At 65.1% G+C, this 57,671-nt stretch carries 48 protein-coding genes, 2 tRNA genes and 1 other RNA gene (1 of these 51 running past the window's edge); 41 read left to right on the top strand and 10 right to left on the bottom strand.

Features of this window, described 5'->3' with window-relative positions:
- The 4 genes from B5F70_RS10785 to B5F70_RS08435 all read left to right on the top strand — a co-directional run.
- A protein-coding gene (locus B5F70_RS10785) for an ABC transporter ATP-binding protein (protein ID WP_206383532.1) crosses the window boundary here: on the top strand, nucleotides 1-95 show its end. 1,687 nt of this gene lie to the left of the window's left edge; only the last 95 of its 1,782 coding nucleotides appear in the window; its start codon lies off the left edge, out of view; it ends in the stop codon at nucleotides 93-95.
- A 597-nt stretch (nucleotides 96-692) separates the two neighbouring features.
- Nucleotides 693-1,004, top strand: coding sequence for a tyrosine-type recombinase/integrase (locus B5F70_RS08445; protein WP_087205133.1), 312 nt, complete (start codon nucleotides 693-695; stop codon nucleotides 1,002-1,004).
- 103 nt (nucleotides 1,005-1,107) lie between these two features.
- Nucleotides 1,108-1,182: transfer RNA gene (locus B5F70_RS08440), tRNA-Gly, on the top strand.
- 299 nt (nucleotides 1,183-1,481) lie between these two features.
- Nucleotides 1,482-3,176 (top strand): phospho-sugar mutase, encoded by a 1,695-nt coding sequence (locus B5F70_RS08435; protein WP_087205132.1) that lies wholly within the window; start codon nucleotides 1,482-1,484, stop codon nucleotides 3,174-3,176.
- 180 nt (nucleotides 3,177-3,356) lie between these two features.
- Here the strand turns inward: B5F70_RS08435 and B5F70_RS08430 are convergent, their stop codons facing one another.
- The gene (locus tag B5F70_RS08430) at nucleotides 3,357-4,586 is read right to left on the bottom strand and encodes a cysteine desulfurase family protein (RefSeq protein ID WP_087205131.1); all 1,230 of its coding nucleotides are present in this window, start codon (nucleotides 4,584-4,586) and stop codon (nucleotides 3,357-3,359) included.
- Between the two features lie 83 nt (nucleotides 4,587-4,669).
- The gene (locus B5F70_RS08425; protein WP_087205130.1) at nucleotides 4,670-5,008 is read right to left on the bottom strand and encodes a hypothetical protein; all 339 of its coding nucleotides are present in this window, start codon (nucleotides 5,006-5,008) and stop codon (nucleotides 4,670-4,672) included.
- 384 nt (nucleotides 5,009-5,392) lie between these two features.
- Here B5F70_RS08425 and B5F70_RS08420 point away from each other — a divergent pair, with 384 nt between their 5' ends.
- Nucleotides 5,393-5,821, top strand: coding sequence for an Hsp20 family protein (locus tag B5F70_RS08420; RefSeq protein WP_087205129.1), 429 nt, complete (start codon nucleotides 5,393-5,395; stop codon nucleotides 5,819-5,821).
- Nucleotides 5,822-6,330: 509 nt separating this feature from the next.
- Here the strand turns inward: B5F70_RS08420 and B5F70_RS08410 are convergent.
- Nucleotides 6,331-7,260: an MBL fold metallo-hydrolase gene (locus tag B5F70_RS08410; RefSeq protein ID WP_087205127.1), complete on the bottom strand. Its 930-nt coding sequence runs from the start codon at nucleotides 7,258-7,260 to the stop codon at nucleotides 6,331-6,333.
- A 52-nt stretch (nucleotides 7,261-7,312) separates the two neighbouring features.
- Here B5F70_RS08410 and tilS point away from each other — a divergent pair, with 52 nt between their 5' ends.
- The 5 genes from tilS to B5F70_RS08385 all read left to right on the top strand — a co-directional run bounded on the left by tilS (nucleotide 7,313) and on the right by B5F70_RS08385 (nucleotide 13,935).
- Entirely contained in the window at nucleotides 7,313-8,848 is a 1,536-nt protein-coding gene (gene tilS / locus B5F70_RS08405) for a tRNA lysidine(34) synthetase TilS (protein ID WP_241145954.1), read from the top strand.
- Between the two features lie 147 nt (nucleotides 8,849-8,995).
- Nucleotides 8,996-9,544, top strand: coding sequence for a hypoxanthine phosphoribosyltransferase (gene hpt, locus B5F70_RS08400; protein WP_087205126.1), 549 nt, complete (start codon nucleotides 8,996-8,998; stop codon nucleotides 9,542-9,544).
- Nucleotides 9,544-11,853, top strand: a complete 2,310-nt coding sequence (gene ftsH, locus B5F70_RS08395) for an ATP-dependent zinc metalloprotease FtsH (protein WP_275532072.1) — start codon at nucleotides 9,544-9,546, stop codon at nucleotides 11,851-11,853. The genes hpt and ftsH overlap by 1 nt, the downstream gene beginning before the upstream one ends.
- Nucleotides 11,854-11,995: 142 nt before the next feature.
- Nucleotides 11,996-13,042: a branched-chain amino acid aminotransferase gene (locus B5F70_RS08390; protein WP_087205125.1), complete on the top strand. Its 1,047-nt coding sequence runs from the start codon at nucleotides 11,996-11,998 to the stop codon at nucleotides 13,040-13,042.
- A 536-nt stretch (nucleotides 13,043-13,578) separates the two neighbouring features.
- Entirely contained in the window at nucleotides 13,579-13,935 is a 357-nt protein-coding gene (locus B5F70_RS08385) for a hypothetical protein (protein WP_143753950.1), read from the top strand.
- Nucleotides 13,936-14,050: 115 nt separating this feature from the next.
- On the opposite strand, the gene B5F70_RS08380 is transcribed toward B5F70_RS08385, so the two are convergent.
- A tRNA-Ser gene (locus tag B5F70_RS08380) sits at nucleotides 14,051-14,140 on the bottom strand.
- Between the two features lie 53 nt (nucleotides 14,141-14,193).
- On the opposite strand from B5F70_RS08380, the gene tadA reads away from it, so the two are divergent.
- The 4 genes from tadA to B5F70_RS08360 all read left to right on the top strand — a co-directional run bounded on the left by tadA (nucleotide 14,194) and on the right by B5F70_RS08360 (nucleotide 20,212).
- Nucleotides 14,194-15,984: a tRNA adenosine(34) deaminase TadA gene (tadA, locus tag B5F70_RS08375; protein WP_241145953.1), complete on the top strand. Its 1,791-nt coding sequence runs from the start codon at nucleotides 14,194-14,196 to the stop codon at nucleotides 15,982-15,984.
- Between the two features lie 149 nt (nucleotides 15,985-16,133).
- Nucleotides 16,134-16,227: signal recognition particle sRNA small type (gene ffs / locus B5F70_RS08370), an RNA gene on the top strand.
- Nucleotides 16,228-16,470: 243 nt separating this feature from the next.
- On the top strand, nucleotides 16,471-18,369 hold the full coding sequence (locus B5F70_RS08365) for an ABC transporter ATP-binding protein (RefSeq protein ID WP_087205122.1): 1,899 nt from the start codon (nucleotides 16,471-16,473) through the stop codon (nucleotides 18,367-18,369).
- A complete protein-coding gene (locus B5F70_RS08360) occupies nucleotides 18,362-20,212 on the top strand; it encodes an ABC transporter ATP-binding protein (protein ID WP_087205121.1) in 1,851 nt (616 codons plus the stop codon). The genes B5F70_RS08365 and B5F70_RS08360 overlap by 8 nt, the downstream gene beginning before the upstream one ends.
- Nucleotides 20,213-20,278: 66 nt before the next feature.
- On the opposite strand, the gene B5F70_RS08355 is transcribed toward B5F70_RS08360, so the two are convergent.
- Complete coding sequence (locus B5F70_RS08355; protein ID WP_087205120.1) at nucleotides 20,279-20,836, bottom strand: ATP-binding cassette domain-containing protein; 558 nt, start codon at nucleotides 20,834-20,836, stop codon at nucleotides 20,279-20,281.
- A 146-nt stretch (nucleotides 20,837-20,982) separates the two neighbouring features.
- Here B5F70_RS08355 and bilS point away from each other — a divergent pair, with 146 nt between their 5' ends.
- Together bilS and B5F70_RS08345 are read left to right on the top strand one after the other, a co-directional pair.
- Nucleotides 20,983-21,516, top strand: coding sequence for a flavodoxin family protein BilS (gene bilS / locus B5F70_RS08350; RefSeq protein WP_087205119.1), 534 nt, complete (start codon nucleotides 20,983-20,985; stop codon nucleotides 21,514-21,516).
- 145 nt (nucleotides 21,517-21,661) lie between these two features.
- Complete coding sequence (locus tag B5F70_RS08345; protein ID WP_087205118.1) at nucleotides 21,662-22,429, top strand: tyrosine-protein phosphatase; 768 nt, start codon at nucleotides 21,662-21,664, stop codon at nucleotides 22,427-22,429.
- A 38-nt stretch (nucleotides 22,430-22,467) separates the two neighbouring features.
- Here B5F70_RS08345 and B5F70_RS08340 read toward each other — a convergent pair whose 3' ends face one another.
- The gene (locus B5F70_RS08340; protein ID WP_087205117.1) at nucleotides 22,468-24,690 is read right to left on the bottom strand and encodes an LTA synthase family protein; all 2,223 of its coding nucleotides are present in this window, start codon (nucleotides 24,688-24,690) and stop codon (nucleotides 22,468-22,470) included.
- A 265-nt stretch (nucleotides 24,691-24,955) separates the two neighbouring features.
- Here B5F70_RS08340 and B5F70_RS08335 point away from each other — a divergent pair, with 265 nt between their 5' ends.
- Entirely contained in the window at nucleotides 24,956-25,771 is an 816-nt protein-coding gene (locus B5F70_RS08335; RefSeq protein ID WP_241145952.1) for a nitroreductase family protein, read from the top strand.
- A gap of 624 nt (nucleotides 25,772-26,395) precedes the next feature.
- Here the strand turns inward: B5F70_RS08335 and B5F70_RS08330 are convergent.
- Together B5F70_RS08330 and B5F70_RS08325 are read right to left on the bottom strand one after the other, a co-directional pair.
- Complete coding sequence (locus tag B5F70_RS08330) at nucleotides 26,396-28,363, bottom strand: KUP/HAK/KT family potassium transporter (protein WP_241145958.1); 1,968 nt, start codon at nucleotides 28,361-28,363, stop codon at nucleotides 26,396-26,398.
- 239 nt (nucleotides 28,364-28,602) lie between these two features.
- A complete protein-coding gene (locus B5F70_RS08325) occupies nucleotides 28,603-29,742 on the bottom strand; it encodes a class I SAM-dependent methyltransferase (protein ID WP_087205114.1) in 1,140 nt (379 codons plus the stop codon).
- 228 nt (nucleotides 29,743-29,970) lie between these two features.
- On the opposite strand from B5F70_RS08325, the gene B5F70_RS08320 reads away from it, so the two are divergent.
- The 4 genes from B5F70_RS08320 (at nucleotide 29,971) to B5F70_RS08305 (ending at nucleotide 35,455) form a co-directional block, all read left to right on the top strand.
- Nucleotides 29,971-30,495, top strand: a complete 525-nt coding sequence (locus tag B5F70_RS08320; protein WP_087205113.1) for a MarR family transcriptional regulator — start codon at nucleotides 29,971-29,973, stop codon at nucleotides 30,493-30,495.
- Entirely contained in the window at nucleotides 30,488-32,302 is a 1,815-nt protein-coding gene (locus B5F70_RS08315) for an ABC transporter ATP-binding protein (protein ID WP_087205112.1), read from the top strand. Before B5F70_RS08320 ends, B5F70_RS08315 begins: the two co-directional genes overlap by 8 nt.
- Nucleotides 32,303-32,453: 151 nt before the next feature.
- Nucleotides 32,454-34,352 carry an ABC transporter ATP-binding protein gene (locus tag B5F70_RS08310; protein WP_087205173.1) on the top strand — a complete coding sequence of 633 codons (1,899 nt, stop codon included), beginning with the start codon at nucleotides 32,454-32,456 and terminating at the stop codon, nucleotides 34,350-34,352.
- A gap of 215 nt (nucleotides 34,353-34,567) precedes the next feature.
- Nucleotides 34,568-35,455, top strand: coding sequence for an aldose 1-epimerase family protein (locus tag B5F70_RS08305; RefSeq protein ID WP_087205111.1), 888 nt, complete (start codon nucleotides 34,568-34,570; stop codon nucleotides 35,453-35,455).
- A 15-nt stretch (nucleotides 35,456-35,470) separates the two neighbouring features.
- Here B5F70_RS08305 and B5F70_RS08300 read toward each other — a convergent pair whose 3' ends face one another.
- Complete coding sequence (locus B5F70_RS08300) at nucleotides 35,471-36,472, bottom strand: hypothetical protein (RefSeq protein ID WP_143753948.1); 1,002 nt, start codon at nucleotides 36,470-36,472, stop codon at nucleotides 35,471-35,473.
- Between the two features lie 777 nt (nucleotides 36,473-37,249).
- Here B5F70_RS08300 and prfA point away from each other — a divergent pair.
- The 17 genes from prfA (at nucleotide 37,250) to B5F70_RS08215 (ending at nucleotide 52,980) form a co-directional block, all read left to right on the top strand.
- Nucleotides 37,250-38,317: a peptide chain release factor 1 gene (prfA, locus tag B5F70_RS08295; protein WP_087205109.1), complete on the top strand. Its 1,068-nt coding sequence runs from the start codon at nucleotides 37,250-37,252 to the stop codon at nucleotides 38,315-38,317.
- Nucleotides 38,318-38,606: 289 nt separating this feature from the next.
- Complete coding sequence (locus tag B5F70_RS08290) at nucleotides 38,607-39,812, top strand: HemK/PrmC family methyltransferase (protein WP_087205108.1); 1,206 nt, start codon at nucleotides 38,607-38,609, stop codon at nucleotides 39,810-39,812.
- A 215-nt stretch (nucleotides 39,813-40,027) separates the two neighbouring features.
- Nucleotides 40,028-40,786 (top strand): L-threonylcarbamoyladenylate synthase, encoded by a 759-nt coding sequence (locus B5F70_RS08285; protein WP_087205107.1) that lies wholly within the window; start codon nucleotides 40,028-40,030, stop codon nucleotides 40,784-40,786.
- Between the two features lie 5 nt (nucleotides 40,787-40,791).
- Complete coding sequence (glpK, locus tag B5F70_RS08280) at nucleotides 40,792-42,351, top strand: glycerol kinase GlpK (protein ID WP_087205106.1); 1,560 nt, start codon at nucleotides 40,792-40,794, stop codon at nucleotides 42,349-42,351.
- A gap of 144 nt (nucleotides 42,352-42,495) precedes the next feature.
- Nucleotides 42,496-42,747, top strand: a complete 252-nt coding sequence (locus B5F70_RS08275) for a hypothetical protein (RefSeq protein WP_087205105.1) — start codon at nucleotides 42,496-42,498, stop codon at nucleotides 42,745-42,747.
- 129 nt (nucleotides 42,748-42,876) lie between these two features.
- A complete protein-coding gene (gene rpiB, locus B5F70_RS08270; protein WP_087205104.1) occupies nucleotides 42,877-43,317 on the top strand; it encodes a ribose 5-phosphate isomerase B in 441 nt (146 codons plus the stop codon).
- Between the two features lie 205 nt (nucleotides 43,318-43,522).
- On the top strand, nucleotides 43,523-43,825 hold the full coding sequence (locus B5F70_RS08265; protein WP_143753947.1) for a hypothetical protein: 303 nt from the start codon (nucleotides 43,523-43,525) through the stop codon (nucleotides 43,823-43,825).
- Nucleotides 43,826-43,864: 39 nt separating this feature from the next.
- Nucleotides 43,865-44,662: a F0F1 ATP synthase subunit A gene (gene atpB / locus B5F70_RS08260; RefSeq protein WP_087205102.1), complete on the top strand. Its 798-nt coding sequence runs from the start codon at nucleotides 43,865-43,867 to the stop codon at nucleotides 44,660-44,662.
- 98 nt (nucleotides 44,663-44,760) lie between these two features.
- Nucleotides 44,761-44,952 carry an ATPase gene (locus B5F70_RS08255; RefSeq protein ID WP_087205101.1) on the top strand — a complete coding sequence of 64 codons (192 nt, stop codon included), beginning with the start codon at nucleotides 44,761-44,763 and terminating at the stop codon, nucleotides 44,950-44,952.
- A 43-nt stretch (nucleotides 44,953-44,995) separates the two neighbouring features.
- Nucleotides 44,996-45,589 (top strand): F0F1 ATP synthase subunit B, encoded by a 594-nt coding sequence (gene atpF / locus B5F70_RS08250; RefSeq protein ID WP_087205100.1) that lies wholly within the window; start codon nucleotides 44,996-44,998, stop codon nucleotides 45,587-45,589.
- A complete protein-coding gene (locus B5F70_RS08245; protein ID WP_087205099.1) occupies nucleotides 45,579-46,064 on the top strand; it encodes a F0F1 ATP synthase subunit delta in 486 nt (161 codons plus the stop codon). The genes atpF and B5F70_RS08245 overlap by 11 nt, the downstream gene beginning before the upstream one ends.
- Nucleotides 46,057-47,664: a F0F1 ATP synthase subunit alpha gene (gene atpA, locus B5F70_RS08240; RefSeq protein ID WP_087205098.1), complete on the top strand. Its 1,608-nt coding sequence runs from the start codon at nucleotides 46,057-46,059 to the stop codon at nucleotides 47,662-47,664. Before B5F70_RS08245 ends, atpA begins: the two co-directional genes overlap by 8 nt.
- Before the next feature lie 6 nt (nucleotides 47,665-47,670).
- A complete protein-coding gene (gene atpG / locus B5F70_RS08235) occupies nucleotides 47,671-48,576 on the top strand; it encodes an ATP synthase F1 subunit gamma (RefSeq protein ID WP_087205097.1) in 906 nt (301 codons plus the stop codon).
- A 2-nt stretch (nucleotides 48,577-48,578) separates the two neighbouring features.
- The gene (gene atpD / locus B5F70_RS08230; protein ID WP_087205096.1) at nucleotides 48,579-50,036 is read left to right on the top strand and encodes a F0F1 ATP synthase subunit beta; all 1,458 of its coding nucleotides are present in this window, start codon (nucleotides 48,579-48,581) and stop codon (nucleotides 50,034-50,036) included.
- Between the two features lie 4 nt (nucleotides 50,037-50,040).
- Complete coding sequence (atpC, locus tag B5F70_RS08225) at nucleotides 50,041-50,433, top strand: ATP synthase F1 subunit epsilon (protein ID WP_087205095.1); 393 nt, start codon at nucleotides 50,041-50,043, stop codon at nucleotides 50,431-50,433.
- A gap of 54 nt (nucleotides 50,434-50,487) precedes the next feature.
- Nucleotides 50,488-51,771 carry a UDP-N-acetylglucosamine 1-carboxyvinyltransferase gene (gene murA / locus B5F70_RS08220; RefSeq protein ID WP_087205094.1) on the top strand — a complete coding sequence of 428 codons (1,284 nt, stop codon included), beginning with the start codon at nucleotides 50,488-50,490 and terminating at the stop codon, nucleotides 51,769-51,771.
- Nucleotides 51,772-51,783: 12 nt separating this feature from the next.
- A complete protein-coding gene (locus B5F70_RS08215; RefSeq protein WP_087205093.1) occupies nucleotides 51,784-52,980 on the top strand; it encodes an LCP family protein in 1,197 nt (398 codons plus the stop codon).
- A 105-nt stretch (nucleotides 52,981-53,085) separates the two neighbouring features.
- Here the strand turns inward: B5F70_RS08215 and pepT are convergent, their stop codons facing one another.
- Nucleotides 53,086-54,330 carry a peptidase T gene (gene pepT, locus B5F70_RS08210; protein WP_087205092.1) on the bottom strand — a complete coding sequence of 415 codons (1,245 nt, stop codon included), beginning with the start codon at nucleotides 54,328-54,330 and terminating at the stop codon, nucleotides 53,086-53,088.
- Between the two features lie 252 nt (nucleotides 54,331-54,582).
- On the opposite strand from pepT, the gene B5F70_RS08205 reads away from it, so the two are divergent.
- From B5F70_RS08205 to B5F70_RS08195, 3 genes are all read left to right on the top strand, one after another.
- Entirely contained in the window at nucleotides 54,583-55,008 is a 426-nt protein-coding gene (locus tag B5F70_RS08205) for a metal-dependent transcriptional regulator (RefSeq protein WP_087205091.1), read from the top strand.
- Between the two features lie 3 nt (nucleotides 55,009-55,011).
- Nucleotides 55,012-55,914: a homocysteine S-methyltransferase family protein gene (locus tag B5F70_RS08200; RefSeq protein WP_241145951.1), complete on the top strand. Its 903-nt coding sequence runs from the start codon at nucleotides 55,012-55,014 to the stop codon at nucleotides 55,912-55,914.
- A 142-nt stretch (nucleotides 55,915-56,056) separates the two neighbouring features.
- Nucleotides 56,057-57,448 (top strand): phosphoglucomutase/phosphomannomutase family protein, encoded by a 1,392-nt coding sequence (locus B5F70_RS08195; protein ID WP_239463205.1) that lies wholly within the window; start codon nucleotides 56,057-56,059, stop codon nucleotides 57,446-57,448.
- Nucleotides 57,449-57,671 lie beyond the last annotated feature (223 nt).

Raw genomic sequence — 57,671 nt, 5'->3', positions numbered from 1 at the left:
CCGACCTCATGGAGGCGGGCGGGCTCTACGCCCGCCTTGTCCGCATTCAGACCGAGAGCCTCGGCTGGAGCGTCGGAGATGCGGCCCGCGCATAGCCTCTCCCGCGACTCGCGGCCGATGAGCTGATGAGAAGGTGGCGTTGCCGTTGCGTCCCGTTGCGTTCGCTTGTGTCGGACTTACCTGATTAAGGCCAATCTGCTGAGAAAGCGGTGTTGGTAGGCTTTCCCTGAGCGGCCCCTTTTGTCCGTAAGGCAAGAGGGGCCGCCTTCAGTCCCTCCGCGAGGTGCTGAACGATGCGGTCGACCGTGGAGTCATCGATCGAAACGTTGCCAAGTCTCGGTTCCTCTCGAAGAACTTCAGGAAGGGCCGCCCGCTCATAGACCCTCTTTCGGAGGAGGAGGCTGCCCGTTTTCTCGCCGAGGTCAAGGTGCTCCCCTGTGCTCCTTCAAGGTCGAGGCGCTGCTCCTTTTCTCGAGCGGCATGAGGCCGGAGGAGATGCTGGCCGTGCGTCCAAGCGGCCTCTCCCTCCGTGGAGCGCCTTCGGCGCGCATCACCGGTGCCGTGCGGCGCGACAGCAACGAGGTCGAGGAGTACGCCAAGACGAGCACCTCGCGCCGGACCGTCCGCTCGACTGCTACACCGCCGATATCATCGACGAGTGGCTCGAACTGAAGCGAAGGAGGTTGAGGAAGATGGGCATCAGGTCGGTCGACGGCCTGCCCGGCGTGGCGGAGCTCGACGCGATCAAGCCATACAGCTCCTTCATCAACGAGTGGCACAGGTTCATCGAAAGCACCGGGTTCGAGGGTACGAGGCCGTACGCGCTTCGGCACACCTTCGCCACCCTCAACCTTGCGTACGGGGAGAACATCAAGACAATCTCGGTCATCCTCGGGCATGCGACCCCGTCGTACACCCTCGACCTCTATGTCGGGTACATGCCGTCGACGAGCGCGGAGCTGTCAAACCGCTACATGGGCAGGGTCGGGATGGACGCGGCATGAGCCGATTTCGTGCGGATCGTGGCCGTTTCCGGGACGATGGCTTGTCCCGCGAAAACGGGTGCGGTACACTATCCGCTACGCCGGTTAGCCGGCAGCACCATGTGCGGGCATCGCCAAGTGGTAAGGCATCAGCTTCCCAAGCTGACACTCGCGGGTTCGAGTCCCGTTGCCCGCTCCATCACATGCAGACGCCGGTCCTCATGCGGGGCCGGCGTTTCTCGTATGGCGCCTGCGGTAATGGCGCGTATACGGTCGCCATCGCTTATGTCTGTCCGTCGACCACGCTGCACGTGTACCCCGGTCCCTCTCATGCGTATTCGCGCGGCCACCTTCCATATCCCTACGCTTACCGAGCGCTGAGGTTTACACTCGCTTACTTGCCGTATGATGCTAGTACCGAGGCGCTTGCGCCCCCGATTGCTGCTGCTGCGCGGCGGCGTTTATGGCATGTTGTGGTCAAAGGAAAGGCAGACAACTATGGCAGATGTACATGAGCTCCTTGATGAGTGGATCGCCAACGTCAAGGATGAGACGCTTCTGGCCGAGCTCACGGCCATGAAGGACGCCGGAGATGACGATGCGATCACCGACGCCTTCTTCCAGGATCTGGAGTTTGGTACGGCGGGCCTGCGCGGCACGCTCGGCGCCGGCACCAACCGCATGAACATCTACACCGTCGGTCGTGCGACCCAGGGCTTTGCCGAGTATCTCGTGCAGAATTTCGAGAACCCCACGGTCGCCATCGCGCGCGACAGCCGCAACAACGGCGAGCTCTTCGTCAAGACCGCCGCGGCCATCTTCGCCGCCAACGGCGTCACGGCCAAGCTCTATCCCAAGATCTCCCCGGTGCCGACGCTTTCGTGGGCCGTTCGTTACCTCGGCTGCTCCGGCGGCGTGTGCGTAACTGCCTCACACAACCCCGCGCAGTACAACGGCTACAAGGCCTACGGCCCCGACGGCTGCCAGATTGCCTCTGAGGTGGCCGACGCCATCTCCGCCGCCATCGCCGGTGTCGACATGTGGGGCGGCATCAAGACCATGGACTTCGACGAGGCCGTGGCCGCCGGAAAGATCGAGTGGATCGCCGACGACTGCCTCGAGGCGTACTACGACGCCGTCGTGGATAAGTCGGTCTGCAACCTGACCGAGGAGGAGTCCGCGGCCGCGCCGCTCAAGCTCGTCTACACGCCGCTTAACGGTACGGGCCTCATCCCCGTCACCACCGTGCTCAACAAGGTGGGCATCACCGATATCACCATCGTGCCCGAGCAGAAGGACCCGGATGGCGACTTCCCCACGTGCCCCTACCCCAACCCCGAGATTCGCCAGGCCATGCAGAAGGGCATCGACCTGTGCCAGGAGGTTCAGCCCGACCTGCTGCTCGCAACCGACCCGGATGCCGACCGCGTGGGCGTGGCATGCCAGGATGGCGACGACTACACGCTGCTCACCGGTAACGAGATGGGCGTGCTCCTGCTCGACTACATCTGCAAGATGCGCGCCGCGCGCGGCGAGGACCTCTCCCGCAAGGTCGCCGTCACCACGATCGTGTCCTCCGCCATGGTCGACGCGCTTGCCGCCGAGTACGGCTTCGAGCTCCGTCGCTGCCTCACCGGCTTCAAGTACATCGGCGACATCATCACGAGCCTCTCCGACGCCGGCGAGGTAGACCGCTTCATCTTTGGCTTCGAGGAGAGCTACGGCTACCTCTCGGGCGATCACGTGCGCGACAAGGACGCCGTCAACGCCTCGATGCTTATCTGCCAGATGGCGCAGTACTACAAGCTGCAGGGCATGAACCTGGTCCAGGCCATGCGCGCCCTGTACGAGAAGTACGGCTATTACCACAACAAGACCATCTCGCTCTCGTACCCCGGCGCCGACGGTGCCGCCAAGATGGCCGGCATCATGAAGGCCCTGCGCGCGAGCGCGCCGGCTGCAATCGCCGGCTCCGCGGTCGAGGCAGTGGTGGACTACGGCGAGGGCGTCAACGGTCTGCCCAAGGCCAACGTCATCGAGTTCGATCTCGAGGGCGGCAACAAGGCCATCGTGCGTCCCTCCGGCACCGAGCCCAAGATCAAGCTCTACATCTTCGCGAAGGGCGCTGACACTGCCGAGGCCGATGCCCTGCTCGACGCGATCGAGGAGGACGGCCGCAAGCTTCTCTCGTAGGCCTGTTTAGCGGCGACTCGGACGGGCGTCCCGCATTGCGCGGGGCGCCCGTTTTGCCTTATTTGGGCGTTATGTGGGGACGGGTTCGCGCTGTGCGGTGCGCGCTGCCTTATTTGGGGACGGGTTCGCGCTGTGCACGGTGCACGCTATTTGGGCGCGCTATTTGGGGACGGGTTCGATCTACACCATCGCGCTTAGATTGCGGGCGCGGCGGATGGCTGCGGGCACGCGCTCAGCCAAGAGCGCGATGTCGTCTGCGGTAACATCGTCGGCAAGCGAGAGCCTGAGGCTCCCCTGGGCCCAACGCGGGTCGGCGATGCCCAGCGCGGCGATGACGTGCGAGGGCCCGGTCTCGCCGGTTGAGCAGGCAGAGCCGGTGGCGGCGGCGACGCCGTCGCGGTCGAGCAGCACGACGAGAAGCTCGCCGTCGACGTTATGGCACACAAACGAGGCGATGCCTGGCAGACGGCGCGCGGGGTCGGGGTCGCCCGTCGGTCGCACGTCGGGTACGGCATCCACGATGCGGCGCACGAGCTCATCACGCAACGCGGCGAGGCATTCGCCACGCTCGGCGAGCTGTGCCGTCGCCTCTTCGAGCGCGGTGGCGAGGCCTACGGCGCCGGCTACGTTTTCGGTGCCCGCGCGCATGCCGCGCTCTTGGGCGCCACCACGGATAAGGGGAGGGATGGAGAAGCCCTCGCGCAGATAGAGCGCCCCGATGCCGCGCGGTCCATGAAACTTGTGGCCCGAGAGCGAGAGCGCATCGACGCCGAGGGCGGCAACGTCGACAGGGATATGGCCGACCGCCTGCACGGCGTCGGTGTGAAAGGGCACGCGGTGCGCGTGGGCAATGGCGGCGAGCGCGGCCACGTCCTCAATCGTGCCGACCTCGTTGTTGGCAAGCATGATCGAGACGAGGGCGGCGGGCGGCGCATCGACGCCGCGAGCGCGATTTTCGGCATCGGCGGCAGCGAGCTCCTGCTCGAGGTCATCGGTGCGCACATGGCCTTCCCCATCGACGGGCAGGTAGGTCACGGCGACGCCCTCGCGTTCCAGGGCCTCGGCCGTATGCAGGATGGCGTGATGCTCGATAGCGCTGGTAATGAGGCGCACGGGCGCGTCTGCGCCAAAGCGGTCCCTAAACCGTGCGACGGCGCCGCGCAGGATCCAGGCATCCGACTCGGACCCGCCGCTCGTGAAGTAGAGCTCGTGCGCCGCCGCGCCCAGGCAGCGTGCCGCGCGGGCGCGCGCGTCGTCGAGGGCGAGCGCGGCATCGCGGGCCACGCGATGGATGCCGCTGGGGTTACCAAACATGCTGGTCAGATATGGCATCATCGCCTCGAGTGCGCGCGGCGAGAGCGGCGTGGTGGCCGCATTATCGGCATACAGGTAGGGCGTTGCGTCTTCCATAAGGGCCCCTTTGCGGTGCGGTTCTCTCGATGCGGCACGGCGCTACGGTGGCGCGCGCTCAGATAACCTTACCGCAAGATGCCTTACCGCAGGATAAAGAACCAGACGAGGGCGAGGACGAGGGCGACGACGGCAAGGAAGAGAATGACGACACGGGTGCGGCGGCGGGAGCGCTCGCGGTGAGTCGAAAAGATAGCGCGCCGGGGCTTGGGCGTCTCGAGGTAGCGGTCGTAGTGGAGCGGCGCGCGGTGCTCGCTCACGGGGTGCGCCGGGGCGTGCGGGGCGGGGCGGCTCGCGTTTGCGCCGGTGGTGGGCAGATATTGCGGATCCGAGGTCGCGACGCCCATGTGGCGGCGCTGCGGGGCTGCCCCGGTGCTGCGCCGCGCCGGTGCGTTATCGTCTATGCGGCCCCGAGTATCCATCGCATGCCCCTCTGCGGTTGAGCCTGGCTTTGGCGCTATTGTACGGTCGTTGGGGAGCGTTGACGGGCGCAATCGCAGAAACTCCCCCATATCCACCGTTGATTCATGTACCCGGGCGCAGTTGTCTTGCAAGCAGAGCGCGTGCGGCCGTGTTTTGCGGTACCGACGGACCGGTGGGAGCTGCGCTCGAAGGCGCGCATGTCCCCCGCACCCATGTCTCTATAATCTAAGTGAGAACGACTTAGATATGATGATACGGTGACGCTTAAAAAATCTGAAACGCTTTGTATAGAGGACGGCGGAGCGGGCATAACGTAAGCGGTCAAAGAAATCCCGGCGGTCGCAAGGGTGCGGTCGCGGGTCGTCACGAAGGAGTGATCGAGTATGGCAAGCATGGTTCCGTATCGTTCGGTTTTTGGTATCCGTCCCTTCAACACGTCGCTGCTCGATGCGTTCGATGACATGATGGACTTCGCAAACGCGCCGCTCGCCAAGGCGTTCCCTATCGACGTTGAGGACACCGGCGATGGTTATGAGGTAAAGGCGTACCTCACCGGCGTGAGCAAGGACGACATCGATGTCGAGCTTAACGAGGGCCGTCTCTCCATCTCCGTCAATGTGGAGGAGAAGGAGGAGGACAAGGGCAAGAACTACCTGCAGAAGGAGTTCACGTCCTACAGCGCGACCCGCGGCGTCTATCTTAAGGACGCGGCGAGCGAGGGGCTTGCGGCCCGCTACGCCGACGGCGTGCTGACCGTGACCGTCCCGAAGATCGTCGAGAAGAAGAACGTCACCAAGATCGCTATCGACTAGGTTGTTCGTCAGAGTGGATGGCGGGATCGATAAGATAGCCGCCGCCTAGGTAAAGGGGAGCTCCAAACGGGGCTCCCCTTTGTTTTGAGATGCGTTGATGCCTAGGGAGCGAGGCAGGCGAGGGGGACCACAAGCACGCCGTCCTTACGTCGATAAGCAGCTTCAGTTGAGGTCAGTACCATGAGAAACGACGGAGTCCCTTCGTGGCTGGTATCTACGCGCTCAGCCAGCTTCACTAGATGCCGGGCACCCGCATCTATTGCTTTATGCCCCATCTTCACTTCGACGGGAGCCCACCGTCCGTCAGGAAGGGAGAGCACGGCATCGGCTTCGAGGCCGGTTTTGTCGCGATAATGGAGCACCTTTCCGCGCATGGCGTCCATGTAGACGCGAAGGTCCCGTACGCATAGAGATTCAAATAGCAGGCCGAAAGTGTTGAAATCGGCGATAAGCGCCTTTGGCGAGGCGCCCAGCGCTGCGCAGGCGATGGCGGTGCGGACGACGGGCGCTTACCCGACACTCATGGGGCGGTTTTGCCCGGCGGCGCGAATGCGGAGGGAGGGGCCTTCGGCGCGCTCGAGCGTGGCGGAGCTTCCGAGCTCGTTGTCGAGGGTGGCGCCGAGCGCGTGGGCAAGGGCGCGCACCGCAAGGCTCGGTCGGTTGTTCTCCTGCGAGATGTGCATGGCGACGAGCTCCTCGGTGCGCTCGGTCACAAGCTCCCGCACCGCGTCGGCCGCCTGGGCGTTGGAGAGGTGCCCCTCGGCGCTTACGATGCGGTCTTGCAGGTAGCGCGGGTAGGAGCCGGTGCGGAGCATGGGCACGTCGTGATTGCTCTCGAGTGCGAGGATGCGCGCATCGGCGAGCGCGCGCATAGCGCCGGGCGTGAGGGTGCCCGTGTCGGTGGCATAGCCGATGGCGTCGCCGTTGCATGAGAAGCGAAAGCCGACGGGGTTCACCACGTCGTGCGTGGTGGGAAACGTGTCCACGCGCACACCGGCGATCTCTAGCGTGTCGCCGGGCATGAACTCCTCAAACGGCAGGCAGGCGAGGTACTTGCGCGCCCCCGCGGTGCCACGGCTTGCAAAGAGGGGGCCGTCAAAGCGACGGCACCACACGGCCACGCCGCTCACGTGGTCGGAGTGCTCGTGGGTGAGGATGAGCGCGCGGACATCGGTCTCGTCGAGGTCGAGCTCGTGCATGCGGCTTATGACCTCGCGGCGCGAGAACCCGTTGTCGATCATGATGAGGCCCTGGGGGCCCTCGACGAGCGCGCAGTTGCCCTTGGAACCGCTGCCCAGTATATGGAGACGGAGCGCTCGGGTGTCGGCGTGCGCGTGCGCGGTGCCTGGCCGGGGCTTCGGCTGCGGGTCGGCCGGCGGGGCCTGTCGCTGTCCGCGGGCGCCGGAGCGGGGTGTAGATGCGGATGTTTGGGGTATCATCGGGTCTCTTTCGCAATCAGTACAATAGAGGCAGGGTTTGAGGAGGTTTCCGGTGCCAACGGTAGCACAGCACTTCGGTACGCGCGCGGGCGCGGCGACGCACGCGCGCGATGCGGAGGGCGCTCTCAGGGCGCCCGTGGTCCTTATGGTATCAGGCGGCGCGGACTCAACGGCGCTTCTCGTTATGGCGTGCACGGGCGCGCTCGATATCGCCGACGGCCGCGGCCGGGCGCGCATCGCGCGCGAGCGCCTGCATGTCCTGCACGTCAACCATCATCTGCGCGGGGCGGCGTCCGACGGGGACGAGGCTTTTGTGCGCGAGCTCTGCGAGCGCTTCGGGCTGCCGCTCTGCGTCGAGCACGCTTCGTTTGACGAGCTCGACGGGCAAAACCTCGAGGCGGCGGCGCGTGAGGTCCGCTACGCCGCCGCCCGTCGCTATGTGCGCGAACTCTGCGCCGCGGCAGACTGCCCGCGAAGCGCCGCCCGCATCCTCACGGCGCATACGGCAAGCGACCGGGCAGAGACGTTCTTCATGAACGCCATCCGCGGCGCGGGGCCCGCTGGGCTCTCGAGCATCCCCCGCCGCCGCAATATCATCGTGCGCCCGCTGATCGACCGCACGCATGAGGAGCTCTGCCGCTATCTTGAGGTGGCGGATATCGCGTGGCGCGAGGACGAGAGCAACCGGGACACGTCGTACCTGCGCAACTTTGTGCGCCACGAGGTCATGCCGCTCGCTGCGGAGCGCAACGGCAACCTGGCGCGCACGGTGGGCACCACGTGCGAGATTCTGGGTGACGAGGACGCGTTCCTCTCGCATCTCGCGGCGGTGGCCATGCGCTCATGCACGCGGCGCCAAGAGGAGGGACTCATCGTCCTCGACGGCGCGAGGCTCGCGGCGGCCGAGCTCGTCATCGCGCGCCGCATCGTGCGGCTCGCGGTACGCGCCCTCGACGACGATGCGCGGCTCGAGATGCGTCACGTGGAGGCGGTGCTCGCATGCGTGGCGGCCGGCACCGGTTCGCTCACCTTGCCGGGCGGCATCGATGCCCGCATGGAGTTTGCCTCGCTCGCCCTGCGCACCGCCGCGGCGCGCGAGGCGCTGGTGGCGGCCTGGCTCGCGGTGCCCGGCGAGATGGCGCTTGCAAACGAGGCGGTGCTTGCCGCCGAGGTGCTGCGCGTGCCGGCGGGCGAGGACCCCGTCGCCTATGCGCGCACGCAGGCGGGGGAGGGCCGTCGCGTCGCCTGCGTGGACGCCGCAGCCCTAGGTTATGCGGACGGCGACCTCGTGCGCCTGAAGGAGGCGGGCGAGGGGCTGCCCGCCGAGGTGCGGGGCGCGCGCCTCTGGATCGACGCCCCGGCGCCGGGCGACCTTATGTGCCCCCTCGGCATGCAGGGGCGCAGCAAGAAGCTCTCCGACCTTTTGGGCGAGGAGCATGTTCCGGTGGCGGAGCGCCCGCGCGTGCCGGTGGTGCGCACGGCGCCCGGCGGCGCGGTGGTGTGGGTAGCGGGGCTGCGCCTCGACGACCGCTTCAAGTGCACTCCCACCACCCGCATTCTCATCAGGCTCACCCTGCGTGCGCTCTAGCGGACCGTCCCCAGCGGCGCGGTGGGGGGAGCGCCCGGCCGCTTGCGCGTTATGTAACGGCCCCGCCCCGCGCGAGCTTTGCGCGTGCGCGCACCCCGGGGGCTGCTAAGATAAGCAAATGGCCATTTGCAGCAGAAAGGGAGCCTCATGAGCGAGCTTCATCCCGATGTCGAATCCGTCCTCTTCTCCGAGGAGGACATCGCCCAGATCGTGCAGCGCATGGGCGCCGAGATCACGCGCGACTACGCGGGCCGCGACCTCGTCCTCATCGCCGTGCTGCGCGGAGCCGTGGTGTTTATGGGCGACCTCATGCGCGCCATCGACGCGCCGCTCGCCATCGATTTCATGGCGGTCTCGAGCTACGGCGCCAACGCCAAGAGCTCGGGCATCGTGCGCATCGTCAAGGACCTCGACATGGACATCAAGGGCCGCGACGTGCTGATCGTGGAGGACATCCTCGACTCGGGCCTCACGCTCAAGTACCTCATGCAGAACCTTGCCAACCGCGGTCCCGCATCGCTCGAGGTGGCGACGTTCCTTTGGAAGGACGTCGAGGGCAAGCAGGCGGCCATCAATCCCAAGTACGTGGGCACCCATTGCCCCGACGCCTTTGTGGTGGGGTACGGCCTCGATTACGCCGAGCGCTATCGAAACCTCCCCTACGTGGGCATTCTTAAACCGGAGGTTTATTCCTAGTGACCAAGCTGGATCGAATCAAATATCGCGTGCGCACCCGGGCGGGCATGGATGCCGGGGCGGGCGCGCTCACTCGGGCGGAGCGTCTGCTTGCCGAGGGCGCGGGCGGCAACGACCGCAAGCGCCGCGATGACACGCGCCGCGACGACGAGGGGTTTTTCGACAAGCTCTTCTCCGATGACGAGCTGGGCGGGCCGGGCGACCCGTCGGGCGGCGGTAAGGGCGGCGGCCCCTCGCGGGCGAGCGCCATCTACTTTCTGGTGGGCGCGGCGCTCATCATCTACGTCATCTTTACGATGTTCAACCAGGGCGGTGGCCAGGCGGCGTCGACAGAGATCGCCACGAGCGAGCTTGTGGCGGCCATCAAGGACGACCGCGTGCACGAGCTCACCTACACCGTGGTCGCGGGTGAGGTCGAGGGCACGTACTGGACGGACGAGAAGGACGTGGGCGACGAGGAGAAGCTCGAGCGTTTCACTTCGCACTACGTGGGCACCGATTCGCTCGACGAGCTCATGGCGCGCCACCCCGAGGTGACCTACCATATCGACACCTCCGATCCCAACATGTGGTCGAACATCCTCGTGCAGGTGGTGCCCACCATCCTGCTCGTCGTCATCATGTTCTACTTCATGCGCCAGATGCTCGGCGCCAACGGCCGTGCCATGCAGTTTGGCAAGACGGATGCCAAGACCAACGAGGCCACGCGCCCTAAGGTCAAGTTTGCCGACGTCGCGGGCATCGACGAGGCGGTCGAAGAGCTCGAGGAGGTGCGCGACTTTCTGGCCGCGCCCGAGCGCTACCGCAAGCTCGGCGCCAAGATCCCCCGCGGCGTGCTCTTGGTGGGACCTCCGGGTACGGGCAAGACGCTTCTGGCCAAGGCCGTCGCCGGCGAGGCGGGCGTGCCGTTCTTCTCCATCTCCGGCTCCGACTTTGTCGAGATGTTTGTGGGCGTGGGCGCAAGCCGCGTGCGCGACCTGTTTAAGAACGCCAAGGAGCAGGCGCCGTCCATCATCTTCATCGACGAGATCGACGCCGTCGGCCGCCAGCGCGGAGCGGGCCTGGGCGGCGGGCACGACGAGCGCGAGCAGACCCTAAACCAGCTCCTCGTCGAGATGGACGGTTTTGAGGAGAACGAGAGCGTCATCCTCATCGCCGCCACCAACCGCCCCGATATCCTGGACCCGGCGCTGCTGCGTCCCGGGCGCTTTGACCGTCAGGTGACGGTCGATCGGCCGGACGTAAAGGGGCGCGAGCAGATCCTGCGCGTCCACGCCGCCAACAAGCCGCTCGACGACGGCGTCCATTTTGACAAGCTCGCCCAGCTCACCGTGGGCTTTACCGGTGCGGACCTCGCGAACCTCATGAACGAGGCGGCGCTGCTCGCTGCCCGCCGCAAGAAGAACCTCATCTCGATGGCAGAGATCGAGGAGTCCATGGAGCGCGTCATCGCCGGCCCCGCAAAGAAGGCGCGCGTCATGACGGAGAAGGAGCGCACCACCATCGCCTACCACGAGAGCGGCCATGCGCTGGTGGGGCACATCTTGGAGCACTCCGACCCCGTGCACAAGATCTCGATCATCTCCCGCGGCCAGGCTCTCGGCTACACCATGCAGCTGCCCCAAGAGGACCACTTCCTCAAGACGAGAAACGAGATGCTCGATGAGCTCGCCGTCTTCTTGGGCGGGCGCGTGGCGGAAGAGCTCATGTGCGACGACATCACGTCGGGCGCCAGCAACGACCTCGAGCGCGCGACCAAGATGGCGCGCGAGATGGTTACGCGCCTCGGGATGAGCGAGGAGCTGGGCACCCAGGTGTTTGGCGAGGCGCAGCATCAGGTGTTCCTGGGCCGCGACTATGCCGATCACCAGGATTACTCCGAGGAGACGGCGCGCCGCATCGACGCCGAGGTGCAGCGCATCATGCGCGAGGCTCATCGCCGGGCGGAGGCCATCCTCTCGGCCCGCCGCGATCAGCTCGACCTTATGGCCGAGGTGCTGCTCGAGCGCGAGACCGTGGAGGGCGACGCCGTGGAGGCGCTGCTGAATAACGAGTGGGATACCTATCTGGCGCACGAGGCAGCCTCGGGTGCGGGCGAGTCGGGCAAGACGGCCGACGGCGCGCCCCGCCTGTCGCGGGAGGAGCTGGAGGCAGATGCCCAGCGCTACGCCGAGGCCGCCATCGCGGCGGAGGTCGCCGAGGCGCGTGCGGAGGCCGAGCGCGGTCCCGCCGTGCCGCTCGAGTCCGCCGCCGATGCCGAGCGCGCCGACGCGGTCGATGAGCGGGACGCGTCGACCGAGAACGACTGACGGCAGCTGGGGTAACGTTACGCAGCGGTAAACAAACCCGCACCGCCCACCGTGCGGAGTACAATCGTTGGCATCACGTTTTGGGCCCTCGTCCTCACGGGCGGGGGCCCGCTGCAATACCAACCGCGCAAAGGAGTTCGCCATGCCTGTGGAGAAGAAGGACATCGACTGGGGCAGCCTGGGATTCGCCTATCAGCCCACTGATTTCAGCTACGTCTGCAACTATCGCGACGGCGCCTGGGAGGAGGGCGGCCTCACGACCGACCACACCCTCACGCTCTCAGAGTGCGCGGGCATCTTCCATTACTGCCAGGAGGTGTTCGAGGGCCTCAAGGCCTACACCACCAAAAACGGCGACATCGTCTGCTTCCGCCCCGACCTCAATGCGAGCCGCATGGCCGACTCCGCCCGCCGTATCGTGATGCCGCCCTTCCCGGAGGACAAGTTCATCGAGGCCGTCAAGATGGTCGTCAAGGCAAACGAGGCCTGGGTGCCGCCCTTCGGCTCGGGCGCCACGCTTTACGTCCGCCCCTTCATGGTTGCCACCGGTGAGGTCATCGGGGTCGCGCCGGCTACCGAGTACCAGTTCCGCATTCTCGTGACGCCCGTGGGGCCGTACTACTCCGGCGGCGTCAAGCCCGTCGCCGTCAAGGTCCCCGAGTACGACCGCGCCGCACCGCACGGCACCGGCAACATCAAGGCGGGCCTCAACTATGCCATGAGCCTGTACCCCAGCGTCCAGGCTCATGCCGAGGGCTTTGCCGACAACATGTTCCTCGACCCCCAGACCCATACGTATGTCGAAGAGTCCGGCGGCGCCAACTTCATGTTCGTCGACCAGGAGGGCACGATCGTGGTGCCCCAGAGCGCGACCGATTCCATCCTGCCCTCCATCACCCGCCGCAGCTTGGTGCAGGTGGCGCGCGACATGCTCGGCATGACCGTGGTGGAGCGCCCGGTCACGTTTGAGGAGGTCGCGAGCGGCGCGTTCACCGAGTGTGGCATGTGCGGCACCGCCGCCGTCATCAGCCCGGTGGGCAAGGTCGTGAACGGCGACGAGGAGATCGTCTTTGGCGAGGGCGGCATGGAGCACGTCGGTCCCGTGATGCAGAGGCTGCGTGAGACCTTGACCGGCATCCAGGCCGGCGAGATCGAAGGGCCCGAGGGTTGGGTCGTCAAGATCTGCTAATCGACTCACCTGCGTAGCACAACTTGCAGCCTAGGGGATGCGGACAGGGCCACGGGGCTCGTCCGCATCTCTTTTGTTCCTCCGGCCTGCTGGCAAAACCTCGGGGCCAGTTATTATTAACCCCCTATGTCCAAAAACCGCATCGAAATAATTAATAACACCCTGTATATGTGAAGAAATAGCGCCGCACGGCAGCCCGATTGCCTCCTGAGGGGGCACGGGGACGATCTTTAACGGACGCTTGGGCGGTTAGGGGGCGGAAAAACGCGCGAGAGAGGCCCCCATCACCCTTATTCGGCCCGTGCTCAAAGGGAGCAACAGGGGGTCAGTTATTATTTCGATGCGGTTTTTGACCATGGGGGGTTATTTAAAGCGCTTTACTCCGAGGATTTCGAGCGCGCAGGGTTCCGTTGCCTCCGCTTGCGCGCGGAGATATCGACGCGTTCTTTGCGCGTGCCTTTACGCAGCTGGATATTGAAATCGATGGCGCAAAGCGTGCAGCGGCGGTGGTGGCCACGCAGGGATCCCCCTATCTCTTGCAGCTAATTGGTCACAACATCGTCTTGCGCGCCGATGACGAGGGGCGCGTAAGTTCGAAGGCGCTAGCGGACGCCATCGCTGCTTCCGAGGCTGATTTCGAAAGCGATGTCTGTCGCACCACGCTGGCAGCGCTTTCCGATCGCGACGTGGACTTTCTCGTCTGCATGGCGCAGGACGAGCGCGAGAGTCGTATCTCAGTGATTGCGGAGCGCATGGGCGTGAGCGATGATTATGCGCAGAAGTATCGCCGACGGCTGATTGACGCCGGTGTCATCGAGCCGGTGCGTCGCGGGTACGTGCGCTTTGCGGTACCGTATCTCGATGCGCACCTTCGCACGTACGACGAAGGGTAACCGCTGCCGCGCATGCCGGCGCCGGTTCAAGATGACGGTAGTGTTTTGGAGCGACGAATCTAGCCGGGCTCGGCCGTGCGGTGTAAGGCGGAAAACGGGTGTGGTGTCATGGGGGTGGCGGAGAGAGGGGGATTCGAACCCCCGAGACGCTCACGCGCCTAACGGTTTTCAAGACCGCCGCATTCAACCGCTCTGCCATCTCTCCGTGGCTCACCATGATAGCATCGAATAGGCGAAGATGGCGAAAAGGAGCATGCGTTGAGCGAGCACACCGGGGACGTAACTATGAGCGGCGACGCGTGCGCGGCAGAGGACGAGCGCTATATGCGCGAGGCGCTGGCCGAGGCGCGCGCGGCGGCAGCCGAGGGCGAGGTGCCCATCGGTGCGGTCGTGGTGTGCGGGGGCGCGGTGATCGCGCGCGCTCATAATCGGCGCGAGGCCGATGCCGACCCTTCTGCGCACGCCGAGTTTCGCGCGATGACCGAGGCGGCGCGCGTGCTCGGCCGCTGGCGCCTTACCGGCTGCACCGTCTACGTGACGCTTGAGCCGTGCTGCATGTGCGCGGGCCTTATGGTCAATGCGCGCATCGACCGCTGCGTGTACGGCGCGGCCGATCCCAAGGGCGGGGCTGCGGGCACGCTCTACCACCTCAATAACGATGCGCGCCTGAACCATGCCTTTCCGGTGACGTCGGGCGTGCTGGCCGGTTCGTGCGCCGAGCTGCTGCGCTCGTTTTTTGCCGAGCGCCGGGTGCGTGGTACGCGCCCCGTGGACGAGGGGACCGCTTGCGGCCCCGCGCCCGAGTCCGGCGCGCCCACATGTGCGGCGACCCATCGTGCGGCGCTGCGCGTGCTGCTCGCGGTCGACTCCTTTAAGGGCTCCGCAACGAGCGTTGAGACAGAGGCGTGGCTCGCCGAGGGGCTGAGCAAAGCGGCGCCGGATGCCCGGCTGACCAGCCTGCCGGTGGCAGACGGCGGCGAGGGCACGCTCGAGGCCGTGCACGCTGCGTGTGGGGGAGAGGTGGTCGAGCGCTCGGTCGCGGGCCCCTTGGGCGATGCAGTGGCAGCGGCTTATGTGCGCGCGCATGATGCCGACGACCGGCCCATCGCGGTTATAGAGATGGCGCGCGCCGCGGGTCTTGCCCTATCCGACGCATCTGAGGCGTCGGCGTTTGCGGCGACCACGTATGGCGTGGGCGAGCTCGTGCGTGCGGCCGTGGCAGAAGGGGCCCGCACGGTGTATCTCGGCTTGGGTGGCAGCGCCACCAACGATGGCGGAGCGGGCTTCTTGCGGGCGCTCGGAGCGGAGCTGGTGCAAAAGGACGGTGCGCCGCTTGCCCCGGGACTGGCAGGGCTTGAGCGCGCGGCCCATATCGACCTCGCCCCGGCGCGGCGCCTTATCGCGGGCGTCGAGCTTATCGCGCTGACCGACGTGCGGAGTCCTCTTCTGGGGCGCCGCGGTGCGCTGCGCGTATTTGGCCCGCAGAAGGGGATGCCTCGGGAGGGCGTGCGCCTCGAGGAGGCCGAGCGCTGGATGACAGGCTATGCCGGCTTGCTGACGCGGGCGCGCGACGCCCTCGACGGCACGGATCTTGCCGTGGGCGCCCCCGGGGCGCGGCCCCGCTCGCTTGCGGGCGTTCCGGGCGCCGGCGCGGCGGGCGGCTTGGGCGCGGCGGTTCTCGCGCTGGGGGGCACGCTTGTGTCCGGCATCGATGCGGTGCTCGACCTGGCTGGATTCGATGACGAGGCGCGTGCGGCGGACCTCATTATCACAGGCGAGGGTGCGCTCGACGAGCAGACGGCAGCCGGTAAGGTCCCCGTGGGTGTGGCGCGACGCGCCAAACGGGTCAACCCGCATGCGCGCGTCGTCGCGGTCGCCGGCGCACGTGCCGACGACCTCGCCGCCGTATACGATGCGGGCATCGACCTCGTCCTTCCCATCCTGCGCCGGCCGATGGCGCTTTCCGAGGCGCTTGAGCCCGCCGAGGCCCGCGCGAACCTCGTCGCGGCGGGCGAGGAGGCCATGCGCGCCTATCTTTTGGGCAGGTGACGCCCCGCCGGGGAGCCTGCCCGTGCGCGGGCGCCCGCGCTTGCGGCGCCGGCCCTGCGTCAGGACCGGCCCTTTCAGAAGGAGAAATCGCGCACCCCTCGACGTGGCGCGCGTAAGCGGGTAGTATAGGTATTCACGCCCTGTGCGTTCGATGGGTTCGGGTGACGATATGTTCCGAACCTGGTCAGGTCCGGGAGGAAGCAGCCATAAGGAGCCTCTGCCGGGCACCCGTTCCCATCGAGAGCACAGGGCGTCTTTTTTTGTTGACGCATCGCAGCATGCGGCGCTCGTCACGGGGCGCGGGCTGCCGGGACGCAGAGAGCGCGCCGTGCGCGGGCCCCGTCCTTTCAACGGGTCGTGAAAACAGAGCGTGCCATCGCGCCAAAAACGCGTCGCGCCGTTACATGCCGTATCATAATGACGTTTGGGCGGCAGAGGGCGCGGCCGCTCGTCAGGCATAGCCGCAGCGCCCACGTGTGAGGTTGTATGCTCCAGCTCGCCCGTCGCTTCTTTGGGCGGTTTCGCCTAAATCTCATCTTGGGACCGCTCTGCAAGCTCATCGAGGTGGTATTCGATGTGCTCACGCCGCTCGTGGTCGCGCGCATGATCGATGAGGGCGTCGGCCAGCACAGCCTGTCCACCGTGCTGTTCTACGGTGCCGTGCTCGCCCTGTTTGCGCTGGTGGGCATCGCCTTCGCCCTTGTCTGTCAAAAGATGGCGAGCCGCGCATCCCAAGGTATCGGAACGGATATCCGGCGCGCCCTCTATCAGCACATCAACACGCTTTCGTACGCCGAGATCGACCGGTTTGGCACCCCGTCGCTCGTGACGCGCATCACAAACGACGTCAACCAGGTCCAGCTCGCCGTGGCGCTCGCCATCCGCCAGCTCATCCGCTGGCCGCTGCTTGCGGCGGGCTCGATGCTCGCCGCGCTCATGATCGACTGGCGGCTCGGGCTTATCTTCCTGGTGTCCACGCCTCTCATCGCCGGTGTGTTCTGGTGGGTGATGGCGCGGTGCATCCCGTACTTCGCCGAGCTGCAGGCAAAACTCGATCGCCTGGCGCTCCTCACGCGCGAGGGGCTCTCGGGTGTGCGCGTCATCCGGGCGTTTGCGCGCGAGGAGCATGAGCGCAAGCGTTTCCGCCGTGCCGCGGACGACCAGGCGGCGGTCGCCATCGCGGTGGGAAAGCTCTCATCGCTTCTGAACCCGGTCACGTTTCTCGTGCTGAACCTCGCCATCTGCGCCATCCTGTGGCAGGGCGGGCATCTGGTCGACGGGGGCGAGCTCACGCAGGGCGAGGTCATGGCGTTTGTGAACTACATGACGCAGACGCTGCTCTCCATCGTCTATGTGGCAAACCTTGTTGTGGTGTTTACCAAGGCGGCCGCCTCGGCGACCCGCATCAACGAGGTGCTCGACTGCGCGCCCTCGATCGTCGATCCGCAGGACGCGCCCCGTGCCCCGGCTCCGGGCCGTGTCGCGCCAGATACGCCCGCCCTCCGCATGGTCGGCGCCTCCTTTACCTACCCGGGGGCGCTGCGCCCCGCCGTCGCGGGCGTGGACGCGGTGCTCATGCCCGGCCAGACGCTCGGCATCATCGGCGGCACGGGCTCAGGCAAGTCGACGCTCGTGAGCCTCATCCCGCGCCTCTACGATGTGACTGAAGGTACGGTCGAGCTATTCGGTCGCGATGTGCGCGCCTGGCCGCTCGCAGAGCTCCGTCGGGTCATCGGCATCGTCCCGCAGCAGGCGAGTCTTGTCTCCGGCACCATCCGCTCCAATCTGCGGTGGCGCGATCCCCAGGCAGGCGACGATGCGCTGTGGCGGGCGCTCGAGATGGCTCAGGCGGCCGATTTCGTACGCGCCAACCCCCAAGGGCTCGACGCACCCGTCGAGGCGGCAGGCAAGAATTTCTCCGGCGGCCAGCGGCAGCGCCTCACCATTGCGCGGGCGCTCGTGGGAGATCCGGCGGTGCTCATTTTGGATGACTCCGCCTCCGCCCTTGACTTCAAGACCGATGCGGCGCTGCGCCATGCCCTGCGTGCGCGGGCGCGCGTCGGCGGGGCGGGCGATGCTGCCGGCGCCCGAGACGGCGATGCACCCCTCACCACGGTCATCGTAAGTCAGCGCATCTCCTCGGTGCGCGAGGCGGACCTCATCTGCGTGATGCGCCGCGGGGCGGTCGTGGGGCTTGGCTCGCACGACGAGCTCATGCGTTCCTGCGGCGTGTACCAGGAGATTTTCTACTCGCAGTTCAAGCGGGAGACAGAGGCGCCTCACGGGTCCGATGCACGAGCCGCCTCCGCGCCCGCCCCGTCCGAGGCGGTTGATGCGGCGCCTCGCTCCCCATTTCTCGTTGAGGAGGTGACCGACCGTGCCTAATCCGTATGCCTCCACGGGATCGGTGGCAACCGTGACCTCAAGCATCGCCGGCGGCGCCGATACGCTCACGCCCGGCGGCGCGGGCGGGGTGCCGCCCCTCTCCACCGCCACCGTTGTCCGGCGCCTCGCTGCCTATGTACGCCCGCATGCGGCGCTGCTCATCCTGTCGTTTGCAGCCGCCGCCGTGTCGGTCGTCCTGCAGCTTCTCGTCCCCATTCAAATCGGGCGCGCCATCGACCTTATCATAGGCCCCGGCCGCATCGACTTTGCCGCGCTGCTTGCGCTTGCCGTCCAGCTTGCCGCCGTGGTGGCGGCCGCGGCGGCAACGCAGTGGCTGCAGGGCTACGGCATCAACCGCCTGTCGTACCGCACGGTGCGCGACATGCGCGTTCAGACGAGCGAGAAGATCGGCCGCATGCCGCTTTCGTTCATCGACGGCCATCCGCACGGCGACCTCATCTCGCGCGTGGTCAATGACGTCGACCAGGTGGGCGACGGCCTGCTCCAGGGTCTCACCAACCTCTTTACGGGCGTCGTCACCATCGTGGGCACGCTCGTCTTCATGCTCTCGGTTTCTGTCCCCATGGCCGTCGTCGTGGTGCTCGTGACGCCGCTCTCCATTGTGGCGGCAGGCCTTATCGCCAAGCTCTCCAACAAGAGCTTCGCCGCCCAGCAGCGCATCCAGGGCGAGCTCGGCGGCCATGTGGAGGAGTACGTCGGCCAACAGCGCCTCGTGGTCGCCTTTGGCTTTGCCCCTCGCGCCGAAGAGCGGTTCGATCGGCTCAACAGCGAGCTGTACACCGCCGGCGAGCGCGCGCAGTTCTTAAGTTCGCTCTCCAACCCCGGTACGCGCTTCATCAACAACATCATCTACGCCGTGGTGGGCGTCATCGGGTGCGCATGCGTCATAACCGGGTGGCCCGCGCCCCTCACCGTGGGCGGCGTGCAGACGTTTTTGAGCTACGCCAACCAATACACCAAGCCGTTTAACGAGGTCACAAGCGTCATCACGCAGATTCAGACCGCGTTTGCCTCGGCGCGGCGCGTCTTTGCGCTCGTGGATGCGGCGGAGGAGGAGCCCGACGCCCCCGATGCCGTCGAGCTCGCCCGTCCGCGCGGCGACGTGACGCTCGCGCATGTCGATTTCTCTTACGTGCCCGCGCGTCCGCTGCTGCGCGACATCTGCGTGCACGCGGCTCCGGGTGCGCGCATCGCGCTCGTGGGCCCCACGGGCTGCGGCAAGACGACGCTCATCAACCTGCTTCTGCGCTTCTACGACGTCGATGCCGGGCAGATTCTGCTCGACGGACACGACATACGCACCCTCACCCGGCGGAGCCTCCGCGCCGCCTTTGGCATGGTGCTGCAGGACACCTGGCTGTTTGAGGGGACGGTGGCCGAGAACATCGCCTACGGCAGACCGGATGCCTCGCGCGACGAGGTCATCGCCGCGGCCGAGCGTGCACACGCCGACTCGTTTATCCGTGCGCTGCCCCACGGATACGACACCGTCATCGGCGAGGACGGCGGCGCGTTCTCGCAGGGCCAAAGGCAGCTCCTCTCAATCGCGCGCATCATGCTCACCGATCCGGCGATCCTCATTCTCGACGAGGCGACGAGCTCCATCGACACGCGCACCGAGCTGCAGGTGCAGGAGGCGTTCGACCGGCTGATGGCGGGAAGGACGAGTTTTGTGGTGGCGCACCGCCTCTCCACCATCCGCAACGCCGACTGCATCCTCATGATGCGCGACGGGCAGATAGTGGAGCGCGGCACGCACGACGAGCTTCTCGCCCGCGGCGGCGCGTACGCCGAGCTCTATAACGCGCAGTTCGCCGAGTAGGCGCCCGCCGAGCCGGGAGCAGCGACTCGCGGGCGGGGGCGTATCCGCAGGGTCCCCTCGGCGGGTTCAGTCCCGGTAGAGGCGATTGTAGAGCTCAAGCGCCCGTGCGGAGCCGCGTGAGGGGTCGTGCTCGATGAGACCGCGGTCTTTGATGAAGAGGATGCGGTCAGCAATGGCGTCGACGTTCTCCAGGATGTGCGAGCTCATTACCACGGCGGTTCCGTGGCGCGCAAGATTGCGCAGAATCTGCGAGTGGAGCTGCACATTGGTGGGGTCGAGGGCGTTCATAGGTTCGTCGAGCAAGAGGTATCGTGCGTTGGTGAGATAGGCAATGGCGAGCGTAAGCTGCTGCTTCATGCCCTGCGAGAGTGCGCGGACGCGCTTGTGCGCAAACGTGTCGACGCCGGTGCGCTGCGCCACAACGTCTGGGTCGAGCGGGCTCGCCCAGAGGCGGGCCGCCATGCGCAGGTGGTCGCGTGCCGTGAGGCCGGCGTAGAGAAGCGTCGCGTCGCCCGGTGCGTAGAAGACGAGACGGCGCAGTGCGCTCCCGTTGCGCGGCCCGATGCCGTCGACGTCGAGCGCGCCGCGCGCCCGAGCCCTCCCTTCCCGTGCCGTTGTCCCCATCGTACCCAAAAGGGATGTACGCTGCGCATACGATATGGAAGCGGCGCGGGGTGACGCGTCTTTGGCTGTTTGGGTACAACTGACGGCAGACAGATTGACGCGAGGCGGCGCATGCCCCGTCGCGGCACGTGGAAAGGACGTTCGGTATGAGGTACGCAATCGTATGGGCAAGCAAGGGCGGCAACACCCGCCAAGTGGGAGAAGCGCTCGCGGATGCGCTGCGCGCGGCGGGGTGCGACTGCACCTATGCGGGCGAGGTGCCCGCTGAGGGCTCGACGGAGGAAGCCGCCGTGTTGGCAGCGGAATGCGTGCTCGCCGGATCGTGGACCGACAAGGGAGACTGCGATGCGGCGCTCGCAACGCTTCTCGGCAAGCTCGGGGGCAAGCGCGTCTTCCTCTTTGGTACGGCGGGCTTTGGTGGCGACCCGGCGTACTTCGAGCGGCTCCTCGGCATCTTTGCCCAGCATCTTCCGGCGACGGCCGAGCTTGCGGGCGGGGCGATGTGCCAGGGGAAGATGGGCGCCGGCGTCCGTCGTCGCTACGAGGGCATGCTCGCCGAGAATCCGGACGATGCGCGCGCCCAGGCCATGATCGCCAATTTCGATGCGGCGCTCGCGCACCCCACGACAGAGGACCTCGCACGCATCGTGGCGTCGGCGCGTGAGTCGCTCGGCTGGTAGCGCTCGGCAGCGGTCCGCATGCCGCCCTCGCAGGGTCTTTGTAAGGGCTGCATAAAGTACGCTTAAGGTCTGCGCAGGCGCGCAATGGGGCAAAACGGTTGCGATATACTTATGTTTTACGTGTCGTCCCACCGAAAGGCCTCTTATGAGCGCCCTCGCGCACACATCGGAACCCCTGCCGCTTCGCGGCGCCCATAACGTGCGCGATCTGGGTGGGTACTCCTATGTGGCGTCAGATGGCGTGCGGGGTGTCACGGTGTCGCACGTATATCTTCGCTCCGGATCGCTTACGCGTTTGACGCGCCACGACCGCGCGGTGCTGCGCGCCTACGGCCTCACCCGTGTGATCGACGTTCGCAGCAACCTCGAGCTCAAGGTCTTTCCCGACCCGTATCGTCGCCGCCCTGAGCCGGGGGTCGACTACCTTCACATCCCCATGATGGATCAGCTCAACTCCAACGGCTTCCAAGGGCTGTTGCCCGAGAGCATGTTCGCGGTCTATCGCGACTTGCTCGATGACGGACGGTCGGGGTTCCGGGCGCTTGTCGATGCGCTCGACACCGCGCCCGGCTGCACGCTCTTCCATTGCCGCGTGGGGAAGGACCGCACGGGCGTCATCGCCATGCTGCTGCTCGATCTCGCAGGCGTCTCTGAGGCGGAGATTGTGGCGGATTATGCCGTCAGCGAGCGCTATATGGGAGGCTTTCTGCGCCTTCAGCGCGTCGGCGCGTCGATCCTCACGCGTCGTGTCGTGCCAAAATGCCTGTTTGAGGCGGCGCCGCATGAGATGGAGCGCACCTATGCGTACCTGTACGAGCGCTACGGCGGCGCCCGGCGCTACCTGACCGAGGCCGTGGGCTGCCAGCCCGCCGCCGTCGAGCGCTTGGCGCGCCGCCTGCAGGGCCGCCCATAGCAGACGGCCCTGCGGCCGAGCGGTCGCAGGGCACGTTGTTACTTGATTTTGGTGGTGCCGGGCGCGAGGTTGGGATCCGTCTCGTTCGCAGCGCCCTGCAGTGTCTTGGTAAAGATACCGTCGCCGTGATCAAACAGCTTGAGATATTGGATGCGCGAGAGGTCATCGCGAGTGTTGACGGCGGCGTCGCCCGCCTCCGTCGTCGCGGCCTCCGTAGTGGCACCCGTCATATACCATGTGCCGCGCGCGTCGCAAAAACCGGTGGTGTTGATCGCGGACATGCTGGTACGGGCCGTGATCTGGGCCTTCTGGTAATCGGTAAGCGGGGCCCCCACCAGTTGCATCATAAGCGAGCCAAGGTAGTTGGTCGACGTGTCAATCTCCTCGCTGGTCTGGTCGCAACCGGCGACGTCGTAATTCGCCCAGATGACGTAATCCGTCTGCCACAGGCGCTCGGCATGCGTCGCCTCGTCCTCGTTCGTAAACCAGGCGTCGTTGTACCGGTCGGGGAAGAACGGCTGATGGTCGCCAAAGAACACCACGATCACCTTGCGGTCGAGGTTGCGCAGCTGCTCGATAAACTGCTCGAGCGCGCGGTCGGACTCATCAATCAGGGCGAGGTATTCGTTGACCTCGGCGTCGTATACGCCGTCGATGCGGTAGTCGGTCTGCTTGTCGGCCGGCAGGAGCCCGGTGGTGTAGCCTGAGTGGTTCTGCATCGTCACGTCAAAGATGAACTGCGGGTTCTCGTTTTGATCGAGCAGCTCCAGAATCTTGTCGTAGGTGGCTTCGTCGGTCACCATGCCGCGCAGGCGGTCCGCGCCCTCAAAGTCCTCGATGGTGAGGAAGTCGTCAAATCCAAAGTCGCGGTAGACGTTCTCACGGTTCCAGTTGGTGCCGTGGTTGGGGTGCATGGCGGTCGTCGTGTAGCCCAGATCGCTGAACTGCTGGGCGAGGTTCTCGGTCTGGGTGAGGTTGTAGGTCGAGAACGGGTACACGCCGTTGCCGAGGTAGGCCATGGAGTTGCCCGTCAAAAACTCGAACTCGGTGTTGCAGGTGCCGCCGCCGTAGGCGGACACGTAGAGCGTGCCGCGCGCCACGGCGTCCGAGATGCTCTTAAAGAACGTGGGGCCCTCGTAGCCTGCGTGCAGGTTCTGATAGATGGAGAGGTCGGAGAACGTCTCGTTCATGATGGCGATGACGGTAGGCTGCTCCTCGTCAAACTGCGCGGTCGCCTGAGCGCGCTCGTCGCTTGCCCCGGCGCCCTCGTCAAAGCTTTCGGCGTAGCTTTCGAGCAGCTTCTCGGCCTCGGAGGTCTGATAGTCGTGTGGCTTGGGCGGGATGATGGTCTGCGCGCTCGTGATAAACGAGGGCAGGTAGCCCTGGCGGTAGAAGCTCTCGAGCGGGCGCCACGTATAGATCTGGATGCCGAGGGTGTTGTAGTAATCGATGAGGGTGACGTGCGCGGTGATGCCGCCGAGGCAGAGCACGCCCACGAGGAGGTTCACCGCAAGGCCGCGCCGGCTGCGCGCCGCACGCTCCGGCCGCGAGAACCCGGCGAGGATGATGAAGGCGATGGCGAGGCCGGTGCATCCGATGCCGTACAGGCAGTATGCCGAGAGCGTATACGTGTAACCGGCGCTCACGGCGGCGGCGGTGCCGAGGGCAAAGAGGTCGCCCGGCTGGATGGGCATCGACTTGAAGAGGATGACAAAGTACTCGGCGAGGCCCAGGATGCCGAGTCCGAGGGCGAGGATGGAGCTCGGCGTGGAGCGGCGCTGGAACAGGAAGAACAGGCCGGCAAGCGCAGCGGTGATAAGGCAGTATTCCAGCAAGAGGCAAAGCGGATGCATCCACGTGAGGTTGTGGTTGCTGGGGATCTCGAGCCCGAGGGTGGCGCAGGCGCCGGCAAGCGCAAGGCAGATGACGGTAGCGATCACCGGATGGGGGAAGGCGCCGCCGGAAGCCGTGAGGGCGGTGAGGCGTGCCGCGAGGTACGGACGCGCAAAGCACGAGACCGCTGCGGCGGTGAGCAGCACCTGCGCCACAAGGGCGGAGAGAGCATCGTCCTGGACAAAGCCAAGGGCGGCCCATACGCCGAGGAAGAGCTGGATGGTAGCGAGGATGCCGCCCCAGATAAGCCCGCTCACGCGGAAGCGCGCAGAAGTGTCTGCCTGGGTGGCGGCAAGGCGCCGGTTGGCAAAGATGCCGAGGACGATGCTCGCGACGCAGCCGATAACGCTGAGGATGGCGACGATCATGACGACCTTCAATTCTTCGGGGTGCGGTCTTAGGTGATTGCTGACCGGCACCTGATGAAACGATGACAAACCAACGACCTATCCTATCCTTCAGCTGTCAAGAAATTGTCGACACGGGGCCCATCCGCCGAAAAGCTATATCGCATAAGGTGTGCATAAGCCGCCGGCTCCGGCGGTGCGGCGCGGTAAGATGGCGAGAGCGGGGCGCGCGGCAGGCCACGGTGCCGGTTGCGGCGCGCAGGCACGGTGCAAGGAGGAGGCCGCTATGGAGCCAGAGAGTAGGTATCGGGAGATGCCCGCCTGCTATAACGACAACGAGACGCTCGCGTGCATCGCGCGCCGCTCGTCCACGCGCGCGTTTGACCCGATGCGTCCGCCCACCGAGGAGCAGCGCGCGGCGGTGCTGCACGCGGCGTCGCGTGCGCCGAGCGCCGGGGCCATGATGCTGTACTCGATTATCGACATCCAAGAGCGGACGACGCTCGAGCGCCTCGCGGTGCTTTGCGACGATCAGCCGTTTATTGCCAAGGCGCCGTGGGCGCTCGTGTTCGTGGTGGACTACGCCAAGTGGATGGACCTGTTTGCCGCGCTGGAGCTCGCAGCCGATGAGCCTCGGGGTATACGGCCTCCCGGGCGCGGCGAGCTCGCGATTGCGGCGCAGGACGCCGTCGCCGCGGCGCAGACCGCGGTCATCGCCGCCGAGGCGGTGGGGCTTGGCAGCTGTTATATCGGCGACGTGGTCGAAAACGCCGAGGACGTGGCCGAGCTGCTCGATCTGCCGCCCTATACGCTGCCCCTGTCGATGCTCGTTATCGGCACGCCCGCTAAGGAGCGGCCGGTAACACCGCATGCGGTTGAGAACCTGGTGATGTCCGAGCGCTATCGGCGTGCGGACGCAGCCACGCGCGCGGCGCAGGTGGCCGAAATGGATGCCCTCTATCGCCCGCATGCGACGGAGCCGGGCGCGCGTGTGCAAGATATCTATCACCGCAAGCATATGAGTGCCTTTATGGCGGAGATGGATCGCTCGCTCGCACGCTGGTGCGCCAATTGGACGGGCGAGGGGTCGCTGCGAGTGTAGGGGCGCACGACCTGTGGCGCAGGGGCCGTGCCTCTGGCGTACGTGCGGCGGGTGGTGTCTCGCGGCGGTGAGTGGGGGCGCCGAGCGGTGCCGCCCGACGAGAAACGGGCAGCCGCCGGGCGGTTTCTCGCAGGATGGCACCGCCCGGCATGTTCCCGCGGTCCGACGCCCCGCGCCGCCGTACATCGCCGCGTACATTGCGAGGCCTTTTGCCGGGACGCTGGTGCAATATCGCGCGCAATGCACCCGGAAATGCGCTGCAGAGGAGAAAACGGACCCGGGAGTACATTGCGAGGGTAAATGTACGGCCCGCTACCTGCGGTTTTGTCGACCGTACATTACCGCGCACATTGACGGGTTCTTTGCCGCGGGAAATGTACCGGGGCCCGGGCAAAACGCGCGGCAATGTGCGCGCGAATGTACGGTCGGGCCGCTGAGCCGCGGGCGACCGTGCGGGCGCGGGGGACCGCAGGGCCGCGGAGGGCCGCGCGGGCGCAGGGCACGGCATCCGCTCCCCGCGGTGACGAATCCTTGGGGGCCGTACAGCGAATGTTCGGCATCGAGCACGAAAAACGCCCCTCTCGGCGTTCCGAGAGGGGCGCGGGCGATCAGATGCGCGCGAGGTTACGGGCGGTCGTTCGGCCCGATACGCTTCATGCGGGCGACCTCTTTAAACTTGGTGAACATTGGCACGTACTCGATGGACACGCTCGAGTTCTCGAGGCCGTACCAGCGCGCCGGCGAGCCCGCCCAGCGGCGGATTGCGTACTTGAGCGCGATGGCCGTGCGCTCGTGATGGTCGACGTCGCTCTCGGGCGAGAGGGTCTTGCGCAGCATGAAGAACATGAACGATCCCACGGGGCCCGGCTTCTTGTAGACCGAGTATTCATGCACCTGCGCGGGCAGCTCGCCCGTGGCGGAGAGGTCCTGCACCACTTGGCGGAGGTAGGCGTTCACGCGCTGCGGGACCTTGTAGCCAAGGTAGAGGTGGACGCGGTACACGTAGTCGGTGCCAAAGTTCTCCACCGAGTACGCGAAGGTGTGAGGCTCGTCCATCGTCTGGATGTTGAGGAACCACCAAGCTTTGGCGCGCTTGGGGTGCTTGTCCAGGATGGAGTAGAGGATGTCGCGGTCGAGAAAATCGGTGTTGGTGCCGTTGGTGAGGTAGACGAGGTTGTCGCTCACGAGGTCGTACGTGGTGTCGTGACGCAGGCGGTCGAGCTGGCCGAGGTAGTTCTTGATGGGGAGCAGCGTCGCCTGACGGCGCTCGACGGCGGTGCCGGCGTACCAGCAGAGCATGACGGCCATGATGAGGGCGGCCATGAGCAGCGTGAAGTAGCCGCCGTGGAAGAACTTGGTGAGCGACGAGACGAGGAACGAGCCCTCGAGCAGCGCGAAGAATGCCACGAAGACCCACGGGAACAGCTTGAGTTTGCGCAGCCTGTGCAGGTAGAAGAACAGCAGCAGGGTCGTGCAGAGCATCGTGATGGTGATGGCGAGGCCGTATGCCGCCTCCATGTGGGCCGAGCTCTGGAAGAGCAGCACCACGATGATGCAGCCGATCCACAGCACGTAGTTGACCATAGGGATGTAGAGCTGGCCCTTGGTCTCGGCAGGGTAGAACGTCTGCATGTGCGGCATGAGGTCGAGGCGGATCGCCTCGGAGACCAGGCTGAAGGCGCCGGTGATGAGCGCCTGCGAGGCAATGATGGCCGCGGCGGTGGAGAGCAGCACCGCAAACGGGCGGATGCCCGGGTCGAGCATCTGGAAGAACGGGTTCAGGTCCTCGATGGCGAGCAGCTCGGCGTTGCCCGCGTTGGAGAGCAGCCATGCACCCTGGCCGAGGTAGGAGAACAGAAGGCAAATCTTAACGAAGGGCCAGGTGGCGTAGATGTTGCCGCGACCGACGTGGCCCATGTCGGAGTAGAGCGCCTCGGCGCCGGTGGTGGCAAGAAAGCAGCTGCCCAGGATCATAAAGCCCGCATGGTTGTTGGGCGAGAGCAGAAATTGGATGCCGTAGAGCGGGTTGATGGCCAAAAACACAACGGGGTTGTCGAACACGTGCAAAAGACCCATGGCGCCCAAGAAGACAAACCAGAGCGTCATCACGGGGCCAAAGGCGCGGCCGATTTTGCTCGTACCGGCGCGCTGCACCACAAAGAGCAGGCAGATGATGGCGAGCGTGATGGCGACGACGTTCATCTGGTTATCGCCGATGATCTGGTAGACCTCGGGAATGGTGCGCAGACCCTCGATGGCCGTCGTCACCGTGACGGCGGGAGTGAGGATGCCGTCGGCCAGAAGCGCCGAGCCGCCGAGCATGGCGGGGATGATGAGCCACTTGCCAAAGCGACGCACGATGGAGTAGAGGGCGAAGATGCCGCCCTCGCCGTGGTTGTCCGCCTTGAGCGAGATGAGCACGTACTTGACGGTGGTGAGCAGCGTCACCGTCCAGATGACGAGCGACAGCGCGCCGAGCACGAACTCTTGGTTGACGCTCATGATGCCGCCGTTGCCGGCGACCAGCGCCTTGGTGACGTACATCGGCGAGGTGCCGATGTCGCCGTAGACGACGCCCAGCGTAACGAGCATGGCGCCGATGCTCACAGGAATCGCCGGATGCGCCCCGGCGCCGCCCTTCTCGGGCGCAGGCGATGTCAGCCCGCCCTTCGATTGCTTACTCATACCACTCCTCAACATACGGGACGGTTATCTGCGGTGACCGAGGTGAACACTCGTATGCAGCAGACAAGGGCCGAGACGCCCCCGGTGGGCATGCTCGGCCTATTGCATGGCATTATAGCTATTGCCAAGGGTATAGGCTAGGTCCTCTACCTGCGGTTGCGCGCCTGACGTACGAGGTAGCAGTGATGGATGCGGCGGTTGCGCGCGAAGTCCTCGGGAATGGTCTTCTCGGTGATGTCCACGAGCTCGATGCCGCGACGGCTAAGCTCGGCCACATCGGGCTTAAACGAGCGCAGGTTGCACGAGAAGATGGCCTCGCCCTCGGGGGTGAGGAGCGCCGCAACGCCGCTTACGAGCTCCACATGGTCGCGTTGCACGTCAAAGCTCGCGCGGTTCATGCGCGAGGAGTTGGAGAACGTGGGCGGGTCGCAGAAAATGAGGTCCCAACGGTTGCTGGGGTTTCGCCGCATCTGCCGGATCCAGGTCATGACGTCCGCGCGCACCATGTGATGCTCGGGACCGTCGAAGCCGTTGCGCACCATGTTGCGCTCGGCCCAGTCGAGGTAGGTGTTGGAGAGGTCGACGGTGACGGTCTCCTCTACGCCGGCATCGGCAGCGTAGCAGGTGGCGGTGCCCGTATAGGCAAAGAGGTTCAGAAACCAGCGCCGCCCGCGCGCATGCTCGCGCACGAGGCCGCGGGTCACGCGATGGTCGAGGAAGATGCCGGTGTCGAGGTAATCGTCGAAGTTCACCTCAAACGTGAGGCCTCCCTCGCGGATGAGGGGGTGTACGGCGGCGGCGCCGTCTGCGGGATGTGCCGCGCCGCGCCGCGCGGCGGGCGCCGGGCCGCCTGTGCCGCCGTGGCGCGCATCGGGGGCGCCGGCGAGCGCGTATTGCGAGCCGCCGCGGGCGCGCAGGCGCTCGCGGGCGTGCACATGGTCGGGCGCGACGCCGAGCACGCGGGGCGCGATGGCGAGGATGTCGGTCATGCGCGCGTGGGCGAGCTCGGGGTCTATGGTCTTGGGCGCCGCGTACTCGGCGATGACGAGCCAGCGCCCCGGGGTCTCGGGTGCGCCCTCAAAGAGATCGATGGCGGCGGCGTAGTCGGGCAGGTCGGCGTCGTAGACGCGGTAGCAGGTGACGCCCTCGCGCGCCGCCCACTTGCGCCGCAGCCGCGCGACCTTGATGAGGCGGCGGGCAAACTGCTCGGACTCGGGCACAAGGACAGGGATGGGCTTGCCCTGGCCAACGTCTACGGTGGTCTGGGGCGTGCGGTGCTCGATCATGGGCGCTCCTGTCGGTCGGTGTTCGCACCATTATAAAGAGTGGGGATGCAAGGTGCCGGGGGCCTTCACTGGTATACGGTCGATGTGCCGTTAGGTGACCCATCAATTGTTAAGAACCCATACAATCCTGCAACCTAATCATTTGGTACCTTGATGATTGTGGGCAAGGGGAGTAGACTGCTTTTGTTTCAAAGGAAGGTAAGAACGAAGAAGGGGGGAGGGCTACGAATGGATGAGGAGAAAACCTCGGGGATGCCGTCGGCCGGGGATGCGGAGAGGGTGCCGGTAGAGCCGGAAGATCTTGCTGCCCCGACTCATCCCGATGCGGAGCTCAGCGACGACGAACTCGCCAAGGCGTTGCTCCACGGGCTCGGCTTCTGCGGGCACTACCTGCATTTCCACGGCGGGGGCATGTCCGGGCGGGCGCCCATCATCTGCCTCATCGCCAAACGCGGCGGTCAGATGTCTCAGCAGGAGCTTGGGGCCTGCTTTGAGCTCAAGCCGGGCTCGCTTTCGGAGGTGCTCAACAAGATGGAGGTCGCCGGCCTCATCGAGCGCGAGCGCAATCCGGAGGATCGCCGGCAGCTTACCATCCGCCTGACCGAGGCGGGGGTGGAGCAGGCGCGCTTAGAGCAGGAGAGCCGTACGCGCTTTAGGAGCGAGGCGTTCACCTGCCTGACCGATGCCGAGAAGCTCGAGTTGCTCGGTATGCTCCGCCGCATTCGTACCAGATGGGAGGAACTAGATGCTTAAAACTCTCATGGCAAGCATCCGTGAGTATAAGAAGGCGGCTATCGCCACGCCGCTCATCGTGTCGGGCGAGGTCGTCATGGAGGTGGCGATCCCGTTCGTGACCGCCCAGCTCATCAACGCCATTCAGGCGGGCGCGACGGTGGCCGATATGCTGCCCTACGCGGGCATTTTGATCGCCATGGCGCTCGCCTCGCTCGCCTTTGGTATCGGCGCGGGCATCACCTGCTCCGAGGCCAGCTGCGGCTTTGCCAAGAACCTGCGCCACGACGTCTTTGCCGCCGTGCAGCGCTTCAGCTTCGCCAACATCGATCAGTTCTCGAGCTCCTCGCTCGTGACTCGCCTCACGACGGACATCACGAACGTCCAGCTCGCCTACATGATGGTTATCCGCACCGCCATCCGCTGCCCGATGCTGCTGCTCGCCGGCATCATCATGGGCTTCATCATGGGCGGCCCCATGGCCATCGTGTATGTGATCGTCGTGCCGCTTCTGGGCTTTGGCCTCTTCAAGGTCGTGCGCACCGTGCACCCGATCTTCCGCGCGGTCTTCCATAAGTACGACGCGCTGAACGAGTCCATCGAGGAGAACGTCACCGGCATGCGCGACGTCAAGAGCTACGTGCGCCAGGAGTACGAGAAGGAGAAGTTCGGCCGCGCCGCTCAGGACGTCTGCCGCGACTTCACCCGTGCCGAGAAGATCCTCGCCTTCAACGCGCCGATGATGAACCTCGCCGTGTTCACGGTCTTTGCTGTGGTCATCCAGTTCGGTAGCTACCTCATCGTTTCCACCAAGGGCGTGGCGCTGAACGTCGGCCAGTTCTCGGCACTCACCACCTACGGCTTCATGATCCTCATGGCCCTCATGATGGTGTCGATGGTCTTTGCCATGATCACCATGGCGCAGGAGTCTGCCGAGCGTATCGTCGAGGTCATCGAGACCGAGCCCACCATCAAGAACCCGGAGAATCCGGTGATGGAGATGGCGGATGGCTCCATCGACTTTGACCACGTGACGTTCAAGTATTCCGAGAAGGCCGAGAACGCGGCGTTGACCGACATCGACCTGCACATTCGCTCCGGCGAGACCATCGGCATCATGGGCGGCACCGGTTCGGCTAAGACCTCGCTCGTGAATCTCATCAGCCGCCTGTACGACGTGACCGAGGGCTCGGTCAAAGTGGGCGGCGTGGACGTGCGCGACTACGACCTCGAGTACCTCCGCAACAACGTCGCCGTGGTGCTGCAAAAAAACGTGCTCTTCTCGGGCACCATCAAGGAGAACCTGCGTTGGGGCGACCCGAACGCCTCCTACGACGAGCTCGTGGAGGTCTGCAAGCTCGCTCAGGCGGACGAGTTCATCCAGGGCTTCCCGCAGAAGTACGACACCTACATCGAGCAGGGCGGCACCAACGTCTCCGGTGGTCAGAAGCAGCGTCTGTGCATTGCGCGCGCCCTGCTGAAGCGCCCGAAGGTCCTCATCCTCGACGATTCCACGAGCGCCGTCGACACCAAGACCGACGCGCTTATCCGCGAGGGTCTGGCGAGCTACCTGCCCGACACGACCAAGATCATCATCGCGCAGCGTACGAGCTCCGTTGAGCACGCCGACCGCATTCTCGTGCTCGACAACGGTCGCATTGCCGGCCTCGGCAGCCACGCCGAGCTCATGGAGAACTGCGAGATCTACCGCGAGACCTACACCTCGCAGAACCGTACCGGTGAGGAGGACGCGGAGGCAGGCGCCGCCGCTGAGCCCGCGCCGCACGTTGAGCCCGCCCTGGAAGGAGGTGTCGCCGATGAGCAGTAAGACCGAGTTCACCGAGAAGGACTTTGAGGCCGAGGTCGAGCGCGTGAGTGCCGCCTCCGGCAACGACAACTCCTACCCGGCGCCCCAGAAGCGCGACCCGCGCTACGTGGATGAGAACGATACGCGCCAAAACGTCGCAGGCCGCCGCGCCATGCCCCAGAAGAAGGGCATGGGCGTCCGGCTCAAGACGCTCGTCCGCGTCATCAAGACCCTGTTCTCCTTCTATCCCAAGATGCTGCCGCTCGTGCTGGTGTTCATCATCATTTCCGGCATCCTGGGCACGCTGCCTGCGACCTTTATGCAGCGCGCGCTCGAGATCGTGACCGCTGTGTGGCAGACGGGCGACTGGGCGAGCGTGTCCGGCCAGATCACCACGCTCACGCTCACGCTTATTGGCATGTACGCCATCATCCTCGTGCTGAACTTCAGCTACACCCGCGTGATGGCCATCATCACGCAGGGCTCGCTCGAGAAGTTCCGCGAGAAGCTCTTCGATCACATGCAGGACCTGCCGATCAGCTACTTCGACACGCATCAGCGTGGCGACATCATGAGCCACTACACCAACGACATCGACACGCTTCGCCAGATGATTGGCCAGTCGCTGCCCAACATCACGCTCACCATCGTCACCATCTGCTCGGTGACCTGCGTGATGCTCTACTACAGCGTGTGGATGTTCCTCGTGGTTATCGCCGGCGTGCTCTTTATGGCCTACATGACCAAGACGCTCGGCGGCCGCTCCGCCAAGAACTTTGTTGCGCAGCAGAAGGAGATTGGCGTTGTCGAGGGCCACGTCGAGGAGATTATGAACGGTCAGCGCGTGGTGAAGGTCTTCTGCCACGAGGATGCCGCCCAGGAGGACTTCGACGTCCGCAACGAGGCGCTCTTCCGTGCATCGCGCGCCGCGAACCTCTACTCCAACACGCTCGGCCCCATCCTCATGAACCTCGGCAACCTGCTCTACGTGGTCGTGGCGCTTATGGGCGGCGTCTTTATTGCCTACCAGGTGCCCAACCTTTCGTTCTCGGGTCTGCCGCTCACCATTGCGGTGGCGGTGCCGTTCTTGAACATGACCAAGCAGTTTGCCGGCCAGATTGGTCAGATCTCGCAGCAGATCAACGCCGTGGTCATGGGCCTCGCCGGCGCCGAGCGTCTCTTCGAGCTGCTCGACGAGGAGCCCGAGCATGACGAGGGCTACGTGACGCTCGTCAACACCAAGATGCAGAACGGCGAGCTCGTGGAGACCACGAAGCGCACCGGCCGTTGGGCGTGGAAGTGGCCGCATCACGACGGCACCGTCGAACTCGTGCCGCTTGAGGGCGACGTGCGCCTCTACGACGTGGACTTTGGCTACAAGCCGGGCCACACGGTGCTGCACGACATCTCGGTCTGGGCGAAGCCGGGCCAGAAGATCGCGTTCGTGGGTGCTACCGGTGCTGGTAAGACCACCATCACGAACCTCATCAACCGCTTCTACGACATTCAGGACGGCAAGATCCGCTACGACGGCATCAACGTCAACAAGATCCGCAAGGATGACCTTCGCCGTTCGCTCGGCATGGTGCTGCAGGACGTGAACCTCTTTACCGGCACCGTGATGGACAACATCCGCTACGGCCGTCTCGACGCTACGGACGAGGAGTGCATCGCCGCCGCCAAGCTCGCGGGCGCGCACGGCTTCATCGAGCGCCTGCCCGAGGGGTACCAGACGATGCTCACCGACAACGGCTCCAACCTCTCCCAGGGCCAGCGCCAGCTGCTGTCGATCAGCCGCGCCGCGGTGGCCGACCCGCCGGTCATGATCCTCGACGAGGCGACGTCTTCCATCGACACGCGCACCGAGGCCATCGTGCAGCGCGGTATGGACGCCCTCATGAACGGCCGCACCACGTTTGTCATCGCGCACCGCCTGTCGACGGTTCGCAACTCCGATGCCATCATCGTGCTCGACCACGGTCGCATCATTGAGCGCGGCAGCCATGACGAGCTGATCGCCAAGCGCGGTACGTACTACCAGCTCTACACGGGCGCCTTTGAGCTCGAGTAGCGCATCTGTGCATGGGGGGGCCGCCCATCGCGCCCCCTGTCACCTGCGACCCGTCCGGACCTGTCCGGGCGGGTCGTTTGCCGCTCGCGGATGCGGCGTGCTCCCCTCGTGTGGCAACGGCTAAGATAAAAAGACGGGGCCTGACGGATGCGAAGGGGCCCTTCGGCCATGCCACCTCGACCGGCTTGGCCGCCATGCCGGTGAAAGGGGTTCACATGTCTTGCGTCACCACCATTCAGAAGGGCGCACTTACCGCCAAGGTCAGCTCTTTGGGCGCCGAGCTCCAGAGCCTTACGCTCGATGGCCGCGAGTATCTCTGGCAGGCCGATCCCGCGTTTTGGGGTAAGCACGCGCCGGTGCTCTTCCCCATCGTGGGTTCCATTCGCAACGACTACGCCGAGTCCGCCGAGGGCCCCTGCCACATGGGTCGCCACGGCGTGGCGCGCATCAACGAGCACGAGCTCGTTTCGGTCTCCGAGGACGGCTCGAGCGTGACCTATGAGCTTGTGAGCAACGATGAGACGCGCGCACAGTACCCCTATGACTTCAAGCTCAACATGACCTATGCCATCACGGGGCCGGCGACGCTCACGCAGACGTTCCGCGTCGAGAACACGGGAAGCGTCGTGCTGCCGTTCTCGGTGGGCGGGCATCCTGCCTTTAACGTGCCCGTTGAAGGGACGGGCGAGGCCTACGAGGATTACGAGTTCCGGTTTGTCGAGCCGTGGACGGCCGATTGCCCCAAGCTCGTCGAGGGCGGCCTTGCCACGTACCAGGATACGTTCCGCACCGTGGACGGCTCGGACACCTTGCCGCTCACGCGCGATATCTTCCGCTTCGACACCATGATTTTGGACCATGTGCCGGGCGATACGCTCTCGCTGGTGGGCACAAAGTCCGGTCATGGCATCCGCATCGATTTTGCCGGCTTCGACTTTGTGGGCGTTTGGGCGGCGCCGGGCGCCCCGTTTGTGGCGCTTGAGCCTTGGACGGGCCACACCACGCTCGATACCGAGGACGATGTGCTGGAGCACAAGGAGAACATCACGATGCTCGAGCCCGGTGCGGTGGACGAGCGCTCGTTCGACATCACGCTCCTCTAACCAGAGGACGTTCGCCTACGGTGTGGAGGGGCTGTCATCCGGCTTCCGGCAGTTGCGGAGGACGAAGGTGCGCAGCTCCTCCTGGCGGATGCGAAAGGCTTCGTTCAGATAGCGCTGCTTGATGTGTGCATGCCGCTCGATGCTCGCCATAAGACGCCGGAACGACAGCACGCTGAACAGGGCGGAGCGATCGATTACCAGCATCTCGTATCCCATGGCGTGCAGCGCGTTTAGGCGCTCCGCGTCGATGATGCGTTGGTCAGTCTGCTCGTGGAGGATTCCGTTGTACTCAATGTCGAGCAGGCATCGCGCGATAAACGCGTCGCAAATAAGGGTCTTTCGCCGGGTGAGTTTACGCGCGGCTTTTGTCACCGGAATCTCGTGATTCATGGTAACCGAGCGAATGCCCAAGCCGCCCTCGCGCATGGACAGGACGAGCAACATGACCGTGGCGGTCTCCATCGGGCTCCGCGAGCCGTCACGGACATAGCGCAGCGCGCGCAGGGCTTTTGCGGCGTGATTGCGTTGGCGCATCGCGAGAAAGAACGCGCGCAGGTCTTCCGTGGTCGTGCGCGCCGTCTTGAGCTTACGATACGATTCGTTTCCTCCGGGGAAGAGGGCGTAGGTGCCGCAGAGCTCGAAATAGTACTCGATGAGCTCGCGCAGGGACAGATACGATGCCGCCCCAAGCGCGCAGAGTCGTACGTCGGGGACGAGCACTCCCTTTTCGATTTCGAGGAGTGTGCGGGCGGGAAGTTCGCCGCCCAGCAGGTGGCAGGTGATGCCGGGCATGACGCGTCGCTCGCTCGGCTTCGAGACGATAACCTCGAGGTTTTCGAGCGCTTCCTCTGCAGGGCCGGACCTCTGCAGGGCCGCGCGGGCGTAGGCGATCGAGCACGCGCAGGGTGCGCCGGTTTTGAGGGGCGCCGGTTCTAGGGGGAATCTGCGCAGGTCGCCCAGCGGGAGGGGCAGTTGGTGGAAGGCGCGTGCCGTCCTATGTGACACCACGATACTCATGGCTAGATAATGCCGCCATCTGGCGCGTTGCAGCACAAGAAACGGGGAGAAAAGAAAAACTTGGGTCATGAATCTGACACAAATTGTACGCGGATTTGACGGAGTCACCGATAGGTGTGATAACCCGGTGGCGGACGATTTCGGAGGGGGCAAAGTCGGCGCGCCTCACGGACCGGACAGGCAGGGCGAGCGAAGCGGAGCGTATGTCCACGCGACGTGAGGGGACGAATCGGGCAGATTGTATGTCCGCCGTGGTGCGGGGAGAAAAGTGGCAGATTGTATAGGCAGATTGTATGTTCTGTCTTTCGGCCGGGAAAAGCCCAGTTCAGAGAGGTGCAAAAAAGCGGCGCATTGTATAGAAAGATACATTCCGCCCCTTTTCTCCCCGCACGGACATACAATCTGCCGTTTCTCTCCCTTTCTCGTCGTGACATACAATCTGCCGGTTCTGTCCCTCTCCCGTCAGGACATACAATCTGCCGGTTCTGTCCCCTCGGAGCAGGGGATAAGAGAGGCTTGCCGTGCGCCCGGCCATGCGGGCGGCCCATGAGTTGAAAGGTTGGAGAAGCCGAGGTCTTGCGCTCCCACCTTGAGTTTTGCTACGAGCTGGGTATCATAGGAGGGCTGAGAGAAGGAGAGCGCATGTACATAAGGTTCGACATGTTCTAACTGGCTTACGGTTCGATGCGCCGTGTGCGAGCCGCCCGATGCGGGCGCCGGTGACGGCCGCAGCGTGACAGCCCCCTTCCATCACACCCAACCAGCAAAGGAATCATCATGCGCGACAAGCTAGAGAAACTCATCGCCGCCTACGAGGAGCTCGAAAAGAAGCTCTCCGACCCTTCGGTGGCATCCGATATCAAGGAGTTCACCCGCCTCAACAAGGAGTATGCGCACCAGACCGCATTGGTGACGGCGGCGCGCGAGTACCTCTCGGCGCTCGATGACATCGAGGCCGCCAAGGAGATGCTGCACGACACCACCGATGCGGATGAGAAGGCCATGCTCCAGGAGGACATCGCCGACAACGAGGCCAAGCTTCCCCAGCTTGAGGAAGACATCAAGTTCATGCTTATCCCGGGCGATCCCAACGATGAGAAGAACACCATCGTTGAGATCCGCTCCGCTGCCGGCGGCGACGAGGCCGCCATCTTTGCCGGCGATCTTTTTAAGATGTACCAGCGCTTCTGCGAGGCACAGGGCTGGAAGCTCGAGGTGCTCGATTCGAGCCCCAGCGAAGCCGGTGGCTTCAAATCCATCGAGTTCAAGGTGAACGGCGACAAGGTCTATTCCGTCATGAAGTACGAGAGCGGCGTGCATCGCGTGCAGCGCGTGCCCAAGACCGAAAGCCAGGGTCGTATCCAGACCTCGACGGCCACGGTGGCGGTGCTGCCGGAAGCGGATGAGATCGACATCAAGATCGATCAGTCCGACCTGCGCATCGACACGTATTGCGCCTCCGGCCCGGGCGGCCAGTGCGTCAACACCACCTACTCGGCGGTGCGCATCACCCACTTGCCGACCAACACCGTGGTGCAGTCGCAGGAGCAGCGCTCGCAGATTCAGAACCGCGAGGTCTGCATGCAGATGCTGCGCGCCCGCCTGTACGAGATGGAGCTCGAGAAGCAGCAGGCAGAGCTCGGCGCCGAGCGTCAGAGCCAGATTGGCCACGGCAATCGCTCGGAGAAGATCCGCACGTACAACCAGCCGCAGGATCGTGTGACCGACCACCGCATTGGCTTCAACTCCACCTACAACGGCGTGCTGTTGGGCGACCAGCTGGGCACGGTGATCGACGCGCTTGCAGCGGCCGATCGTGCCGAGAAGCTCGCCCAGGCCGTGTAAGCCGGGCGCATCGAGATGAGGACGGGCATCCTGCGGGATGCCCGTTTCTGTGCAGGTATGATGGAGGCCGGCCGGGCATATTCGCGTGCGACGCGTGTGCAAAGGCCAAAAAGCGCGCCGTATACCAGCGCGGTTAGAGGCGCGTTGATTCTGGTGCGCCGGCGCTCAGGCCCACGTGGAAATCAACGGCCGTCTGGTTAGATGCCTCGGGTAGCGTGGGGGCTGGAGGTACGTTGACGGCGACGGCCGGTTTGCGGCCGTGCCGCCGTTTGGAGCGATGGGGGTTGCCATGGATGGCTATGCCGGTGAGAAGACAGGGTATGGAGCGACGTATGGCGCGGAGGCGCCGTCGGGCGCGGGCGCAGCGGTGTCGCCGGGTACGGCCGGCGCCGTGACGTCGTCGGTGGCAGCCTCCGCGAGTACGGCTCCCCAGGAGGACGTGTGGACCATCAAGCGGTGCCTCGAGTGGAGCGAGGGCTACCTCGGTCGCCATGGTGAGGAGCGCCCGCGCCTGGCTGCCGAATGGCTGCTCTGCGCCGCCGTGCATAAGAAGCGGATCGAGCTCTACGTTGACTTTAACCAGCCGATGACGATGGAGGAGCGCAGCGTGGTCCGCGAGGGGCTCCGGCGCCGCGTGGCGGGAGAGCCCCTTCAATACATCACCGGTGAGACCGCGTTTCGCCAACTCGATATCATCTGCGAGCCGGGTGTGCTCATCCCGCGGCCCGAGACCGAGCTGCTTTGCGAGTTTGTGCTCGACTATATCGACCGCACCGTGCTGCACCGCGACGCCGAAGAGGAGCGGTGCGCGCGCGCCGCGCTGCCGTGGAACGCGGAGGTGGAGCGCCTGCGCGCGGCCGAAGAGGCTGCACGCGCTGCGGAGCCGGGGTCCTCTGCGGCAGGGTCGGAGGCGGGCGAGTTGCCCGGCCAGGATGACGAGGCGGGCGCCCTGCCTGCGCCCGAGCCGCGGACGGCGCGCGTGTTTGAGGTCGGTTGCGGGACGGGCTGCATCTCCCTCTCGCTTGCCGCCGAGCGCCCGGGCCGGGTAACGTGCGTGGCGACGGATGTTGAGCCGCGCGCCATCTCCCTCGCCGAGCGTAACCGCGAGCGCGCCGGCATCGCGACGGATGCCGTAGAGGTGCGCGAGGGCGACTTGGTACGCCCGATGCGGCCGGAGGAGCGCGAGACATTTGACGTGCTTGTTTCGAACCCGCCGTATATACCGAGCGGCGTGATGGCAACGCTGCCGCGCGAGGTGTCCGCCTTTGAGCCGCACCTCGCCCTCGATGGCGGCGCCGACGGTCTCGACGTGTTTCGTCGTCTGCTCGATGCGGCCCCCGATGTGCTCCGTCAGGGAGGCCTTTTTGCATGCGAGCTCTTTGAAGACGCGACGGAGCCGGCTGCCGAGCTCTGCCGACAGGCGGGTATGGCAGATGTGCGCGTCGCCAGCGATTTGACCGGCAGACCGCGCTTCGTGCTCGCGCAGCTCCCCTAGCGCGCATCCGCATCCGATACCGGCCGTTCGTGCGCAAGACGCTCAGCGACGGGCGGCTGGTATCGCCACGATTCGCGCGCATTTGCCCCTTTTGCCGAGCGACAGGGGCCGTTTGCGTTGCATATTGACGATGTGTCCCATAAGAGCGCTATGCCGTGAGACAATACAGCGGAAAAGGTCAGTGAGCATAGGGCGATAAGGACAGGCGACATACTATGGGGCATATCTACCGCATCGCAAGCGATGTGGAGTTGGAACAGTGCGCCGCGATTCAGACGGCGGCGCAGGTGCTGCGGGAGGGTGGCCTTGCCCTTATCCCTACCGAGACCGTGTACGGCCTCGCGGTCGCCATGCTCCCTTCTATGGGTGAGCCCGCGTTCGGTGACGGGCGGGCGGAGCGTGAGACGGTGCGGGTAAACGGCTGCCCGGTACCCCCCGCGTCGTCGGGCTACCGGCGTATCTTCGCCGTTAAGCAGCGCGATCTTACCCAAACGGTGCCTTGGCTCGTGGCAGATGCCGGCGCCCTCGACCGCTATGGGCGCGACGTCGACGAGCGGGCGCGCGTGCTCGCCGAGGCCTTCTGGCCGGGTGCGCTCACCATCATCGTGCCCGCGCGCGAAAACGTCCCTGCGTATTGTCGAGCGGCCGACGGCACGGTTGCGCTGCGCGCCTCGGCCTCTCCCGTCGTTGCCGCGCTCATACGGGTCCTCGGCGCCCCTCTCGCCTGTACGAGCGCAAACACCCACGGGGCTCCCGCCCCGGCGTCGTTTGACGCGGTCGAGCCACGTGTGCTCGCCGGCGTTGACATCGCACTCGATGCGGGCCCCACGCCCTGCCAGGATGCGTCGACCATCGTCGCCTGCGCGGCGGAGGGGGTTCGCATCGTGCGCCAGGGGTCGCTCGCAGCCGGTGCCATCGAGCGCGCCCTTATCCGGGCGGGGTTCGCTCCGTCCTCGCCTGCGGAAGAAAGGTAGATGTCATGCCGCTCTCCCTGAAAGACCTCGGTCTCGCCGACCTCGGGTACACCTTCGGCGGCTCCTATATCATGGCGCTCGACGCGGGCACCACGTCGGTGCGCGCCATCATTGTGGACGAGTTCGGCGGCGTGGTGGCCCAGGCGTCGCGTCCGCTAAAGATCCGCTACCCCGAGCCCGGCTGGGTCGAGCAGGACCCCACCGAGATCTTGGCGTCTATGATCTCGGTTATCGTCGAGGTTCAGTTCAGAAGCGGTATCCACTCAGATAGCATTGCCGCGGTGGGCATCTCCAACCAGCGCGAAACCTGCGTGGTATGGGACCGCGAGAGCGGCCAGCCCGTCTACAACGCCATCGGATGGCAATGCCGCCGCACGGCGCCCGCAGCGGCCGCGCTTGTCGAGCGGGGGCTCGCCGATGCCATCCGCGTCAAAACCGGCCTCACGCCGGATGCGTATTTCTCGGCCACCAAGGTTGCATGGATTCTCGACAACGTTGCCGGCGCGCGCGAGATGGCTGAGGCTGGCAAGCTCGTCTTCGGCACCATCGACACCTGGCTTATCTACAACCTTACCGGCGGCGACGTCATCGCGACCGATTACACCAACGCCAGCCGGACGATGCTCTTCAACATCCACGAGCTTGACTGGGATGATGAGCTGCTCGCCCTCTTCGGCATCCCGCGGGCGATGATGCCCGAGCTCAAGTGGAGCGCCGACGACTTCGGTCGCGTCTCCGACGAGATCATGACGCACCGACCTCCCATTGCGGGGGTGGCGGGCGATCAGCAGGCGTCGCTTTTCGGTCACTGCTGCTTCCGTCCGGGCGAGGCGAAGACCACCTACGGCACCGGTTGCTTCCTGCTCATGAATACAGGCGACACGGTTATCGACTCGCGGGAAGGGCTCGTGGCGACCATCGGCATCGCCGAGGGCGGTGCGGTGAGCTACGCGCTCGAGGGCTCGATCTTTCATGCGGGGTCGACCCTCAAATGGCTGCGCGACGGGCTCGGGCTTATCACCGATGTGCGGGATACGGCGGATATCGCGCTCTCTCGGCCGGATAACGACGGCTGCTACCTCGTGCCGGCGTTCAGCGGACTCGGCGCCCCCTGGTGGGATGCCGGTGCTCGCGGGCTCATCTGCGGCCTCACCGCTGCCTCCGACCGGGCGACGGTCGTGCGCGCGGCGTGCGAGTCCCTCGCGTACCAGGTGTATGACGTGCTGCGCGCCATGGAGCGCGACGCGGGATGCGAGTTGGGCGAGCTCAAGGTCGACGGCGGCGCATCGCGCAACGCCTTCATCATGCAGTTTCAGGCAGATCTGCTCACTATACCCGTGGTTCAGTCCGAGGCGGTCGAGACCACGGCGCTCGGCGCCGCCTATTTGGCGGGGCTTTCGGTGGGGTATTGGGAGGACCGCGAGGAGCTGCTCTCCAATCGCGCCGTAGCCGAGCGCTTCGTCCCGGCGGCGGGTGACGAGGCGGAGGAGATGCGCCGGCACAACCTCCGAGGCTGGCACGAGGCGGTGGCCCGCGCACGCACCTCCGGTGGCGCGGCGCGCTAGGTGCGGGCCATTGTCCGCGTGTGGCGCGCGCTGGGTGGAAGGCGCCATCCCCATAAGCTCATGATGAGCTAGAAGTCAGCTGGGCGCTCTCGGGCAATGGCGAGCAGTCCTCCAGAATCGATTCGCTCCGATTAGGAGAAAACGATGCTCCAATCGAAGATTTCCCCTGTGACGACACCTCTGGGCAATTCCCGCCTCTTGCCTGTCTTTGATGGAGAGGGCGAGCGGGCGCTTGACATTAAGCCCTATGCCTCAGATCCCTGGTACGGAGAGCTTCTTGACGTCGCCTGCTTCAAGAAGGTGCGCATTCTCGACGGTGGTTCGGGTGCCGAGTTGCCCCACGGTCAGGATATTGCACTCCATGAACGATATGATCTGAGCGTTCCTGTTGCCTAGCTAATATAGGAATGCCACGGAGGAGCCAGCAAGCGGAGCTCAGGAGCGGTCGTTGTTTTCAGAAACGACGCATGTCCACTATCATAGAAGGTACGGCAAGCAATCCGTTATGTAGGAGAGGACGAGCTTATGCGTATCGCCATTGGAGCCGATCACGGCGGATTCGAGCAGAAGCAGGCCATGGTTGCCTACCTGCGCGACGATCTGGGCTGCGAGGTAGAGGACATGGGGTGCGATTCGGCGGAGAGCGTCGACTATCCCGATTATGCGGCGCCGGTCGCCCATGCCGTGGCTGATGGCCGCGCCGATTTTGGCGTGCTTATCTGCGGAACCGGTATCGGCATGGCCATAGCGGCGGACAAGGTCGCCGGCATCCGCGCCTCATCCATCACCACGCCCGCCTTTGCCGAGCTCTTCCGTCAGCACAACAACGGCAACGTGGTATGCCTCTCGGGTCGTTTTGTTGATCTCGCCGTCAACAAGGAGATTGTGAAGACGTTTTTGGAGACGCCGTTTGAGGGCGGTCGTCACGAGGGGCGCGTCGCCAAGATCGCGGCGCTTCAGGAGTAAGGTCCAAGGCGTTCCCGTCCCGTTGCGAATCTGGTTGACATCATCATGGAAAAAGCACCTTTGGCAACGCGCTGAGCTGGGCTTATCTGCGTGAGCTCAACGCGTGGGGTGCAACAGTTGACTTTTTGGGACGGCAGACTAGAGTATTCGGAACGAGATGCGAACCGCCGGTGCCATAGGCGGTTCGAGCGGGGAGGTGCCGATGTTGTCTGACGTCAGCTGGTCGGACAGCATTCCGCACATCGTCGTCGGAGTCCTTGTGGGCTTAGGCGCTTTCGTTCCCTCGGCGGCTGCTCTGTGGCCGGTACTCAAGGGGACGAACCGCGTGAGCATGGTGGCGGGGCTGCTGGCAATCGGCGCCTCGTTCGCGGTGCTGCTCGTGGGCGTCTTTGCCGTGCATCTTCTCGATGGAGATGGCCTGGTGCCATTTGCCGTCGGTGAGATGGGCGGATTCGTAGGGGCGCTGGTCGTCATCTCCACCGTTTTGATGGTGAAGCTCGGCCGATGACGGTCCGGCGAGAGCCGGTTGGAAGAAAAGGTGGAACGCATGGAAGCGTTTGCAAAGCTATCGGGTGAGATTCAAGAGCTCGTTGCCGAGTTTTCCTCGGCCCCGGTGGTGGGCGATCTTACGGTGGGCCTCACGCAGTATTCGTTCTGGCTGCTTGTTGCCGCCGCCGTGCTGTGCATCGCCATGGTGGTCTTTGTTAAGAAGCAATCCCTCGTGCCACACGGCTTCTTTGTCAACGGTGTCGAGTACCTCGTCGAATACGTCGAGAACGATGTGGCGAAGGGCGTGGTCGGCACCGAGTGGCGCCGTCACTTCCCCTTCCTCGCCACTATCTTCTTCTTCATCCTTATCAATAACTTCATCGGCCTCATTCCGGGCATGAAGCCGGGTACGGGCGCTATCGGCTGCACGGCCGCGCTCGCACTCGTGACGTTTGTCTACTTCATCTACTTCGGGTGCAAGAAGCACGGCTTCATCGGGTATTGGAAGAGCCTGGCGCCCGCGGGCGTGGCCTTCCCCATGAACGTGTTCGTCTGGGTCATCGAGGTTTTCTCTCTGCTGCTTCGCCCCATCACGCTGGCCATCCGTCTGTTCTGCAACATGTTCGCCGGCCATATCGTTATGGGTTCGTTCTCCATCATGGCAGCGCTTTTCGCCGAGCCTTTGCTCGAGCATTTCAGCGCCGTGAACGCGTTGGGTGCGCTGCCGAGCATCGCATGGCTCGCCATCCTCTTGGTCATCTACGCCGTCGAGCTTATCGTCGCGTTTGTGCAGGCGTACGTGTTCACGGTGCTCGCTGCCGTGTACATCCAGATTGCGGAAGCCGAGGGCCATTAGCCCCGTCCGCCTAAGGTAGGTCACCGCGGGCTTCATCCCAGGGCCCGGGCAGATAGTTTGGAACTCCGCGCCTGCGGGCGCACGTCAAAGGAGGAATCGTGGGAGTTATCGGTTACGGTCTCGGTGTTATCGGTGCAGGCCTCGCTATCGGCCTCGCGGCGTTTGGCGCTACGAGCGCTATGGCTCGCCAGCCCGAGATTCAGGGTCGCGCCTTTACCGTCTTCATTCTGGCGTCCGCCTTTACCGAGGCGCTGGGCCTTATCGGCTTCGTCGTGACGCTCATCGCCTAAGGGAAGCTCGCTGCGTCTCATCTGAGTAAGGGAGCTGACCTACATGAAGAACAGTTATCGCGCGCTGGCGGTTGCGGCGGCTGCCTCTTGTGCCGCCCTGCCCCAGATCGCCTTTGCCGAGGGGACGGGCGGGGCTGAGATCCTCATCCCCAAGATGGCCGAGTTCGTCCCGGCCCTCATCGCCTTCCTCATCATTCTCTTCGTGCTCGCCAAGATGGCGTGGCCGCAGATTCTCTCCACTATGGAGGAGCGCGAGCGCCGCATCGCCGACAGCTTGGACGAGGCGGAGAAGACCCGTCAGAAGGCGCTTGCCGACCGCAAGGCCTCGGACGACATCGTGACCGACGCGCGCCGTCAGGCCGCCGAGATCGTGCTCGCCGCCCGTCAGGATGCCGAGACGGAGCGCTCGCGCATCCTCGCAGCCGCCCATGCGGAGGCCGAGGATATCCTTGCAAAGGCGCACGCCTCCGCCGAGGAGGAGCGCCGCTCCATCTACGCTGACGCCGCGGCATCCATCGCGGACCTCTCCGTCTCGGTGGCGTCTAAGATTGTCGCCAAGACGCTGGATGAGGACGGCGAGCAGCGTCGTTTGATCGAGCGCTATATCGAGGAAGCGGGTAGCCTCAATGCCGACTAGCCGTAAGCAGGAGCGCGTTCTCGAGACGTACGCCCGTACGCTCCTCGAGGCGGGGAAGGTTCCGGGTCGCGTGTTTAAGAACCGCGCCGACCTGGAGATGCTCGCCGGCGCCTCGCCCGAGCTTCTGGGCGTGCTCACCACCATGGTCGAGCGCGGCCAGCTGGACCTCCTGCCCCAGGTCGCGGCAACGTATCACGCCCTCACCGAAGAGGATGAGGACGTGGTGGGCGTACGCGTCACCACGGCGGTGCCGCTCGATGACGACCTGCGCGCGAAGATCTCGGCGCGCATCGCCGGCGAGCTCGGCCGCGAGGTGTTCCTCATCGAGAACGTCGATCCGTCCATCATCGGAGGGCTGGTGATCGAGGCTCGCGGCCAGCGTCGCGACATCTCGGTCAAGACGCAGCTGCGCGCCGCGCGCGAGGCCCTTGATTCCACCACTGCAACTATCGGAGGGGAGGCAGCCCATGTCTGAGACGATTGACGCTGCAAGCATCACGCGTCTTCTGGCGGAGCGCCTGAGCACGCTTGACGCGACCGTCGATACGCAGGAGGTCTCGACCGTTGACGAGGTCGGCGACGGTATCGCCCGCGTGTCGGGCCTCATGAGCGCTATGGCCGGCGAGCTTCTCGAGTTCAAGAGCGAGGAGACCGGCGAGCGCGTGTACGGTCTGGCGCAGAACCTCGAGCGCGATGAGGTCGGCGCCGTGCTCTTTGGTAACGTCACTGCCATCAAAGAGGGCGACGAGTGCCGCACGACCGGGCGCATCATGGACATCCCCGTGGGACGCGCCATGCTCGGCCGCGTGGTGAACCCGCTGGGCCAGCCCATCGACGGACTGGGAGAGATTCGCACGACGCACCGTCGGCCCATCGAGTTCAAGGCGCCGGGCGTTATCGACCGTACACCGGTGTGCGAGCCGGTCCAGACAGGCATTCTCGCCATCGACTCCATGATTCCCATCGGCCGCGGTCAGCGCGAGCTCATCATCGGTGACCGCAAGGCGGGCAAGACCGCCATCGCCATCGACACGATCATCAACCAGCGCGGTAAGGGCATGGTCTGCATCTACGTCGCCATCGGCCAGAAGGCGTCGACGGTGGCGGGCATCCGCGCCGCGCTCGAGGCACACCACGCGCTCGACTACACCGTGATCGTCTCGGCGACGGCGGCCGAATCGGCGCCGATGCAGTACATCGCCCCTATGGCGGGCGCCGCCATCGGCGAGTTCTTTATGTACAACGGTGCCGACGGTAAGCCGGCGTCCGCGGAGAACCCCGGCGGGCACGTGCTCGTCATCTACGACGACCTTTCCAAGCAGGCCGTAGCATATCGCCAGATGTCCCTGACGCTTCGTCGTCCGCCGGGACGCGAGGCGTATCCGGGTGACATCTTCTATCTGCACAGCCGCTTGCTGGAGCGCGCGTGCAAGCTCTCCCAGGAGCTTGGCTCGGGCTCGATGACGGCCCTGCCGCTTATCGAGACGCAGGACGGCGACGTGTCGGCGTACATCCCCACCAACGTCATTTCCATCACCGATGGCCAGATTTACCTGCAGAGCGACCTCTTCCTGCAGGGCCAGCGCCCGGCGGTCGACGTCGGCATCTCGGTGTCGCGCGTGGGCGGTGCCGCGCAGGTGAAGTCCATGAAGCAGGTTGCGGGCAACCTGCGCCTCGACCTCGCCTCCTATCAGGAGCTCGCGGGCTTTGCGCAGTTTGGCTCCGACCTCGATGCGACGACGCAGAAGCAGCTCACGCACGGTTCGCGTATGATGGAGCTGCTCAAGCAGGCGCGCTACTATCATCTCGACGTGACCGAGCAGGTCGCCGTGCTGTTTGCGGGCAACCAGGGCTACTTCGACGACTTGCCGCTCTCGCAGGTCATCGAGTTCCGCGATGGGCTCGTGACCTACCTTGCGAGCAGCTTCGGCAAGCTTCTCGAGCGCCTGCGTGTCGAGAAGGTCGCAGGCGAGCTGGAGCGTGAGCTCGATCACGCCGTCGCCGACTATAAGCGTGAGTTTGTGGCCAGGCACGCCGTGGCGCCGGTGGACGGCGCGGCGGGCGAGGAGGCATAAGTCCCCATGGCGAACCTTCGCGAGATCAAGAAGCGCATTACCTCCACCACGAGCATGAAGCAGATCACGCGCACGATGGAGATGGTTTCCACGGCCAAGATCCGTCGTGCGCTCGAGCGCGCCTACGCGGCTGAGCCCTATAAGGACGCGCTGACCGACGTCATGCTCACGGTGGCGCAGGATGCCGAGGCGGCGGGCGACGCTCCGCTGCTGGCACGGCATGACGCGGAGAAGCGCGTGCTGGTGGTCGCCATCGCGAGCGACCGCGGTCTTGCGGGCGGTTTCAACGTGAGCGTGGCGCGTGAGGCCGAGAAGATCATGCACGAGTGCGCACTCAAGGATGAAGAGGTCGAACTCATCACCTGCGGGCGCAAGCCTACCGAGTATTTCAGCCATCGCGCCAACGTCGTCATGCATTTTGAGGGCATCTCCGCCGAGCCCACGCTCGAGCAGGCCCGCATGATTGCGAGCTACATCACGCACGGGTACACGGCAGGCGACTTCGACCGCGTCGAGGTCATCTACCATCACGCCAAGAATCGCGTGGACCAGGTGCTGCGTGTCGAGCATCTCCTGCCGCTCGATCCCGAGATGGTGGCGCTTGCCCGTGGCCCGCGCAAGAACGAAGGCGAGGCGCCGCAGCGCATCTCGTCGAGCTTCCGCTTCGTGCCCTCGGCGCGCGCGGTGCTCGGCAACCTCGTGTCCTCCTACGTTCTGACCGTCATTCATCAGGCGCTGATCGACTCGGCGGCCTCCGAGCAGGGTGCGCGCCGCAAGGCCATGCATTCGGCAACGGACAACGCGACCGCGATCATCGCAACCCTCACCCGCACCTACAACCGCGTGCGCCAGGCATCCATCACGACCGAGATCAACGAGATCGTGGGCGGCGCCAACGCATTGGAGGAATAGCTATGGCTCAGAGCTATGATTTGAACGACATCAAGGACGCCGTCACGCGCCATACGGCGGGCGAGGGGCATATCGTCCGTATCGTGGGCCCCGTGGTGGACGTCAAGTTCGAGGGGCAGGTCCCCGCGATCTACAACGCCCTTACCGTCGAGGCCGACACGCCCATGGGCCATGTGTCCACGATCCTCGAGGTCGAGAGCCAGCTGCCCGGCGGCGTGGTGCGCACCGTGGCCATGAGCTCCACCGACGGCCTTATCCGCGGCATTGCGGTAACGGATACGGGCGGCCCCATGACCATGCCCGTCGGCCCCGGAACCCTGGGCCGCATCTGGAACGTGCTCGGTAAGCCGGTCGACGGCAAGGAGATGCCCGAGGTGGAGGATTATTATCCGATCCATCACCCGGCACCCCACTTTGACGAGCTCACCACCAAAACTGAGATCTTCGAGACGGGCATCAAGGCCATCGACCTGCTCGAGCCCTATATCCGCGGCGGTAAGACCGGTCTTTTCGGCGGTGCCGGCGTGGGCAAGACCGTGCTGATCCAGGAGCTCATCAACAACTTGGCGCTCGAGCACAACGGCACGTCGGTCTTTACCGGCGTGGGCGAGCGCACCCGCGAGGGCACCGACCTCTACCTCGAGATGAAGGAATCGGGCGTTATCGATAAGACGTGCCTTGTCTACGGTCAGATGAACGAGCCTCCCGGAGCGCGCCTCCGCGTGGGCCTCGCCGGTCTGACCGCGGCGGAGTATTTCCGCGATCGCGGCCAGGACGTGCTTCTGTTTATCGATAACATCTTCCGCTTCTCGCAGGCGGGCTCCGAGGTTTCGGCGCTGCTCGGCCGTATGCCGTCCGCCGTTGGCTACCAGCCCACGCTTGCGACCGAGATGGGCGACCTGCAGGAGCGCATCACCTCGACCAAGACCGGCTCGATCACCTCGGTGCAGGCTGTCTACGTGCCGGCCGACGACTTGACCGACCCCGCGCCGGCCACGACGTTCACCCACCTCGATGCCCAGACGGTGCTTTCGCGCAACATCGCGTCGCTCGGCCTCTATCCGGCCATCGACCCTCTGGCCTCGTCTTCGGACGCTCTCGACCCCGCCATCGTGGGCGAGGAGCACTACCGCGTCGCCGTCAAGGTGCAGGAGATCCTTCAGGAATACTCCGACCTTCAGGACATCATCGCGATTCTCGGTATGGACGAGCTTTCCGAGGAGCAGCGCCTTACCGTGAACCGCGCGCGCAAGCTGCAGCAGTTCCTGTCGCAGTCGTTCCACGTGGCAGAGAAGTTCACGGGCAACAAGGGCGTGTACCTGCACATCGAGGATACGGTCCGCAGCTTTGCCGCCATCGTGGACGGCGAGTGCGACGACCTGCCCGAGCAGGCGTTCCGCTATGCGGGCACCATCGATGACGTGCGCGAGCGCGCCGCCAAGATGGAAGCGGAGGCGTAAGGACATGCGCATCCGTATCGCCTGCCCGGAGTCGAATGCCTATGAGGGGGAGGCGGCGTTTGTCGCGCTGCCTTCCTCCGATGGGGAGTGCGGTGTGCTGCCGGGCCACGCGAGCGAGATCTGCACGGTCGAAGCCGGTGTGGTGCGCGTCTGCGATGCTGCGATGGGCACGGTGGACCATCGGTTCGCCGTTGCCGGCGGCTACGCCGAGATCACCGCAGACGAGGTCGTCATTCTCGCGCAGCGGGCGTGCGACCTGGCTGAGGTGGACGCCGATGACACCCGGGCACGGTTACAAGAATTTGAAGAGCAGCTGAGTAATTTGTCTGCAAATGATGCACGACGCGCCTATCTCTATAATGAGATGGCGTGGCTGAAGCTCCTGCTTGCCGCGTAAGTGCCCCGGCTCCGGCTGGGCAACGGTCGGAAATGCATGAGGTGAGGTAGGGACTTGGATATCATTCGTGTTCAGGGCGGGCATGACCTGTCCGGTTCGGTGCGCGTCTCAGGCGCAAAGAACTCTGCGCTCAAGCTGATGGCCGCCACCCTGCTCGCTCCGGGCACGACGACGTTATCCAACGTCCCCAACATCTCAGATGTGCACGTTATGGGCAAAGTGCTCAAGGGTCTCGGTGCCTCTATCGAGGTGCTGGACGAGCACACGCTCGCTATCGACACCTCCGGTGCGAATTCATGGGAGGCCCCCTACGAGCTCGTCGCCAAGATGCGCGCCTCGACGGCGGTCATGGGACCGTTGCTCGGCCGCTTCGGAAGGGCGAAGATCGCCATGCCCGGCGGTTGCAACCTTGGCGCGCGTAAGATCGATATGCATATCCTGGGCCTCGAGGCGCTCGGCGTGTCGTTTGACACGAGCCACGGTTATATCTTCGCCGACGCCGAAAACGGCCTTACCGGCACCACGGTTACCCTCGAGTTCGCAAGCGTCGGCGCCACGGAGAACCTTATTATGGCGGCGGTGCGTGCCCGCGGCACCACGGTGATCGATAACGCGGCACGCGAGCCCGAGATCGTCGACCTTGCCAACATGCTGAATGAGATGGGTGCCCGCATCGAGGGCGCCGGCACGCCCGTCGTTACCATCGAGGGCGTCGACGAGCTGCGTCCCGTGGCGCACCGCGTTATCGGGGACCGCATTGAGGCCGGTACGTTCCTCGTGGCAGGAGCGCTCGCCGCCGACCCCGAGGGTATCGAGGTCACGGGCTTCAACCCGCATCACCTCGGCATGGTGCTCAAGAAGATGGAGCTCATGGGTATCCGCTTGGAGCGCGGGGCCGAGGGCGTGCGCGTATGGCGCGCCGGTCATCTCACTCCCGTCGATATCCAGACGCTTCCCTTCCCGGGCTTCCCGACCGACATGCAGGCGCAGGTCATGGTGCTCTCTGCCCTTGCCGACGGCAGCTCGGTCATTACCGAGAACATTTTTGAGAACCGGTTTATGTTTGCCTCCGAGCTCGTGCGCATGGGGGCGGAAATACGCATCGAGAGCCACCATGCCATCGTGCACGGTGTCTCCTCGCTATCGGGCGCCCAGGTGGTTTCGCCCGATCTGCGGGGCGGTGCGGCGCTGGTTCTTGCGGGTCTGGTGGCCGAGGGTGAGACCGATGTCTCCGCCATCCACCACATTGACCGCGGGTATGAGCGCTTCTGCGACAAGCTGGTCGGGCTGGGCGCGGCGGTTTCGCGCGTACGCGTGCCCGATCTTGCCGAAGACTAGGTTAGGTTCCCCATGAGCATGCGTAAAAAACCCGTCCAGCACACCCATCGTCCCACCACGGGCGCAGCAAGCCGTATCTACAGCCGCGAGAACGTGGGGCGTTACGCGGAGCGCGCGCGCCAGCGTCGTCGCGGCCGCGTTATTCGCCGCGGGCTCCTCATCGGCGTGCTCGGCGTACTCCTCGTAGGCGTGGTGACCGCCGGCGCATGGGTGACGAGCCTTATGTCGCGCCTTAATGACGGCGAGGTCATCACGAGCGATCTTTTGGCGACGCTTACCGACTCCGATGTGACGCGCGAGCCGTTCTACATGCTGCTCTTGGGTACAGACGGCCGTCCCGGCGAGGAAACCTACCGCACCGACTCCATCATTCTGGCCCGCGTCGACCCGACGGACAAAGAGGTCACCCTGATTTCGATCCCGCGTGACACGGCCTATGTGTATCAGGGGTCGACGGTGAAGATCAACGCCGTCTTTAGCTATGGCGGTTCCGACGACATGGTCCAGGCGGTCAACGACCTTTGCGGCGTTCAGATTTCGGAATATGCCGAGATTAACTTCGATGGCCTGAAGGCGCTCGTCGACGCGGTCGGCGGCATCGACATCTACGTGCCCGAGGGCGACGGCGTCGACGATCCCGAGGCCGGTCCGGTGGTTATCGAGCCCGGGCAGCAGCACATGGATGGCGAGGCGGCCCTCACGTTCTGCCGCGCGCGCCATCAGTTTGCCGACGGCGACTACACCCGCATGCGCCATCAGCGCATGGTCTTGGGCGCGCTCGCCGAGAAGATCCTCAACAACCTCGACGTCACCACCGTGCCCGCGCTCATGAACCAGCTGGCCGATATGGTGAAGACATCGCTTAACGTGACTGACATCGTCTCGCTCATCAACGCCATGCACGGCATGGATGTTGACAACATGTACTCGGCCAACCTGCCCTCATGGGCCGGTGAGGATACCTACATCAATGGCCAGAGCTTCGTATTTGTGGATGAGACCGCGCTCGCGGAGATGATGGCGCGCGTGGACGCGGGCGAGGATCCGCAGGGCCCGCAGACCATGGGCACAACCGGAGAAGGCGGCGGCACCGTGGGCGATCTGTACGAGAACAGCAACGAGGACTGGATTTACGGAACGGCTACCACGGGATCCTCGGACGAATCCTCGACAGAGGGATCCGAGGGCGATACCTCGACGGTGCAGTAACTCGCGGGGAGCTGACAAGGAGCGGGGCGCAGGCGTGGATGCACGTCTGCGCCCCGTTTTTGCAGCCTGCGTTGCCCGCTCGCCCCGAGGCGGCGCGGCGGCACCTTACGCGAAGAGCGCCACCAGCTCCTGCAGCACGTCCACCATGCGTTCGAGTGAGCTCACGGGGATGAACTCGTTGACGCCGTGGCAGCAATACCCGCCGGTCGAGAGGTTGGGGCAGGGGAGCCCGCGGAACGAGAGCTGGGCGCCGTCGGTGCCGCCTCGAATGGGCAGCACGCGCGGCTCGATGCCTGCTGCCGTGAACGCCTCCTGCGCTCGGTCGATGAGCTCGAGGTGATCGCGCACGATCTCGGCCATGTTGCGATACTGCTGCACAATCTCAACCGTCACGCGCTCGGCGTCGAGCTCGGCGTTTACAAACGCTGCAGCGCGCTCGATGAGCGCGATCTTCTCGTCAAACCGGGCGGCGTCGTGGTCGCGCACGATGTAGCGGGCAGTGGCGTGCTCGCAAGTTGCGGAGACGCCCTCTAAATGGATAAAGCCCTCGTAGCCCTCGGTGTGCTCGGGGCGCATGTGCGCCGGCAGCAGCGCATGGAACGCAGCAAACAGGTTGCCGGCGTTGACCATCTTGTCCTTGGCGTCACCCGGATGGATGGAATAGCCGCGGAAGCGCACGGTGGCCTCTGCCGCATTGAAGCATTCCCATTCGAGTTCGCCGATCGGTCCGCCGTCGACGGTGTAGGCGTAAGCGCACCCAAAGGTGTCGATGTCGAGCAGCTCGGCACCGTGCCCGATTTCCTCGTCCGGGCAAAAGCAGATACCGAGACGCGGATGGGGGAGGGCGGGGTTCTCCGCAAGGCGCGCGACGAGGGCCATGATCTCGGCGATGCCCGCCTTGTCATCGGCTCCCAGAAGCGTGGTGCCGTCGGTGACCACCAGGTCCTCGCCCACCAGATCGTGCAGGGCGGGCAGGGTCTCGGGGGCGATGGCGACCGGCCCCTCTGCCGTCTCTCCCGCGACAAGGTCGCCGCCGGTGTAGGTAACCACGTGCGGATGCACCCCGGTGCCGCTGACGACCTCTGTTGTGTCGAGATGGGCGATCAGGCCCAAGGCGGGCGCCCCCTCTGCGCCGGGGCTGGCGGGAAGCGAGGCGAGCACGTACGCGTTCTCGGTCACTTGCACGCCTTCGGCACCGAGCTCCTCGAGTTCGGCAGCCAGAAGGCGCGCGAGGTCAAACTGGCAGGTGCTCGAAGGGACTTGGTCGGAGTGCTCGTCGGACGAGGTGGTATCGATGCGGACGTAGCGGCAGAAGCGCTCGAGCACATCGGAGCTGGAGGAGGTTGCCATGGACTGCCTTTCTCGTAGGAGGGGTCGGACCCTCCCACTCTACCACGCCCAACGTGTCGCACGGCAACCGCACAGCGCCCGTGGAGCCGGGCTGTGGTCCACGGATGCGAAGGGTGGGTGCGAAGCGCGGTATGGCGGATGGTGCTTGGGTGCAGGCGGTGTACGATGGGGTAGAATCAGCACCAATGTGCGACCCGCGCGGGCGGGCGCGATGTTTTGGGCGAGAGCGCGATTGCAGGGGAGGCAGCGCCGATGGAGACGACGGAGAGCTCGCACGATTTGCATCTCACCATGGCCAACGAGGACTACCTCGAGAGCATGGTGCGCATCGAGCACGAGGAGGGCGGCGAGGCGGGCGTCCGCTCCGTAGACATCGCCAACCGCCTCGGCGTATCCAAGGCGTCGGTCAACAAGGCGGTGTCGGCGCTCAAGGGGCAGGGGCTTGTCGAGCAGGCGCACTACGGCAAGGTCATGCTCACACCGCAGGGGCGCGAGATCGGTGAGGCGGTCTGGTACCGCCATCGCCTGCTGCGCACGTTTTTGGCGCGAGAGCTCGGTGTGCCGTACGAGCGTGCCGATGTCGAGGCCTGCCAGATGGAGCACGCGGTGTCTGAGGACACCCTGGAGCGCTGGCTTTCGTACCTGGAGCGTCAGGGCATCCAGGTGGTAGAGGAGTAGGCGTTGCTTGCCGAGGCGGCATATTACAACCGTGCCGGGGCCGAGGCGCTGAGGCGGCGTCTGGCCGACGAGGTGCTGCTCGCCCAAGGCCCCATGGGAACGGTGCTCATGGGTGAGCTGGACGCCGAGACGGTGCCCCCGGCGTTTTGGAACCTGGCCGAGCCGTCGACGGTGCAGGCGATCCATCGTCTGTACGAGGCGGCAGGTGCCCAGGTGCTCATCACCAACACGTTTCAGGCGAGCGGCCCCGCCCTCGCGCGCGACAGGATTGTCCCCGCCATGTCGGAGGTCAATCGCGCCGGCGTCGATAACGCACGTGCCGCGGCGCCCCAGCTCGTGGTGGGCTCGATGGGGCCGTGCGGCCTCGATTGGACGCGGCGGGACACCCCTGCCTTCCGCGCGTGCCGGACGGCGTATCGCGAGCAGGCGCTGGCGCTTCTTGCGTCGGGCGCAGACGGCATTCTGCTCGAGACCTTCACCTCTATACGCGATTGCGAGCCCGCTCTCGCCGGCGTGGGCGATGTGGCGGACGGCATGCCCGTGCTCGTGAGCTTCGCGATCGGCGAGGAGGGCGAGCTTCTGGGCGATGGCCTTACGATCGAGGGGGCCGTCGTGTACGCTGAGAAACACGGTGCGGCGGCGGTGGGCATCAACTGCTGCTCGCTTGCGGCCGCCACGGCCGCCGTCCCGCGCTTGGTGGCGGCGGCGCGGACGCCGGTGATGGTGCGTCCCCACGCGGGGGTGCCCGAGCGCGATCGAGACGGGCGTCTGGTGTGGCCCGACGGCCCTGAAGTCTTTGCGGAGGCAGCGCTTGTGTGGCGAGCCGCCGGGGCGCACCTGGTGGGCGCCTGCTGTGGCGCAACGCCGGCGACCACGGCTGCGATGGCGGATGCCCTGACGGGATAGGTGCCGGGCGCAACCGTTTTGCGCACGGTCGACGCCGCGCCTGTGGAGCTGTTGCGGCTCCCGTTGCCAAGGCGCGGCACGGGGTATACCTCTCACGTACGTTTGTAGCGGCCTGTGCAAGAGGTGTGAACCCTTGGCGACGATGATTACCTTTGGAACCGACGGATGGCGTGCGCGCCTCGACGGTGATTTTACCGATGAGAACCTGATTCGCCTCGCGGATGCCGCGGGTGCCTGGTGGGCGCGGCAGGCGCCGGGTGCACTTATATATGTGGGATACGACACGCGTCCCGGAGCGGAGTGCTTTGCCGTGCTTGCCGGCGAGGTGCTTGCCGGACACGGCCTTGTTGCCAAGGTGTCCGACCGTCCGGCGCCCATGCCCGCCGTGTCTTGGGCCGTCGCCCGTGACGTGCGCGCCATCGGCGGCTTTGAGGTGACGGGCTCCCATAATCCGCCCGACTACCTAGGGGTAAAGCTATGTCTTGCGGGCGGGGCCACACTCACCCAAGATGCCGCCGACGCCATCGAGGCGGGTATCGACGCCGATCCCACTGAGACACGGGGCCCCATAGAGCGCAAGAACTTCGTCATTCCCTATATGGATCACCTCTGCGAGATCGTAGACGGTGATGCCATTGCGCGCGCGCGACTGCGGGTGGTATGCGACCCGTTGTACGGAGCGGCGCGCGGCCTTGTCGCCGACGCCCTCGGCGCGCTCGGTGTCGAGGTGGTCGAGATCCACGGCCACGATGATGCCGATACGCCCGACATCCACCCCGATCCCATCGAGCCCTGGATCGATGACTGCGAACAGGCGGTTGTCGCCCACGGCGCATGCGCCGGCCTCATCACCGACGGCGATGCGGATCGCGCCGGTGCGGTTGACGAGCGGGGACGTTGCGTATCGCCGGCGCACCTCATCGCGCTTCTGACAGAGCACCTAGTTCAGCACCACGGCCTTTCCGGCCGCGTCGTGGTCAACCAGTCAACGCCGGTTATCGCACGTCGCGTCGCCCAGGACCTCGGCTGCAGGGTGAATGTCAAGCCCGTCGGTTTCAAACATATATATGAAGAGATGCGCAAAGGCGATGTCCTCATCGGGGGCGAAGAGGCGGGCGGCATAGGTATTCCGGCGTATAGCCCTGAGCGCGACGGGATCCTCACCCTCATCTTGATCTGCGAGCTCATGGCCAAGACGGGAAAGACACTCGGCACATTGGTGGACGAGCTGACGGAGCGCTTCGGCGCAACAAGCTACGCCCGCCGCGACCTGAGGCTGGAAAACGAGGTGATCGAGGCCTTCCGGACGATGCTTCCCGGGGTGAATCCGCATGAGGTCGCAGGGCGGGAGCCGGTTCGCGTAAGCCATATGGATGGTTTGCGCCTTGAGTTTGCAGATGAAAGCTGGCTGCTTCTGCGCCCCTCGGGCACGGAGCCGGTGGTGCGCGTCTGCGCCGAGGCGCCGACCGTGGAAATGCGCGACGCCCTGTTGGACGCCGGCTGCGAGCTTGCGCGGGGCGACTTCGCGCTCTGAAAGTGCGACTGCATATAGTCCAATGAGGCGTTACGAAGCATTTTGCATCGGCGAGCGGTAGCAATTTGTAGACGAGCGTTACAACAACACAACATGTTGTGGTAAGAACGATCAAGTTGTGTAGGAACCGTGGACGCCGGATTCCCCCTTGCGCCCGGCCCCTCGGGGTGGCAATATATCTCCTTGCCGCGCGGGCCGAACCCCACGGGGGAGGCCGCGGCGG

Origin of the sequence: Collinsella sp. An268 (assembly GCF_002159765.1) — a bacterium.
Classification (GTDB): domain Bacteria; phylum Actinomycetota; class Coriobacteriia; order Coriobacteriales; family Coriobacteriaceae; genus Coprousia.
This window is presented reverse-complemented; position numbering and strand designations above follow the sequence as displayed.

Bases quoted from the DNA above. Each gene is read 5' to 3' on its own strand.
- B5F70_RS08445 (WP_087205133.1), top strand. From the start codon at position 693: ATGGGCATCAGGTCGGTCGACGGCCTGCCCGGCGTGGCGGAGCTCGAC.
- B5F70_RS08435 (WP_087205132.1), top strand. From the start codon at position 1,482: ATGGCAGATGTACATGAGCTCCTTGATGAGTGGATCGCCAACGTCAAG.
- B5F70_RS08430 (WP_087205131.1), bottom strand. From the start codon at position 4,586: ATGGAAGACGCAACGCCCTACCTGTATGCCGATAATGCGGCCACCACG.
- B5F70_RS08425 (WP_087205130.1), bottom strand. From the start codon at position 5,008: ATGGATACTCGGGGCCGCATAGACGATAACGCACCGGCGCGGCGCAGC.
- B5F70_RS08420 (WP_087205129.1), top strand. From the start codon at position 5,393: ATGGCAAGCATGGTTCCGTATCGTTCGGTTTTTGGTATCCGTCCCTTC.
- B5F70_RS08410 (WP_087205127.1), bottom strand. From the start codon at position 7,260: ATGATACCCCAAACATCCGCATCTACACCCCGCTCCGGCGCCCGCGGA.
- hpt (WP_087205126.1), top strand. From the start codon at position 8,996: ATGAGCGAGCTTCATCCCGATGTCGAATCCGTCCTCTTCTCCGAGGAG.
- B5F70_RS08390 (WP_087205125.1), top strand. From the start codon at position 11,996: ATGCCTGTGGAGAAGAAGGACATCGACTGGGGCAGCCTGGGATTCGCC.
- B5F70_RS08365 (WP_087205122.1), top strand. From the start codon at position 16,471: ATGCTCCAGCTCGCCCGTCGCTTCTTTGGGCGGTTTCGCCTAAATCTC.
- B5F70_RS08355 (WP_087205120.1), bottom strand. From the start codon at position 20,836: ATGGGGACAACGGCACGGGAAGGGAGGGCTCGGGCGCGCGGCGCGCTC.
- bilS (WP_087205119.1), top strand. From the start codon at position 20,983: ATGAGGTACGCAATCGTATGGGCAAGCAAGGGCGGCAACACCCGCCAA.
- B5F70_RS08345 (WP_087205118.1), top strand. From the start codon at position 21,662: ATGAGCGCCCTCGCGCACACATCGGAACCCCTGCCGCTTCGCGGCGCC.
- B5F70_RS08340 (WP_087205117.1), bottom strand. From the start codon at position 24,690: ATGATCGTCGCCATCCTCAGCGTTATCGGCTGCGTCGCGAGCATCGTC.
- B5F70_RS08335 (WP_241145952.1), top strand. From the start codon at position 24,956: ATGGAGCCAGAGAGTAGGTATCGGGAGATGCCCGCCTGCTATAACGAC.
- B5F70_RS08330 (WP_241145958.1), bottom strand. From the start codon at position 28,363: ATGCTCGTTACGCTGGGCGTCGTCTACGGCGACATCGGCACCTCGCCG.
- B5F70_RS08325 (WP_087205114.1), bottom strand. From the start codon at position 29,742: ATGATCGAGCACCGCACGCCCCAGACCACCGTAGACGTTGGCCAGGGC.
- B5F70_RS08320 (WP_087205113.1), top strand. From the start codon at position 29,971: ATGGATGAGGAGAAAACCTCGGGGATGCCGTCGGCCGGGGATGCGGAG.
- B5F70_RS08315 (WP_087205112.1), top strand. From the start codon at position 30,488: ATGCTTAAAACTCTCATGGCAAGCATCCGTGAGTATAAGAAGGCGGCT.
- B5F70_RS08310 (WP_087205173.1), top strand. From the start codon at position 32,454: ATGCCCCAGAAGAAGGGCATGGGCGTCCGGCTCAAGACGCTCGTCCGC.
- B5F70_RS08305 (WP_087205111.1), top strand. From the start codon at position 34,568: ATGTCTTGCGTCACCACCATTCAGAAGGGCGCACTTACCGCCAAGGTC.
- B5F70_RS08300 (WP_143753948.1), bottom strand. From the start codon at position 36,472: ATGAGTATCGTGGTGTCACATAGGACGGCACGCGCCTTCCACCAACTG.
- prfA (WP_087205109.1), top strand. From the start codon at position 37,250: ATGCGCGACAAGCTAGAGAAACTCATCGCCGCCTACGAGGAGCTCGAA.
- B5F70_RS08290 (WP_087205108.1), top strand. From the start codon at position 38,607: ATGGATGGCTATGCCGGTGAGAAGACAGGGTATGGAGCGACGTATGGC.
- B5F70_RS08285 (WP_087205107.1), top strand. From the start codon at position 40,028: ATGGGGCATATCTACCGCATCGCAAGCGATGTGGAGTTGGAACAGTGC.
- glpK (WP_087205106.1), top strand. From the start codon at position 40,792: ATGCCGCTCTCCCTGAAAGACCTCGGTCTCGCCGACCTCGGGTACACC.
- B5F70_RS08275 (WP_087205105.1), top strand. From the start codon at position 42,496: ATGCTCCAATCGAAGATTTCCCCTGTGACGACACCTCTGGGCAATTCC.
- rpiB (WP_087205104.1), top strand. From the start codon at position 42,877: ATGCGTATCGCCATTGGAGCCGATCACGGCGGATTCGAGCAGAAGCAG.
- atpB (WP_087205102.1), top strand. From the start codon at position 43,865: ATGGAAGCGTTTGCAAAGCTATCGGGTGAGATTCAAGAGCTCGTTGCC.
- atpF (WP_087205100.1), top strand. From the start codon at position 44,996: ATGAAGAACAGTTATCGCGCGCTGGCGGTTGCGGCGGCTGCCTCTTGT.
- B5F70_RS08245 (WP_087205099.1), top strand. From the start codon at position 45,579: ATGCCGACTAGCCGTAAGCAGGAGCGCGTTCTCGAGACGTACGCCCGT.
- atpA (WP_087205098.1), top strand. From the start codon at position 46,057: ATGTCTGAGACGATTGACGCTGCAAGCATCACGCGTCTTCTGGCGGAG.
- atpG (WP_087205097.1), top strand. From the start codon at position 47,671: ATGGCGAACCTTCGCGAGATCAAGAAGCGCATTACCTCCACCACGAGC.
- atpD (WP_087205096.1), top strand. From the start codon at position 48,579: ATGGCTCAGAGCTATGATTTGAACGACATCAAGGACGCCGTCACGCGC.
- atpC (WP_087205095.1), top strand. From the start codon at position 50,041: ATGCGCATCCGTATCGCCTGCCCGGAGTCGAATGCCTATGAGGGGGAG.
- B5F70_RS08215 (WP_087205093.1), top strand. From the start codon at position 51,784: ATGAGCATGCGTAAAAAACCCGTCCAGCACACCCATCGTCCCACCACG.
- pepT (WP_087205092.1), bottom strand. From the start codon at position 54,330: ATGGCAACCTCCTCCAGCTCCGATGTGCTCGAGCGCTTCTGCCGCTAC.
- B5F70_RS08205 (WP_087205091.1), top strand. From the start codon at position 54,583: ATGGAGACGACGGAGAGCTCGCACGATTTGCATCTCACCATGGCCAAC.
- B5F70_RS08195 (WP_239463205.1), top strand. From the start codon at position 56,057: ATGATTACCTTTGGAACCGACGGATGGCGTGCGCGCCTCGACGGTGAT.